This is a genomic window from Maccoyibacter intestinihominis (genome assembly GCF_040096355.1).
In the GTDB taxonomy this organism is placed as follows: Bacteria; Bacillota; Clostridia; order Lachnospirales; family Lachnospiraceae; genus Maccoyibacter; species Maccoyibacter intestinihominis.
In genome coordinates this window covers 1-57,671 of record NZ_JBBMEX010000011.1, presented here as the reverse complement: position 1 = coordinate 57,671, position 57,671 = coordinate 1, and the positions used below count along the sequence as shown (strand labels likewise).

Here is a 57,671-nt window from a genome sequence, read left to right as displayed (position 1 = left end):
TCTCCTCTCCACGAATTTCGGGAATTTAACAATCTGTGCACATCCGACTGCTGCCTGCATATCGGTTGCCTTTAAGTTATATCCAAAATGTGAATATACATATTTGTGGTCATATCCTAACGGAAGTTCGCCATACTGTTTGTCAAAACGATGTCCGCAAAGGTTGTCCTGTCCGGATGCACATACGCAGTCACGTCCCCAGTCTCTCATAGAACGGATACATTTATTTAATAACGGATCATTGGTATAAACGGCTCCACCTTCGCCCATGGTCATATGATGTGGCGGATAAAAACTGGAAGTTCCGATATCACCAATGGTTCCTGTGAATTTCTCTTCTCCATCGATCACATATTTAGAACCAAGTGCATCACAGTTGTCCTCGATCAGCCAGAGATTGTGCTTGTCACAAAATGTCTTAACTGCGGATAGATCAAACGGATTTCCTAATGTATGAGCTGCCATAACTACTTTTGTCTTATCGGATAATGCAGCTTCTAACTGTGTAACATCGATGTTGTACTGTGGGATGGTTACGTCTACGAATACCGGAACAACACCGTACTGGATCGCCGGTGTTACCGTTGTAGGGAAACCTGCTGCTACTGTGATCATTTCATCGCCCGGTTTTACCTGACGCTCGCCTAATAATGGGGATGTCAGTGCCATAAATGCATTCAAGTTTGCAGAAGAACCGGAGTTTACTAAAGAGCAGTATCTTACTCCTAAATATTCTGCAAATGCTTTTTCAAACTGTGCGGTATATCTTCCTGCTGTTAACCAGAACTCTAAAGAACTGTCTACAAGATTTACCATCTCTGCACTGTCATATACACGGGATGCATAAGGAATTCTGTCGCCTTCCTGAAATGCTTTTTTCTGATTATGGTAGGTGTTACAGTATTCCTCTACCATTTTTAAAATTTCTTCTTTTGCCTGTTGTTCTGTCTTATTTTCAAACATTCTTATTTTCCTCCAAAGAACTCATTAATCTGTTCGTCCATACATTTCGGGATGTCTCCCTTTGCAAAGTAAACCTTTGACCACTCTACAGTCTTTTCAATGGCTTCTTCCACATGCCATCTTGGGGACCAGCCAAATACGGTTTTTACTTTTGAGCAGTCCAATTTTAAAAAGTTTGCCTCATGAGGGCCTCCCATGAACTTGTTGACCCACTTCATGCCTTCGCCCCACTTTGCACAGAAGATGTCTACCAGTTCTCCTGTTGTAACGCAGTCACAGTCATCCGGTCCCACGTTATAGAAGCCTGCGTATTTTTTATCCTCATACTGCTCTTTCGCTATCGTCAGATACATTGCAAGAGGTTCTAACACATGCTGATATGGTCTTGTGGAATGTGGGTTACGCACAATGATATCCTCTTTTTTCTCGGCTGCTCTGACACAGTCCGGAATGATCCTGTCATTTGCAAAATCTCCGCCGCCGATCACATTTCCGGCTCTTGCCGTAGACACTGCCACATCCATCTCATTATAAAAAGAATTGATATAGCTGTGTGTTACCAGCTCTGAACAGGACTTGCTGTTCGAATATGGATCATAACCGTCTAACGGCTCGTTCTCACGATAGCCCCATTCCCACTCATTATTTTTATATACCTTGTCTGTCGTAACATTCAAAAAGCTCTTCACACAAGGGTTCTGTCTCACACATTCACAGATATTAACGGTTCCCATCACATTTGTCTCATATGTGTAAACCGGATCTTTATAAGAATCCCGGACAATCGGCTGTGCCGCAAGATGCAGCACAATTTCCGGCTGTACTTCTTCAAACACTTTGCTTAAATGCTCTCTGTCGCGGATGTCACCGATAATGGAATTCATTTTTTCCTCGATACCGCACATAGAGAACAGATTCGGCTCTGTCGGAGGCTCTAAGGAATATCCTGTTACTTCTGCTCCTGCATTGATTAAAATGCGGCAAAGCCATGAGCCCTTGAACCCGGTATGTCCTGTCACTAAGACTTTTTTATCTTTATAAAACTGTAAATCCATTGTTTTCTCCTACCATACCATCCAAGGTGCTTCCCCGGATGCGATCATTTCTTCTAATTTTTCTCTGTCACGCTGTGTATCCATGCACTTCCAGAATCCGTGATGCATATATGCTTTCAACTGTCCTTCTGCTGCCACAGTCTCTAACGGCTGTTTTTCAAACACTGTGGAATCACCTTCAATGTAATCAAAGATTTCCGGGTTTAACACCATAAATCCTGCATTGATCACGCCACCGTCGGAATCAGATTTTTCGCGGAACTTATTGATCGTTCCGTCCTCATCAATTTCAAGTACGCCGAACTGCTGTCCTACGTTTACGGCTGTCATTGTTGCAATCTTACCGTGACTCTTATGGAACTCTACCAGTTTATCAAGATCAACATTTGATACACCATCACCATAAGTAAGCATAAATGGCTCATTATTGACATAATCTTTAATACGTTTGATCCTTCCTCCGGTCATTGTGTTGAGTCCTGTGTCGATCAATGTGACTTTCCAAGGCTCTGCCACGTTGTTATGGACGATCATTTTGTTGTCCTGTGTAAAATCAAACGTGATATCGCTGTTATGTAAATAATAATTTGCAAACCACTCTTTGATGACATGCTGTTTGTAACCACAGCAGATGATAAATTCATTATGACCAAAATGAGAATAGTATTTCATGATGTGCCAAAGGATTGGTTTTCCTCCAATCTCTACCATTGGCTTCGGTCTTAAATGACTTTCCTCGCTGATCCTGGTTCCAAATCCTCCCGCTAACAATACAACTTTCATTTTTTACCTCTTTTCTTTCTCTAACGTTTTTCTTATATTTTATATTCTGATTGGTTCTTTACTCGCCAAGTCCGCTCTCTACTGCTGCTACAACACCCTTTAATGCTTCTTCTTCGTCTTCGCCGGTGCATACAAATTCAATCTCATCTCCGGATTTGATGCAGGCACCTAAAACGCTCAGCACACTCTTTGCATTCGCTGTGTTATCTCCATACTTAAATGTAATCAGTGATTTATACTGCATTGCCTGTTTGCACAGCTCTCCTGCCGGTCTTAAGTGCAACCCTGTCGGATTCTTAATTGCTACTTTTTGTGATACCATAAAGTATTCCCCTCTCTTTTCTATACATTATACATCATAGTCCCATATTTTACAGCATGATACTGCTGATCAGTTCCGCTAACTTCTGTGCCTCACTCTCTATCAGCTGCTGGTCTTTTCCCTCTATCATAACCCTTACTAAAGGCTCTGTTCCGGAAGGACGGATCAGCACTCTGCCTTCTCCTGCAAACTTTGCTTCCACTTCGGCAATAGCCTCGGCAATCTCAGCATACTCTTCAAAGTGTTCTTTCTTATGGTTTGGCACCTTTGCATTGACTAATGCCTGCGGAAGTACCTCCATGATCGAAGCTAACTCTGAGAGTTTTTTCTTCGTCTCTGTCATGACCTGCAACAGATGTAATGCACTGAGCAGTCCGTCGCCTGTGGTGTTTTCATCTAAGAAAATAATATGTCCTGATTGTTCTCCACCGATATTATATCCGTTTTCTAACATATTCTCAAGCACATAACGGTCACCCACCTTCGTCTTTTCGATATGGATGCCTTCCCGCTCGCCCATTAAGAACATTCCAAGGTTGCTCATCACGGTTGCTACGATCGTATTTTTCTTTAAAGTTCCCTTCTGCTTCATGTAATTGCCACAGATGGACATCAACTGGTCTCCATCCACAACCTCGCCACATTCATCGACTGCAAGCATTCGGTCTGCATCTCCGTCAAACGCCAGTCCGACATCTGCTTTTTCATAAACGACTCTTGCCCGCAGCTCTTCCATATGTGTCGAACCGCAGTTAGCATTGATATTCGTTCCATCCGGACTGGTATGGATTGCTACTACATCGGCCCCTAAGTCCCGCAGCACTTTGACCGAAGTATAATGGGAAGCACCCTCGGCACAATCCACTACGATCTTCATGTCCTTTAAATCTACCGGCACACATTTTTCAATAAAATCCACATATTCTTCTCGCATGTCAAAACGATACTCCACACGTCCGACACCGGAACCGATCGGCATGGTAACGTCCTTCATTTCGTTTTTGATCAGCTCTTCGATCTCATCTTCTAATGCATCCGATAGCTTATATCCTTCCCCGTTAAAAAATTTAATCCCGTTAAACTCCATCGGGTTGTGGGAAGCAGAGATCACTACTCCTGCGTCCACCTTATGTTTTCTGGTCAGATATGCAACTGCCGGGGTCGGCAGCACTCCTGCATAAACGGCATTTGCTCCTACCGAGCAGATACCTGCCATTAAGGCATTTGCTAACATTCCGCCGGAAATTCTGGTGTCACATCCCACAATAATTGTTGGCTGATGGCTTTTTTCTTTTGTCAGGACATAAGCTCCTGCCTGCCCTAACTTCATGGCAAGTTCGATTGTGAGTTCTGAACCCGCAACGCCTCTTACACCATCTGTTCCAAACATTCTAGCCATGATAAGACTCCTCCTGATATCCGTATTCTTCTATTCTTGACTCTGTTCTTTCTTCTTGCTGTATTCTTTATTATTATCTTTCTTACTCTCACTGTCCGTATTGGTATCCTGCTGCTTTTCGCTCTGATCTACCACATTGATGGTCACCACAGAATCCTCAACTAATGTATAGCCGCTTCCAAGGTTCAGTGTCAGCGGAAGTGTATTCGTTCCCGGCTGTACACCTGATGCATCAACGGATAACATGACATCTTCTGCCGAAAGTGATTCTAAATCTGACGTATAACCTTTTAAAGTAACCGGTATTTTGTCACCCTGATATTCTATGCTACAGTCATCCGATAAATTAAAGATTTTTATATTTTTCACAGGGACATTAAAGTTCTTTGTCTCGGTCTGCTCAATCGCGATCGTTACCTTTACTTTTGCCTGGGAACTGTCTACTAATGTGACACCATCCGGCAGATAGGTACTGATATCGATATCCTTTGTCAGTGTTTCCTTCGCACCCGAAATATCCAGTGCTTCTCCCGGGATTGTAATCATGGTAATCTTATTTAATTTCTCTGCCGTTCCCATGACCTTGATCTTTTTCGGCTCGCATTCCACACTGATCTGCTGATAACCGCTTTCTAACTCTCCACCGGTCTCACAGTTAATCGGAATCTCTTTCACACTCAGAATCTGTGCTTTTATCTGCACCGTGTCCTGACTAAAGGTTAACTTAGAGGTATCAAGCGTATTGCCCGATGCATCATATACTACCGGCACCACATTGTCTTCAACATCCGAAAACTTCTCGCTGACATCGATCACTGCCTGTACCTTACTGATCTGTGACACGACAGATGCCGGACCGGAGATTGTAAGCACATCCGGAGAAACCTTCAATTCGCCTACCGCACTTCCCTCCGCAGGGGTTCCGGTTGCCTCTGCTGTGATCTTGAACTGATTACTCTGTAAATCTTCTACTGCCAGTTCTAAGTTTTTCTTCTTTCTATCAATATCTAACTGGCTGCTATAGCGTACTGCACTGATATCGATCGGTACAATGGCAGTTCCGTCATCATGCAGTTCGATATTTTCCATATCTGCCGTTGCCTTAAAATCGGAATTCGTCAGACGCTCGATAATTGAACGTTTTGCCGTTACCCGGAAAGTTACGGTTCCACTGTCATTGATAATGGAATAGCTTTTTCCCATATCTGCGATCGCATTTTCGTTCGCGATCGTAATATTGGTAGTAAAAGTCGATGTCTTATCCGGATCATCAATATTGACCACTACCAGCCATAAGATCATCGCAAATAAAACGGATAAAAATTTCAAACCGATATTATTTGTCAGAAGGTTCTTTAGCTTTTTTAACATTCTGCAACCTCCTCTTCCAATCTATGAGCTTTCCGTTTTCCACATTTTTCAGATGTCCTTCGGAAAGTTTTTTCTTCAAAAATACCTCGTCTATGTTTCGATAGAGTTCTCCTTCTACTGCCAGGGACACTTTACCGGTCTCTTCCGATACTACGATCGTCATAGAATCACTGACTTCACTGATTCCCACTGCTGCACGATGTCTTGTTCCTAAATCTTTGCTCAGTGCAAGGTTATCGGAAAGCGGCAGATAACAGGTTGCTGCTACCACACGATTTCCCCGTACAATAATCGCACCATCGTGCAATGGTGTGTTTTTTTCAAAAATATTGATCAAAAGCTGGCTTGAAAGAATGGAATCTAACTCAATTCCGGTTCGCTCATATTCGCCAAGCTGGACATCGTTCTCGATAACGATCAGGGCTCCTGTCTTTACCTTACCCATCTCATAACATGCTTTTACCATCTCGTTTACGGTACGCTCGCTATAACGCTCCACCGTATTTTTTCCATTGTCAAAAGAAAACAATGTCGAAATAAAACGCTTTCTTCCTAACTGTTCAAGTGCTTTTCGCATTTCCGGCTGAAAAATAACTAAGATTGCGATAATTCCCACATTGATCGTCTTATCCGCAATCCAGAGTATCGTATTCATCTGGAAAATTGCTGCCAACAAAATAAAGACCAGAATCACAAGGATTCCCTTGAACAGTGTCCATGCTCTGGTTGTCTTAAACCATACCAGGATATGATACAGTAAAAATGCGATAATGAGGATCTCTACAATATCTGTAACTGTCACATCCGGACGATTGATCCAAAACATATATTTGTCCCAAAATGCAGCAAACACTGCTATCAGGTTCTGCACCCAGCTCACTTCCTTTCTAAACATTGTTTTCTATACTATGGAAAATTTATGAATGATTTGTGTCCTCTTTCTTAGACTATTCTTAATCTATCCTTAATCTAACATATCTTCCTGAATATCCAGCTCTTTGGCGAGCTGCTTTTTCGTAATCCGTTCCCCGCTGCGTTTTACATTTTTCTTACCCGAAATCTTTTTGATCTGCTTCTCTTTCGAAGAAAGATTTACTTTCGGAACCGCTTTGACATAATAGTAGTATTCATCATCTTCAAACTGTACTTTTTCCGTCCGGCTGTAATCCAGATTAAAACATAAAAATTCAATTAAAAATCCAATCCCGGTCGATAAGATCGAACCGAACACCAGCCACAGGATCCTTCCTGAAATCCCAAGCACCAGATAGCCGACACAGAGCACAATGAATTCCGTTAAAATTCCTGCTCCGATCGCTATACTCCAGGCATATTCCACGGCTCTTCGTCTGATATTGTAAACCACGATGACTGCAAGGCAGAATGCGAGAATGACCAGATACATCTCTTTATTTGCCAATACCTGATTGAGAGATACCACAAATTTATTATCTGCACTCTCACCACCCTGCACGCCTTTTAAGAGTGATGCATTATTGTGTATTCCATTTAAAAAATAATAGAGAATGGTTCCGAATATGACAGAGATCATCGAAGACGGTTCCCCAATGAGTCCATTCGCTACCGGTACCGCATATGGAATCCGACAGACAAACGTGATCGGCATCAGCACCACTTCATATCCGTTTTTCGGTGAAAACCGAAAATACAGAAAAAACATCAACAGGAATATCAAAAGTGCTGTCACTGCAACTTCCATCGAAAGTGCATAGAGATGCACAACCGTAAACACCGCTGCAAGCAACACGGTCATATTGACCGGAAGCATTGCACAGATCAGTGCCAGTGCCACTGCAATATAGACATGATGCAGTTTTTCCATATAGCCCACATAGTGATTTATCAGTAAAAACAGAAAAAGTGCCAGAATAAACTTTACGACTGCAAGGATCAGACGATTATGCTTTCCATAAATTTTCCGGATCTTTTCTCTAAGCTCAATCCATTTTGTCATAGCCATTCCTCCGGTGTCTTGGCAGTATCCTCCTGCCGGTACATCTCATTTACTCTTTTTAACGTATGGTAATACTCTCTGGACGCTTTCCGTCCTTTTTCATACCTTGCACTGTAAATGGAATAGGTTAAAACAAGATATATGCCGAGAAAAACGGCATATAAGACTACAGTCAGAATAAGAATACGAATGAAATTGACCGTGCTGATATCTCCGGCTCCATTACCCAACAGATAGACCGCCCCTAATATCACGATAATGGCATATGCCATCGTTCCGCAAAAGAAGCTTTTGATCATCTCCAATGCCAGATAATCTTTTCTGAAATACTGTGCCGGCTTCTTCTCGCCCATGCTTTTATTTTCATCATAAACCGCCAGCTTGATCATCTGACGTACTCTGTCTTCATGTATCATACTCTTCCTGCCGATATGTTGAATATCTTTGTTTGCCTGTGTGCTCATACACGCCGCAGTGCATCTCAAAAATCAGAGATTTTTTCGATGTACGGGCATTCGCCCTATCATCCAACAAAAATACAACTGACTTTGTGCAAGCACAAGTCTGTTATATTTTTGTTGGATGGCACTGCTCATTGCTTACGCCCATTATATCATACCTCTTTATGAATGAAAAGTTTTTTAGCACAAGCAAAGAACTGCCAAAAACTTCTGGCAGTTCTTCTGTTCTCTCTTGCTCTATGTTATCTGTCGAGGTAACGCATCTTATCTCTTTCGCTGGTCACTCTGCTGCTCTTTGGTTTCGGAGCTTCCTTTTTCTGGTATGCATTCTGGAATGTGTTTGCCATATCATTACGACATGAATCGCAAAATCTTCCTGTCTTGATTATCTTACCACATCGTTCACAGCCGATCCCATATGGTGAATCATCGGAAAAGTAAAGACGTTCCTCACGGACCCACTGTTCAATCTGTCTTGTTGACACTTCATTGTCTTTGGCTATTTCCGGAATTGTTGCATGTGGATTATCCTCTAAATAATCTTTTACCTGTGAGAATTTCTCTTCTAACTTTTGCATGCATGCCGGGCAAAGATGCGGCCCTTGCAGATAATTGAACAACCTTCCACAGCCCCTGCAATTTCTTACATCCATTCCAATTCCTCCTTCTGATATCCGTTTCCAATGGTAATTGAAAGAATATATATTTTTTCGACACCGGCTTCCTGTAAAACGGCTGCTGCCGCATCTACCGTACTTCCGGTTGTGTATATATCATCCACCACTAATACTCTTTTCCATTGTACACCATCTACACCTATTTTTAAAGCCTTTTTTAAGTTGTTTTTCCTTTCCCGGTCACTTAAAGTCTTTTGTGGCAGTGTATCCACAACGCGGATTAAGGTTTTACTGTCTACCGGAAGCCCGCACTGTTTTCCTAACTCTTTCGCATATATTTCCGCCTGATTGTAACCGCGTTTATAGCGTTTGTGTCTGTGGATTGGTATCGGTATGATCGCCTGGATATCCTTTCTTTTGATCCAGTCTCCATAGAGTCTTGCACTTTCTTTTGCATAAAACTCAGCATACTCTCTGCGTCCTCCGTCCTTAAAACGATAGATCGACTGTTTCATTTCCCCCTGATAGACCCATACACTTTTCCCCTGGGCATAGGAATGTCTGCCTTCCCTGCAGTCATAGCAGTACTCGCCACGTTCATCACCGATCGGCTTTCCGCATTTCTTACAGGAAGGTTCCTTTACATAATTCAGTTTTGGTCTGCATTGGGTACATACACCGGAATCCGGTGTATCCAGAACCCCGTCGCACAGAATACAGCGCCGGGGATATAGGATATCCAGAATTTTATTTAAAATTAAGATAATATCATTCTGTCATTTGCAAGTTCATCTCCGCTTACTTCTTCAAATTTTGCAAGCAAGTCGGCTACTTTGAGGTTTTTCTTTTCCTCTCCGCTGATGTCATAAATGACTTTTCCTTCATGCATCATGATCAGACGGTTGCCCAGTCGGATCGCGTCTTTCATGTTATGCGTGATCATTAAAGTGGTCAGATTGTCTTTTGCTACAATCTCCTCTGTCAGTTCTAATACTTTTTTTGCCGTCTTCGGGTCAAGGGCTGCTGTATGCTCATCTAAAAGTAACAGCTTCGGTTTTCTGAGGGATGCCATTAAAAGTGTGACTGCCTGACGCTGTCCGCCGGACAAAAGTCCTACTTTCGATGTCATACGATCTTCTAAGCCAAGTCCTAAAGAGCCAAGACGTTCTTTATATTCCTCTCTCTCTTTTGCGGTAATTCCCCAGCCAAGAAAACGTTGTTTTCCCCGGCGTGCCGCAAGTGCAAGATTTTCCTCAATATTCATATCGGCTGCCGTTCCATTCATCGGGTCCTGGAATACGCGGCCTAAATATTTTGCACGTTTGTGCTCCGGAAGTTTTGTTACATCGATATCATCGATCATGATGCTTCCGCTGTCTACCGGATAAACACCTGCGATCATGTTTAAAACAGTGGATTTTCCTGCACCGTTTCCTCCGATGACCGTCACAAAATCGCCTTCATTTAAAACCAGATTCACTCCGTTCAACGCTTTTTTCTCATTGATCGTTCCCGGATTAAAGGTTTTATGTACATCCTGTATCTTAAGCATTGCCATTTCCTCCCTTCTTGTCTGCCGGAGTAAAATATTTACTCTTCAAATAAGGAAGTGCAAGGAACAATGCTACGATCAGAGATGAGAACAGTTTTAAGTCGGTTGTCTCAAGTCCCAACTGAAGCACGATCGCAATTACTACGAAATAGATAATCGCACCGATCACTACGGCTATCATATGAAGCGCAAAGTTGTGAAAGATTTTTCCAAAAACAACTTCTCCGATGATAACGGCTGCAAGACCGATTACGATCGCTCCGCGTCCCATGTTGATATCAGCGGAACCCTGGTACTGTGCATATAATGCTCCCGCAAGACCTACTAATCCGTTTGAGATTACCAGTCCTAACACTTTTGTTGCATTTGTATTGATTCCCTGTGCTCTTGCCATGTTTGGATTACATCCGGTCGCACGCACACTTGCTCCGATCTCTGTTCCGAAGAACCAGTAAAGCAATGCAATGATCACGATACAGAATCCTGTGGTAAGCAGACAGGCATGTGGGATATAACGCAGGCTGACAAGCACATCATACTGCATAACGCTGATCGCCTGATTTGCCTTTCCCATAATCCTCATATTGATGGAGTAGAGTCCAAGCTGTGTCAGGATTCCCGCTAAGATCGGTGGGATTCCCAGTGCCGTATGAAACAGTCCCGTCACAAGTCCGGCTAACATACCTGCAAGAAACGCAAGAATCAATGCCACATAGGTATTTGCTCCATTTAACATACACATAACCGCAACGGCACCGCCTGTTGCCAGGCTGCCGTCTACGGTTAAATCTGCAAAATCTAAAACTTTATAAGTGATATATACACCAATTGCCAGAATTCCCCAGATCAATCCCTGGGCTACAGATCCCGGCAGGGCGCTCATCAATGATGCTACCATAAATTATTTATCCTCTTTTTCAATTGCTACCATATCGTCCGGAATCTCGATACCAAGCTCGGAAGCGATATCAGCATTGTATTTTAATGTTACGTCATCTGCATACTGGATCGGCATATCTGCAGGATTTTTACCGTTTACTAAAATGTCATATGCCATTAAACCTGCATTGTATCCGATGCTCTCATAAGAGATACTTAAGGTTGCAAGTCCGCCAACGGAGCACATATTTTCTTCCCCTGCGATTACCGGGACTTTTGCCGGAACGGTAACATTCTTTACAATCTCCATGTTCGATGCGATCGTGTTATCTGTCGGGATGTAAATTGCATCGTTCTCATCTGCCGCTTTTGTAACAACCTGCTGAATGTCGTTAGAATCTGCTGCAGTGTAAGTCTTTGCGGTAATGCCTGCTTTTTCTAAGTATTTCTGTGCCTGCTCTGCCTGATATACAGAGTTTGCTTCTGCGGAGCAGTAAAGGATTCCTACGTTCTTTGCGTCCGGAACCAGTTTCTGAAGCAGTTCTACCTGCTGATCGATCGGTGCAAGGTCAGATGTTCCTGTTACGTTTCCACCAGGAGCGTCATTGCTCTTTACGGTTCCTGTTGTCACATAATCTGTTACGGAAGTTCCAACGATCGGGATATCTGAAGTTGCTGTTGCAGATGAAATTACTGCCTGTGTTGCGTTTGCCATGATCAGATCCACATTGCTGTTTACAAATTTTGTGGCAATGGTTGCACAGTTGGTCTCTTCGCCCTGTGCATTCTGTACGTCAAACTCTACCTTATCACCAAGTTTTTCTTTTAACGCTTTCTGGAAACCTTCCGTTGCAGCGTCTAAAGCCTGATGCTCAACTAACTGGATAATACCGATGTGGTATACTTTGTCCCCATCCTCTTTTTTATCCGATGTCTTATCTGCTGTTTCTGTTTTCTTTTCTTCACTTGCTTTCTGTCCTGCTGTACAGCCTGTGAATGCTGCGACGGTCATGGACATTGCAAGTAACAATGCAATCACCTTTTTCATGTTCGTTTCCTCCAATGTATTTTTTTCACGTCAACGCGTCAAAGCACTAAACGAGTGTATTATACCATTTTTTCACGGATTTATCAAGACTCTCTTGCTATGCACCCTGCTCCCAGATTCTGTCAATCAGCCCGCTGTAGCGCACCTGCTCGGTTACATTGTGCTCCATCTGTTCAAAAACCGTCTCATCGCCCACTAAGGTCACGCACTTTCTCGCTCTTGTGACCGCGGTATAAAGCAGATTTCTGTTCATCAGCATTTTCGGTCCGTGCAAAAGCGGTATGACAACAGCCGGATATTCGCTTCCCTGCGATTTATGAATCGTGATGGCATAGGCAAGTTCCAGCTCATCCAGTCCCTTATATGCATATTCCACCATTTTCCCTTCTTCAAATTCCACGGTCACCGTCTGTGCAAAATCATTGATCTGACGCACGATTCCCATGTCTCCGTTAAACACACCCAGACCTTTGTCTATTGCCAGACCATACTTACTTCTTACTTCCCACTCCAACTGATAGTTATTTTTAATCTGCATGACTTTATCGCCTTCGCGGAAGATCCTGTCTCCCACCTCATGCTCTGCTTTTTTCGCATCCTTTGGATTCAGGTATTGCTGCAAAATGCGGTTTAAGCGTTCTACGCCCAGCAATCCTTTCCGCATTGGTGTCAGCACCTGGATATCGAATGGTTTTGCATCTACATATTTGGGCAGTTTTTGTTTGATCAGTTGTATCACTACGCTGATGATAACATCTGCATCATATCGTTTCAGGAAAAAGAAATCCCTGCTTTTATTATCCAGTATGACTTCTTTTCCTTCGTTGATCTTATGTGCGTTTACTACGATGTCGCTCTGGCTTGCCTGACGGAAAATTTTATTCAGACGCACGACCTGATATTTTCCGCTCTCTATGATGTCACGAAGTACGCTGCCCGGTCCGACACTCGGAAGCTGATTGGCATCTCCGACTAAGATCAGCCTTGTCCCCGGAACGATCGCCTTTAATAAAGAGTGCATCAGACTGATATCCACCATGGACATCTCATCCACGATCACTACGTCAGCCCCTAACGGGTTGGATTCGTTTCGCTCAAAGCCTGCCGTTTCTTCTACTCCGCCGTTTAATTCTAACATTCTGTGGATCGTCTTTGCTTCATATCCGCTGGTCTCACTCATCCGTTTTGCTGCCCTGCCTGTCGGTGCCGCTAAATAGATATCCATTCCTTCCAGTTCAAAGTATCGGATGATTGTATTGATCGTAGTGGTCTTTCCGGTTCCGGGTCCACCGGTCAATACAAACAGTCCATTTTGCACTGCCTCCTGCACTGCCTGTTTTTGCAGCTCATCCAGTTCCATACCGCTGCTGTCCTCGATCCGCCGAATCCGGTCCTCCATCTCCCGTACCGGAACATCATAACGAATGTCCAGTTCTGCTAACATTGCTGCTGTATTTGCTTCCATCAGATAATAGGATGATGCAAATACTTTTACGTTTCCATTCGTTTCTTTTAGGATGATTTTCCGCTCCATTGCCAAATCCATATAGTGTTTTTCTATATATTCCGGCTCTATTTCTAACAGTCTCGCTGTCCGTTTTGTCAGTTCTTCCTTTGGCAGATAGGTATGACCTTCTCCGGCTGCCTGTAGCAGTGCATACTGGATGCCGCTTCGGATTCTGAAATCCGAGTCCGTCCGAATTCCTACTCTCGCCGCAATCTCATCTGCAATTTTAAATCCCACTCCCTGAATGTCATCTGCGAGCCGATATGGATTTTCCTGTAATATAGAATATATTTCCGATCCATATTTATGGTAAATCTTTACTGCGAGGTTGATGGATATTCCGTATTTTTGCAAAAAGATCATTGCCTGTCGGAGTTCTCTTTTTTCTTCCACCTGACTTGAGATCTCCATCGCTTTTCTCTCGCTGATCCCCTTGATCTCTGCTAAACGTTCCGGTTCTTCCTCAATGATCCGAAAGGTATCCTCTTTAAATCTTCGTACGATTCTGGCTGCTAACGCCGCTCCGATTCCTTTAATCGCCCCGGAACCAAGATAACGCTCTATGGATTGTATGTCTTCGGGTGCCTGTTCCTCAAAGGATTCCACCTTCATCTGTACTCCATAGGTCGGATGATCCACATACTCTCCCCGCAATTTCAGGTACATTCCCTCACTGATTACGGAAAATGTACCCACACAGGTCATTTCATCTTCTTCGCCTGCAAAGTTCATAACCGTATATCCATTTTCTGCATTTCTGAACACGATGTGTTCTACATAACCTGTCAGTTCTTCCATGGTCTGCATTTTCCTCCGTACAGTTGTTACTATCGTATATATTGAATATCGTTTTCAAACAATAAACAAGGCTGTCCTAGGACAGCCTTACTCTTGTCTTTGCTATTCTTATAAGTTATAATTGCGCTTCATCTGTTCATACAGCGTCTGTGCAATTCCAAAATCTCCCTGATCTACGATCTTATCTGCATACTCCTGCATCATCTGGTCTTCAAAGTAGTCTTTTAATTGTCCCATTGACTGGTCTTTGTTGTCATCCTCAGGAATCATTTTTTTCATTTCCTTCATAACCTGCTCTACAAAATATGCTTCAAAATCTTTGCAGACATCCATCAGTTCTTCATCGGAAGCACTGGAAAGATCTCCGGAAATGGTATCATTCAAACGGCTTGCCGAAGCATTCTGAGCCGATGTTGCTGTCTGTTCATACAGATTGCTATAAGGATTGATGCTAATTCCACTCATACCGCTTCCTCCTTATTATCTTCTCAACTGATTTGCCTGTGAAAGCATATCATCAGATGCCTGTATTGCCTTAGAATTCAATTCATAGGCTCTCTGTGCAATGATCAGATTTACCATTTCATCTGCGACTTGAACATTGGACCCCTCTAAGTAGCCCTGACGCACATTTGATCTGTCCAGTCCGGCTGTCGTTGCCTCATTCATTGGATTACCGGAAGCATCTGTAACTCTCAATAAGGAATCCTGCAATTTTTCAAGTCCCCCTGGATTGTTAAACTGGAATAATCCAATACTCTGGTTCATATCCACCGGATTTCCCTGTGCATTTCTGTAATAGAACTGTCCCTGTGAAGTTACGGAAACTTTTTCCGCTGCCACGCCATCCGGTATACGGATCATATTTCCTCGGGAGTCTAAAACCGGATATCCGTCAGAGTTCGTCAGAATAACTCCGTCATTTCCGATGCTCCAGGTAAAATTACCGTTTCTTGTATAGTATGTATTACCATCTGCTCCACGAACTGCAAAGAAGCCTTCGCCGTCGATCGCAAATGCCGTATCACTTTCACTTGCTAACATTGCTCCCTGTGTAAACATGGAGGTATTAGATGCAACACGCGTACCTAAGCCTACCTGTGCCGGTATCGGTTTGTTCGCACCGTTTGCTGTCGTTGTTCTTGCCTGTAAATTTTGGTACAGCAGGGATTTGAATTCTGTCTTCTCTGTCTTATAGCCTGTTGTATTTACATTTGCAATATTATTGGATATTGTATCTACATTCGTCTGCTGTGCGATCATTCCAGATGCCGCACTCCATAAAGCTCTCATCATAATTCAAACACCTCTCTTATAGCTTGCCTACCTGATTTACTGCTTTGTCTAACATCGTATCTATGGTCTGGATAATTTTCTGATTTGCTTCATATGCTCTTGTGATCGTGATCATATCGACCATTTCCGAAACGACCTGCACATTGGAAGCCTCAATCACTCCCTGTTCTACCTGTGCTCCTGCTGCAACGATCTGTGCTCCGTCTACCGTCTGATAGAGATTTTCTCCAAACTTCTCTAAATAATTATAGTTCGCAAAATCTACTACTCCGACTCTTCCGACCACCGCACGGTTCTGCCAGATATTTCCCTGCTCGTCGATCGTAAACTTCTGGTTCGGATCGATACGGATATAGCCTGCTGCTCCCGGATCAGAATTCATCGCTGCATTCTGGTTCAGCACATAGTCTCCGTCCTTGGTTACCAGATAACCGTCCTTATTTACGGTAAAGGCTCCGTCTCTTGTATATTTTACAGAAGTCTCACCCTGTTTGTTCGTATAAGATATTGCAAAAAATCCATCGCCTGCCAGTGCTAAATCTGCCGGATTGTCCGTCACTTCAAAAGAACCCTGATCATAATTTGTATAGGTTTCTCCGATATGTACCCCCAGACTGATGTCACCGATCCTGCGCGGTATGTTATATGCTGAGGTGTCTTTGATTTTTATTGCATAAGTATCTGCAAATGTCTGTGCCGTACTGCCTTCTTTTTTATAGCCGTTCGTATCTGCATTTGCCAGATTGTTTGTCATGATGTCCATACGGTTCTGCTCGTTCAACATTCCCGTATAGGCTGTATAGAGTCCTTTTACCATGTATAAATTCTCCTTTCTGAATAAGGGGCAATGACACCGCTTTTTACGATGCCATTACTTATACACTTCCTGTGTTATCCAGCCATCCGTGACAGGTTTCACGCTTACATCTGTTTGTCGTCGTGATTTCCTGCTAAAAATTCTACATATTTTCCTGTTCCGATCGCCACACAGGTCATCGGCTCTTCTGCGGTCATCGTGTTAATGCCTGTACGGTCTTCAATCAGTTCTTCTAAACCTCTTAACAGAGCACCACCGCCTGTAAGGACGATTCCTCTGTCTGCTACGTCTGCTGCTAACTCCGGTGGAGTCTTTTCTAATACACTGTGAACTGCTTCTACAATCTGAAGTGTTGCTTCGCGGAGTGCTTCTTCGGTCTCCTCTGAGCTTACCTGTACTGTCTTTGGAAGACCTGTTACAAGGTTTCTTCCGCGTACATCCATTGTCTCCGGCTGTGCTAACGGGAAACAGGTTCCAATCTTGATCTTAATGTCCTCTGCGGTTCTTTCACCGATCAGAAGATTATGTTTTTTTCTCATATAACGGACGATCGCTTCGTCAAAATCATCTCCGGCGATCTTAATGGATGTGCTTACTACAGATCCGCCTAAAGAGATGACTGCAATATCAGAAGTTCCTCCTCCGATATCTACGATCATATTTCCGCAAGGTCTTGCAATGTCAATTCCTGCTCCGATGGCTGCTGCAATTGGTTCTTCTATAATAGAAACTTCTCTTGCTCCTGCCTGATAAGTTGCATCTTCTACTGCTTTCTTCTCTACCTCTGTTACACCACTTGGTACACAAACGGAGATGCGTGGTTTACGAAAACTCTTCTTACCCATGGCCTTCTGGATAAAATATTTGATCATTTTCTCCGTAACGGTATAATCGGAAATAACTCCCTGACGTAACGGACGTACTGCCACGATGTTGCCCGGTGTTCTACCAAGCATCAATCTTGCTTCTTCACCAATTGCTTTGATCTTGTTGGTATCGCGGTCAAATGCCACAACGGAAGGCTCTTTTAGCACGACACCCTTTCCTTTAATATATACTAAAATACTTGCTGTACCTAAATCAATTCCGATATCTGTTGAAACCATTCTGATGTTTCTCCTTTCTTCCTGTCCTACCTATATATTATCATTTATAAATTGGATTTATCGATTCTGTTCATCTATAGAAACGCCTATGATACACATTTTTCCATATTCATACTTATTATATACAATGACGTGATGTTTTTAAAGGTTTTTTTTTGTTTTTTCTCTGATTTAAGACTTTTTTAAAACATTTTAAAAGATTCATATTTTATTAACTTTATATTCATACTTTATTCACATATTCAAAGTACTATAATAACGTACTAGCTAAGGCTAATATAATTTTTCATAACTCATACTGCTCGGGTTCCTAGAACTCGGGCAGTACTCCCCGAAAGTTTGAGCTTCCAATCACTTGGAAGCTTTTTTATTTGTCTAATGACTTGTTGGTTTAACGGCTTGTTTGGCTGATACCTTAATAAAAGAATCGTGCAGTTTGGGATAGATCACCCTGATTGTGAGCTAGTCCGGGTCGCACGATTTCTTTCTAGGCTTTCTTATTTTAGATTTCTTATTTTTTCTTCAGGTATTTCTTTAAATATTGTCCGGTATAGGAACCTTTGACTTTTGCCACTTCTTCCGGCGTTCCTTTTGCAATGACCGTTCCACCGCCATCGCCGCCTTCCGGTCCCATATCGATGATATAATCCGCTGTCTTGATCACATCCAGATTATGTTCGATGACAACTACCGTATTGCCTCCGTCCGAAAGCCGCCGCAGGATTTCTATTAATTTATGCACATCCGCAAAATGCAGTCCGGTAGTCGGCTCATCTAAGATATAAATTGTCTTTCCCGTGCTCCGTTTACTCAACTCTGTAGCCAGTTTGATACGCTGTGCTTCACCGCCGGATAATGTGGTGGATGGCTGTCCTAATCGGATATAGGAAAGTCCTACATCATAAAGGGTCTGGATTTTTCTATGGATGGACGGTACGTTTTCAAAGAAGGTCAGTGCCTCCTCCACTGTCATATCCAGTACATCATAGATGCTCTTTCCTTTATATCTTACTTCTAAGGTCTCACGATTGTAACGCTTGCCACCACAAACCTCACATGGAACATAAACATCCGGCAAAAAGTGCATTTCGATCTTTAAGATTCCGTCTCCGGAACATGCCTCACATCTTCCGCCCTTTACATTGAAGCTGAAACGTCCTTTTTTATAACCTCTTGCCTTTGCATCCGGTGTTGCAGCAAAGAGGTCACGGATCATGTCAAAGACTCCCGTATAAGTCGCCGGATTAGAGCGTGGTGTCCTTCCGATCGGAGACTGGTCAATGTCGATCACCTTATCTAACTGCTCAAGCCCTTCGATCTTGTTATGTGCTCCCGGTATCGTTCTGGCACGGTTCAGTTTTTTGGCTAATGTCTTATACAAAATTTCATTGGTCAGTGAACTTTTTCCGGAACCCGATACTCCGGTCACACAGGTCATCACACCGAGTGGCACATCGACATCTATGTTTTTCAGGTTATTTTCTTTTGCCCCTTTGATCGTCAGATATCCGGTTGGTTTTCTGCGTTCCTCTGGCACCGGTATCTGTATTCTGCCACTCAGATAGGCTCCTGTAATGGATTTTTCATTCTGCATGATCTCTTCTGCCGTGCCGGCGGCAACCACTTCTCCACCGTGCTCACCCGCTCCCGGTCCGATATCCACAACATAATCTGCTGCAAGCATGGTGTCTTCATCGTGTTCTACTACGATAAGGGTGTTGCCTAAATCTTTGAGATTTTTTAAGGTATTTAAAAGTTTGTCATTATCTCTCTGGTGCAGTCCGATACTCGGCTCATCTAAGATATAAGCAACGCCTACCAGCCCGGAGCCGATCTGTGTTGCCAGTCGGATACGCTGTGCTTCGCCACCGGACAGACTTCCGGTTGCACGGGCAAGTGTCAGATAGTCCAGTCCAACATCCATGAGGAATCCCACTCTGGCACGGATTTCTTTTAAAATCTGTTCACCGATCAGCATCTGCTGTTTTGTCAACTCCATATGCTCCAGGAATCCCGACAAGTTCTTAATGGACATCGTTGTAATCTCATAGATATTTTTATCACAGACGGTCACTGCTAAAGATTCTTTTTTCAGTCTTTGACCTTTACATACCTTACACGGTGTAATTCGCATAAAGGACTCGTATTCCTGTTTGCTGGTTTCCGAACCTGTCTCACGGTAACGCCGCTCCACATTTTTGATCAATCCTTCAAAGGCAACGTCATAGACTCCTTCTCCTCTTTGACCCTTGTAATACACTTTGACGGATTTTCCATTTGTTCCATTTAAGAGCATATCACGGATGTCCTCCGGCAGATCCTGATATGGCGTATCTAAGTCAAACTGATATTCTTTGGACAATGCCTGTAAAATTGCATAGGTATAGCTGGACGGATCTGTGCAGGACTGCCAGCCCATGACCTGTATCGCTCCTTCGGAAATCGCCAGACTCTTATCCGGTATCATCAAATCCTCATCAAACTCCATTTTGTATCCAAGTCCGAAACATTCCGGGCAGGCTCCAAACGGATTGTTGAAGGAAAAACTTCTCGGTTCGATCTCATCAATGCTCACACCGCAGTCGGGACAGGAAAAACTCTGGGAAAAACGCATCGGTTCTCCTCCGATAATATCTACGATCATCAGTCCCTCTGCTAAGTCCATGACATTTTCTATGGAATCCGTCAGACGTTTTTCTATGCCTTCTTTGACGACCAGACGGTCTACGATGATCTCTATATTATGCTTGATGTTTTTATCCAATGGAATCTCTTCACTTAGTTCATAGACATTCCCATCCACCTGTACACGGACATATCCGCTTCGCTTTGCTTTTTCAAATAATTTCTGGTGCATTCCCTTACGACCGCGGACTACCGGTGCTAAAAGCTGTATTTTTGTCCGTTCCGGCAGCGACATGATCTGGTCTACCATTTGGTCTACAGTCTGTTTTTTGATTTCTTTTCCGCAGACCGGGCAATGCGGGATTCCAATCCTTGCATAGAGCAGACGCATATAATCGTAGATTTCCGTAACCGTTCCGACCGTAGAACGCGGATTCCGGTTTGTGGATTTCTGATCTATGGAAATTGCCGGAGAAAGTCCCTCTATTTTTTCTACATTTGGTTTTTCCATCTGTCCTAAAAACTGTCTGGCATAGGAGGACAGGGATTCCATATAACGCCGTTGTCCTTCTGCATAGATCGTATCAAATGCCAGTGAGGATTTTCCCGAACCGCTGAGTCCGGTCAGCACTACAAATTCATTTCTCGGTATGTCGATATCCAAATGTTTCAGATTATGCTCATTTGCTCCTCTGATCTTTATATATTTCCGTTCTTTCATGTTCCTTACCCTTTCTTGCCGGAATCCTGCTTGATCTCTTCTACCATACGTCGTAAATCCAGCATTTTGTCTCTCAGTTCTGCCGCTGCCTCGAAATTCAGATCCGCGGCTGCGCGGTCCATCTGTTTTTTCACATCTTTGATGAGTTTTTCTAACTCTTCGCGGCTCATGGACTCCGGATCTTTCTTAAATTCTATCTCTTCTTTTGCAACTTTCTTAGAAATACTGATTAAGTCGCGGACGGATTTTTCTATCGTCTTTGGCGTGATTCCATGTTCTTTGTTGTATGCTTCCTGTATCTGGCGGCGGCGTTTTGTCTCATCGATCGCCATGCGCATAGAATCGGTAATGGTATCTGCATACATGATGACATGACCATCCTGATTTCTTGCCGCTCTTCCGATCGTCTGTATAAGTGATGTATGGGAACGCAGGAATCCCTCTTTATCCGCATCCAAAATTGCTACCAATGTAATTTCCGGAATATCCAGTCCCTCTCGCAAAAGGTTAATTCCCACTAACACATCAAAGACGTCAAGACGCAGGTCACGGATGATCTCCGCCCGCTCTAACGTATCGATATCCGAATGCAGATATTTTACCCGGATGCCTACTTCCCGCATATAATCGGTCAGATCTTCTGCCATCCGTTTTGTCAATGTCGTAACCAGTACCTTATGATGCCCGGAAATTTCTTTTTTTACTTCTGCTAATAGATCGTCTATCTGTCCCTCTACCGGACGGACATCTACCTCCGGATCTAACAGTCCTGTCGGACGGATGATCTGCTCTGTCCGCAGCAGCTCATGCTCATCTTCATATACGTTTGGCGTTGCAGATACAAACAGCATCTGATCGATCTTACTCTCAAATTCCTCAAAGTTCAGCGGACGGTTATCTTTTGCCGACGGCAGGCGGAATCCGTAATCGACCAGTGTTGATTTTCTTGCCTGGTCTCCTGCATACATACCACGCACCTGTGGTATGGTGATATGCGACTCATCCACTATGATCAGATAATCATCCGTAAAATAGTCCATTAAAGTATGTGGTGTTGCTCCTGCCGGACTGCCCGCTAAATGTCTGGAATAGTTCTCGATTCCACTGCAAAATCCGGTCTCTTTTAACATCTCTATATCGAAATTTGTTCTCTCCGCGATCCGCTGTGCCTCTAACAGCTTGTCCTCGCCTTTAAAATATTTTACGCGCTCTTCTAATTCTTTTTCTATATCCACACAGGCACGATTGATCTTTTCCTGCGGCACAACATAGTGGGATGCCGGGAAGATGGAGATATGCTCCAGCCGGCTCTTGATCTCTCCGGTCAGCACATCGATCTCAGTAATTCTGTCTATCTCGTCTCCAAAAAATTCCACACGCACTGCCGTATCACTGTTATTTGCCGGAAAAATCTCCAACGTATCTCCATGCACCCGGAAGGTTCCTCTTCCAAAGTCCATCTCATTTCTTGTATACTGTATATCTATCAACGCCCGGATGACATCATCCCTGTCTTTTTCCATTCCCGGACGCAGAGATACCATCATTCCCATATAGTCTTCCGGACTTCCCAAACCGTAAATACAGGAAACGCTAGCTATCACGATGACATCTTTCCGCTCCACCAACGCGGCGGTCGCCGACAGACGCAGTTTATCGATTTCCTCGTTGATCGAGGAATCTTTTGCGATATAAGTATCCGTGGACGGCACATATGCCTCCGGTTGATAATAATCATAATAGGAAACAAAATATTCCACAGCGTTTTCCGGAAAGAATTCTTTGAACTCCCCATACAACTGTGCCGCCAATGTCTTATTATGCGAGATAATCAGTGTCGGCTTATTCAGTGCAGCTATGACATTTGCCATCGTAAATGTTTTTCCCGAACCCGTAACTCCCAGCAGGGTCTGGAACTGGTTGCCCTCCTGAAAGCCCTTCACCAGTGCCTCAATCGCCTGTGGCTGGTCACCGGTTGGCTGATATTTTGATACTAATTTGAAATGCTCCATAAAAAATTTCTCCTGATCATATCCTGTTATCTATCTGTAATGCTTGCAATTTTTTGCAATATGAATGTTTTCGATCTGTTCTTATTATTGTTACCTGTTTAGTATATCATTCAATATAAAAAAAGTACAGAACAAAATCGAATGTTTGTTCTGTGCTTTTTTATTTTCCGTCATCTTTTCGAATTTCATCAATGATCCGACCGATATTACAGGTAAGCTGCCCTTTGCACTGATGAATGTCTGATGTCCATCTTTTTGATTCTTGATAATTTGTTCTGCATTTGGTTCAATATCATCTTATCCTGTTCCTTATCAAACGATATTTCCGGATTTTCTTTCTGATCCTCTGCAAACTCGATCAAACGTCTTGGAAATGAAATATCTCTGTCACTCTCCGTTTTTTCAAGCAGACGTATATCAATTGATGGACCATAATTTAATTATCTATAAATGATATTTATATAGTACATCCTCTCTTTTATACTGACTAATATCTTCAATTATTTCGTATGCAATGTTTTCTTTCCCAACATTATAAACACGATATATTCTATATAAAGATTTTTCCCACTTTCTGTAAACGACAACATATCAAAACCATTTCTATGATCTAATGCAACCGAAGAATCAACAAGTTCTGCCAGTTTCTCTTTTCCTGCATTGAGCAGCTTTTGTACCTCTATTGAATAAACAAATTTTTCTTATGCTTCAATCATTTTCCTTGTTAACTACACTTCTACTTTATACCCAGTAAATTGAACCCTCTTTTCCACAGCTTTAACCTTTAAGATATTTTTCCTTTTCCGTCTAATACCTTACGCCTGTTATTCATCAAAAACTGATTTGTCTGCTCAACCCAATCCTGCATACTCATTAAAATTTCATCTTCAGCCATTAATTCTGCGTAATCAATAAACATTGTTACTAGTCTGTTCAGACGAGATAATTCTTTCTCGTTTAAATAATTTTTCGCAATTCCAATATCACGTTTTAAAACCTTACCATTAGGGGCTTCTTTCCATGTGGTTAACCCCATCGCCGGTTTCTCAGAATCAGCACGTTCATATATAAGTTCTGCCGCTGTCTTTCCTGTAACCGCAAAATGCAATTTATTCTGAACAAAGGCATAAAAATTCTTTGTGATTTCACTGTTTTTATCGTAATCATAACTACACTGTTCAAAAACATCTGTAATTTTCTGATAGGCTCTCCGTTCACTTGCTCTAATTTCACGGATACGCTCTAATAATTCCTCAAAATAATCTTTCCCAAAAGGCTTTCCATTTTTTAGCATATCATCATTCAATACAAACCCTTTAGTAATATATTCTTTTAATGTTATTGTAGCCCACTGTCGGAAACGCGTAGCCTTCTTAGAATTAACTCGATATCCAACAGCTATAATTGCATCTAAATTATAACATTTTACTTTTCTTGTAACATTACGTTGTCCTTCATTTTGAACTATCGAGAATAACTCGGTAGTTGCTTCTTCTTCTAATTCCTCCTCCTTATAAATATTTTTTAAATGTAAAGAGATATTATCAGTTGTGCAATCAAATAAATTTGCCATTGCCTTTTGTGTCATCCAAAAAGTCTCTTCCTTAAACATTACATTCACGCAAATATTTGTACCTTCAATCTGATATAAAACAACCTCATGTTCCTGATTCATTTCTATTTGTTTCCTCATTTTTAATATTTATAAAATACTTTACTTTATCACAAAAATTTTAGATATAACCAATACTTTTTATTTTTACATTCATTATAGTTCTTTCATTGCACCAATATCAGTCATAAACCATCCATTGATACTTTGATAGCAATTTGAAATGCTCCATAAATTTCTCCTGTTCATATCCTGTTATCTATCTGTGATGCTTGCAATTTTTTTTGCAATATGAATGTTTTGGATCTGTTCTTATTATTGTTACCTGTTTAGTATATCATTCAATATAAAAAAAGTACAGAACAAACTCAAACATTTGTTCTGTACCATATTCCTTATACTCTCACTCTACCTCTTCTCTTCCCCTCTACTCAAATCCCCGGATTCGTTCCACAACCGAATGCCGCCCTGCCAGCAATCGGTAAGCCAGTACCGGAACCGCCACACAGACCGCCAGAACCAGAAGGACTGCTGCCGACACTGGAAGTATCGGAACTGAAAATGCAATGCCACGGTAATTCATCGACTGGTAACACAGATAGGTGATCAGAAGTCCTACGGTCCCTGTCAGGAGTATGGAGCCGCCCGCATAAAAAAGTCCCTCATAGACTAACATCCGATAAACCTGCCGGTCGGTCATGCCCACACTCTCCATGACCGACAGTTCGACCTGTCGGTTCTGAATACTGCCGGAAACCGTATTGATATAATTCATCAGACCGATAAATGCCAAGATCAAAGTAATTCCGATTCCGACACCCTTCATATTTCCCTGTGCCTTTTTCACATTTTCCATTTCTTCTATTTTAGATTCATAAGAAACATCTCTGCTGTCGGAAAGTGACTGAATAGCTTTTATTACTGCCTGTTCCGTCTGAGTGTCATACTCTTCATCATAGAGAACCGTCATATCCTGAACAAACGGATTTTTTACCACTTGCTCTAGCCACTTTTCACTGACGATCAGATCCGGTCCCAGTCCGATCCCTGCATAACGGTTATCATCTGTAACGCCTGCTATCTGAAATGTACATTTTCCCTGCGAAACCGAATTTTCCGGCAGGAGGCAGGTAAGCTCTTTTCCTAAAATCTCCTTTTCCTTTAACTGCACACCGTTTCGATAGAGAATACACACCCTGCCTTCCATAAAATCCTTTTTGTTCACCTTTTTCTGAAACATACTGTTCAGATTTTCAAATTCCGCTTCATCGATTCCTTTCAAATAAGAATAATATTTTTCCGGATGTGCCTTGTAGTCCTCTACCGACTGCTCATACGGTTCAGACATCCACATTTCATATACCGCCCGCATCCATGTGTTGGCAAAATCAGCCTCCCATGGAACCAAGATTTTGGTACTGGTCATCTGGTGCACTTCTTTCACGCCGGAAATGTTTTCGATCTTTTTCGTAAAATCGCTATCTAAAATCGGCTTCCAGTCCTTTGTATCCTCTTTCATCAGTGTATCATTGACAATCTCCATATCTGCATCCATGTAATTCGATACAATGGTCCTTGCTCCCTGACTTTCGATCAATGTGATCAGCACTAAAAATACCGAAAGACCGGTTGCTAACGATAAAAATACAACGGCTGTTTTCTTCTTATCCTTTTTCAACTGTCTGCAAGCCATATTTTTTAACACATGACCTCTTTTCGTCCGGTGCGATTTCCGGTTTGATGTGACGGTACAGTATCCAAGTGCCTCCATCGGTGTGACGGCACAGGCAATTTTGACCGGCTTTCTGCTTCCAAGCAGCAGGGTAATGACCGCAATCAGGATCGTCAAAAGGATAATTCCCGGATGAAATGCCACTACGACTTTTTCACGGATGCCAAGGGAACGCACCACCTCCGGGATAATGAAAAACGAAGTCAGCACTCCCGCAAAAAATCCACCGCCAATTCCAAATATCCCGATCCAGCACATCTGACGTTTCATCAGATTTTTTACCTGCGTTCCGGTCATTCCGACTGTCTGGAGTAAGCCGTAATAGCGGATATTTCCGGAAACCGATAAATAGAGAATATTGTAGATCAAAAGGTATGCACTCAAGCAAGTGATGAATGCCAGTCCCACCATTCCCCTTAAGATCCGTACGGAATTGGAGGTTTCGGCTGTAAAAAACAGTGCCTGCTGCACTCCTAGATCCATCTGCTCCCGAAACTCTTCCTGTTTTTTTGTCGTCAGGATTTTACTTTTGAACTGCAGATACATTCTTCCGGAACGAACATCCGACAACTGATAACCGGACTGCTGATAAAATTTTTTAGAAACAAAAAATACTTTTTTCGTACCGTATCCGTCCCAGATCCCACAGATTTTAAAGGTTTTCTCCTTCGGTTCTGTTCCGTTATCATCACCGTAGGTCAGTGTAAACGTGTCACCGATCCCCAGTCCCGAAAGCCCGCAGTCCTCCAATGCGGTCTGCGTGACCATCACTTCATTTTCCTGTTTCGGATAATGCCCCTTTGTTTCTTTTCTTGCCGGAGCCATGATCTCGTCCCAGTAAGTTTTATCGCTGTAGATCAGCCACGTATGCAGGGTATCATCCCATTGGGTGCTGATCGCATAACCCGCCACGCCGACTTTTCCTATCTTCGATACCTCACTGCTGTTTTCACACTTTTTTACCTGTTCTTTCGTCATTCCATACATGATAGCATCCATGTCCGCACCACTCAAGCGGATGTTCTGACGTTTTTCCATTTTTACATAGGTAAGTCCTACCGTAAAAATCGAAAAGAGCATAAAAACTGCCAGAAAGACAGCACACACCAGTACCAGATTTTTGCCCTTATTCCGAAAAAAGGAAGTCTTTGCCATCCTTTTGATGACCTGCTGATTATTATTTTTCAGCATCTTCATCACTTCCCTTCCGTATTTTTCCGTCCTCAATACAGACGATCCGGTCTGCGAGCTGCGCAATATCCATATCGTGAGTGATCAGTATCAGTGTCTGCGAAAAACGTTTTGCCGCAACGCGCAAAAGTCCCAACACCTCATGACCTGTTCCGGAGTCCAGGTTTCCGGTCGGCTCATCTGCAAGAATGATCGCCGGTTTCGATGCAAGTGCCCTCGCGATCGCCACGCGTTGCTGCTGGCCGCCGGACAACGTCCCCGGAAGTGCCTCTGCCTTTTCCTGCAAATGCAGCATATCCAAAAGTTCCCCGATAAATTTTTCATCCACATAACCGCCGTCTAACTCGATCGGCAGTACAATATTTTCATAGACATTCAGATCCGGTACCAGATTATAATTCTGGAATACAAATCCCACTTTTCTTCTGCGAAAAATGGCAAGCTGTTCTTTTTTCAATTCCGACAGCTTCTTTCCGTCTACAAAGACCTCTCCCGAAGTCGGGGTGTCGAGTCCGCCAAGCATATGGAGCAGGGTGCTCTTTCCGCTTCCCGATTTTCCGATCATTGCGACAAATTCTCCACGCTCTACCGTAAGATCCACGCCGTCCAATGCTTTTACCGTATTTTCTCCAAGCCGGTAATATTTTTTCAATGCCTGTGTTTCTACCATCCATGTCTTCATCTTTCTTTCCTCCTTATAACACAAGCATAATGGTAAAAAATCTCAAACCTGTCACAATCTTTAACTATCACAAAATTGTGATAATCTGTTCCTGTAAAGCGACGCTCTTTCACAAGGAATTTATTCGCATGTATCTGTTATTTTTCAACCAGTCTTTATCCATTTGGCAGGAAAATCCGAAATTCTGCTCCCGCTCCTGCTTCTGATACCACTTCGATATAACCTTCCTGCATCAAAATGATCTCTCTTGCTAAATAGAGACCCACGCCGATCCCTTCTTCGTCATGCACCTCCGGTTCCCGATAAAACCTTTGAAAAATCTCTGCCTGCCGTTCTTTTGCAATCCCCTTTCCCGTATCTTTGACACTGATCCTTGTAAAAAATTCCTCTTTCTTTGCCGAGATCCATATCTTTCCACCGGCATCCGTATACTTAACTGCATTTTCTAACAGATTAAAAACTGCCTCCTCCGTCCATTTGCTGTCGTGAGAAACCGTTAAATCCTCTTCACAGTCCACATAGATTTCCATCTGTTTCTTTCCTGCCCTTGGAACGATCGCCGAAACCGCACGATACAAAGTATCGTATACCGATACATCCTTTTTCCGTATTTCAATAATACCGGTTTCTAAACGCGACATTTTAACCATGCTCTGTATCAGAAAATCCAGTTTTTTAGTCTGCTGCTCCATCCGGTTTAAAAATTCTGCCGTCTCTTTTTCGTCCAAATCCCCTGCCTGCAACAGTTCTAAATAAACTTTCAGATTTGCGATCGGTGTTTTTGTCTGATGTGAAATATCGGAGATCAGCTCCTTCATCTGCTGTTTATTCTTTTTGCTTTCTTCCTCTTTTTCACTCCAGATTTCCTGCAATCTCTTGAAGCGGACCGATATTTTTCCCCACAGGCTGTCATCCATTTCTTCTTCCACGGAAATCTCTGCTCCTGTCGCCAGTGCATCCAATGCCTGCTCCAATTTTTCCGAAAATTGATCTATTTCTTTCTTTTTCCGTCCTAATCTCATGCTTCTGCCCACTGATAACCCATTCCATAAACGTTCAAAATATAGCGATGCTCTTCATCTTCAATCTTTTTACGCAGCCGGTTGACATTGACCGCTAAAGTATGCTTGTCCACATAAGCGCCCGTGGAATCCCACAGTTTTTCTAACAATACGGAATATGTCAAAAGAACTCCTGCATTTTCCGTAAAATAACGAAGCATCCGAAATTCTGTCGGTGTCAGAACACATTCTTTTCCACCGACCCACGCTCTTGCCGCATCAAAATCCACGCGCAAAAATCCATCCTCAAAACATCTGTGTTCCTGTCTCGAACCGTTTCTGCACAAAACATCGATCTTTTTCAAAAGGATTTTCATGGAAAAAGGCTTGGTCACATAGTCCTCTGCCCCCGCTTCATAGCCGCACAGCGCATCCTCTTCTAAATCTCTTGCCGTCAGAAAAAGCACCGGAACCGGTGTGCGTTCCTTCACCCATTTGCAAAAATCAAACCCTTCGCCATCCGGCAGATTGACATCTAAAAGGATCACATCCGCACCTTCTTTTAAAAACAGTGTTTTTGCATTCTGGACAGAATCCGCACTTTCTGTCAGATAGCCTGCTTTTTGCAGTGTATAACAGATTCCTTCTTTTAATTCTCTATCATCCTCAACGATCAGTATTTTTTTCATGATTTTTCTTTATCTTTTCCTCCCACTCATGCAGACGTTTTGCTGCCTCCGGATTCTGTTTTTCCAATCTGTGCTCTAAGCGGACACGGCTTGCCTCTAAACGTTCTAAGACCTCCGGATGTTCCTTTTGTACCTGTTCCATGATCCTGCGTCGTCTCTTTTCGATCAGTTCGAGGATCACGGCACGGTTATCCTGTGCACTCAGATTCTTAGAAAGCTCATCCATGTGCAACTCCATACGTCTTAGGAACTCGTCCTCGTCAATCACACCAAGGCTGTGCCAGGTTTCCATATATTTTTCTAAGCCCTGCTCTACTAAATTCTCTAAATCCGGCATCTTTTGAATATTTTCTAAGACAAGGTGTACCCGCTTTTCAATCTCTTCTACCGTATCTTCGCCAAACGCCCAGGTGAACTCTTCCAACGTATTTTCCGCTTCTGCCGGAATACTCATTAAGAATTTCTGTTTTCTCTCATCCAGCCCGCTCAGTACATACGGCTCCTGCAGTCCTGCATCGTAAAGTGCCGCCGTAATGGTACGCCGCACGTGTCCTTCCTCGATCAGATGACCAATGCCTAACTTTCGCATCTGTACATTGACGGTATCCATGTGCTCTGTCAGATAAAAACGGATGCCGCGTTTTTGCAGATTTTCCGCTAACAGCTCTAAGCGGTCTGCTGCTGTAATGTCGATTCCCGTGACCGCTCCCGCATCCACGATCACTACTTTGGTATCGTCCTTGATATGACTTTCAATATCCTCCTGAAAAATCTTTATGTTTGCAAAAAAGAGACTTTCGCTGAACTGATAGATCAGCACATGTTCGATCTCATAGGCATAGCGGTTTTTCTTTCTGTCATAAAAACCCTCCCTGCCCGGAATGACTCCCAAAAACGCTCTTGGAGGATTCGTTGCCCGAAGGATCACAGCCACAAAAGAGAGTAACATTCCGATAATGACTCCGTAAATGGTTCCAAGTAACAGCACGCCTAAAAAAGCCGCCACAAAAATATAAAATTCATTTTTGCTGACCTCATAGAGGCGCTTTGCTAAATCAAACTCCACCACCTTCATCAGTGCAGAAATGACGATCGCCGTCAGCACCGGAACCGGAAGATAGCCGATAAAACCGGTTCCAAACAGCAGTAACAGTATCATGGACAATCCTGCCGTAATGGATACCACCTGTGTTTTTCCACCATACTGCTCATTCATAGAAGTTCTTGATATGCTTCCGTTGACCGGACAGCAGCCCACAAATGCCGCTGCTAAGTTGCTGACACCACAGGCAAGGATTTCCCGGTTGTCATCAATTTTATAGCCATTCTTAAATGCAAAATTATTTTCCGACAAAAGTGTTTCCGCCATGATGACTACCGCCACCATCAATCCGCGTCCCGCTGCCTGTGTCAGATTGACCTTTCCCAGTTCCGGGAAGAAAAAGGAAGGCATTCCCGGCTCTACTTCCGCTAACAGCCGTACCCCATACTCATCAATATGACAGACACAGGTCAAAAAGACTCCGGCAGCCATGACGACCACCGCCATCGGAAACTTCGGAGCAAATTTTCTCACTACCACGATTGCCACTAAGGAAGATACCCCAAGAATAACCGAAACTATGTTAATATTTTCACATGCTTTGATGATATGGCGTATCAGTTCTACCAACTCTCCCGAACCGGAACTGTTTCCTAAGATTTTCGGGATCTGCATGAGGATGATCGTCACGGCGATTCCGCTGATGAAGCCTCCCATGACAGGCGTAGAAATAAAATCCACTATTTTCCCCGCATGGAATAAATAAAAGACCAGCAGCCACACACCCGCAAACAGCGCCACCATCGGCACAAACTGCATTGCCTCTTCCGATGCCGGTGCAATGCCAAGCGTCGCTAATGCCGCACCTACGATCGCCGCCGGTGCTGCATCGACTCCCATGATAAACTGTGGCGACGTAGAAAAGATCGCAAATAACAAAATCGGAAATACCGAACCGTAAAGTCCGTAAACTGCCGGAAGTCCTGCCACTTCCGCGTATCCCATCGCAATCGGTATGGACACTGCCGCCATGATGATGCCCGAAAGGATATCTTTTGGCAGATACTGTACTTTATAATTTTTGCATGTGTGAAATAGTCCTGTCTTCATTCCAATCTCTCCCTGAATTTCTTTCATCATTTTATTGATAAATTTCTTATTAATAAATTTCCAATGAATCCTTTCCTCTTATATGGTATACAGCGCTCTCCGACAATGTCGGACTTTAAGAGCCTGTCCATAGAATCGAAACAGGGAATGCCTCGTCTTCCGATGCACTCCCTGTTATTTTTACCTGATTTTCTTTAGCGTCTTCCGCAACACTGTTTGTATTTCTTTCCACTGCCACATGGACATGGATCATTCGGATATACCTTTGCTGTCTCACGGCGCTTTGGAGTCGCTGCCACAGAATCATCTTTATTCGTTCCGGTTACTTTTGCAACCTGTTCTCTCTCTACCTTCTGCTCAATGCGGACATGGAAGAGAAGTCTTACGGTATCTTCCTGAATGTTCGCGATCATATCATCGAACATATCAAATCCGCTCATCTTGTATTCTACTAACGGATCTTTCTGTCCATATGCCTGCAACCCGATACCCTGACGGAGCTGGTCCATATCATCAATATGATCCATCCATTTTCTGTCGATAACCTTTAATAAGATCACACGCTCTAATTCACGCAGTGCTTCCGGTTCCGGGAACTCTGCTTCTTTTGCTTCGTACAGCTTCACTGCCTGTTCTTTCAGCTTATGCTTTAACTCTTTGACATCTTTTACTTCATCTGTCAGTGCTGCCGTGATCGGTTTTAACGGAATGATCGGAAGTAACAGCTCATTCAGTTCTGTTAAATTCCAGTCCTCTTTTGGAATATCGGAGGAAATACAGATATCGATCGTATTTTCCACACGATCCGTGATCATCTTATAGATCACATCCCGCATACTTTCGCCGTTTAATACGCGGCGGCGCTCTTCGTAGATGATCTCTCTCTGATCGTTCATAACCTGATCATATTCTAACAGATTTTTACGGATACCAAAGTTGTTACCCTCGATCTTCATCTGTGCTTTTTCAATCGCATTGGTCAGCATCTTATGCTGAATCTGTTCATTTTCCGGAACACCAAGCGTATTGAATACTTCCATCAGCTTCTCAGAACCGAACAGACGCATCAGATCGTCCTCTAAGGAAATGAAGAACTGGGATTCACCCGGATCTCCCTGACGGCCTGAACGTCCACGCAACTGGTTATCAATACGTCTGGATTCGTGACGCTCTGTACCGATGATCTTCAGACCGCCCGCAGCGCGTGCTTCATCGTCTAACTTAATATCGGTACCACGGCCTGCCATGTTGGTTGCGATCGTAACTGCTCCGTGCAATCCGGCATCTGCTACGATTTCTGCTTCCATTTCATGGAACTTCGCATTTAAGACCTTATGCTGAATTCCTGCTTTTTTCAAAAGCCGGCTGATTTCCTCGGAAATATCAATGGTAATGGTTCCGACCAATACCGGCTGACCTTTTTCATGTGCCTTAATCACTTCCTCAACTACTGCATGATATTTTTCTTTTTTCGTCTTATAAACGGCATCCTGTAAGTCCTCACGGATAACCGGTTTATTCGTAGGAATGACGATAACGTCCATTCCGTAAATATCACGAAACTCTTTTTCCTCTGTTAAAGCGGTACCTGTCATACCTGCTTTTTTATCATATTTATTAAAGAAGTTCTGGAAAGTAATGGTTGCTAATGTCTTACTTTCTCTCTTAACCTTTACATGCTCTTTTGCCTCAATTGCCTGATGCAGTCCGTCAGAATAACGGCGGCCCGGCATGATACGTCCGGTAAACTCATCTACGATCAATACCTGATCATCCTGAACGACATAGTCCTGATCGCGGAACATCAGATTGTGTGCACGGAGTGCTAAAATAATGTTGTGCTGGATTTCTAAGTTGTCCGGATCTGCAAGGTTGTCAATCTTAAAGAACTGCTCTACCTTCTTCACACCATCCTGTGTCAGGTTTACGACTTTATCTTTTTCATTTACGATAAAATCTCCGCTCTCTTCCACTTCAATTCCCATGATGGCATCCATCTTGGAAAACTCCTGGCTCTCTTCGCCTCGTACCAATTGTCTTGCTAAAATATCGCAGGCTTCATAAAGACTGGTAGATTTTCCACTCTGACCGGAAATAATAAGCGGTGTTCTCGCTTCGTCGATCAATACGGAGTCAACCTCGTCGATAATTGCATAATGAAGGCCTCTTTGTACCAGCTGCTCCTTGTAAATGACCATGTTATCTCTCAGGTAGTCAAATCCAAGTTCATTATTCGTAATATAAGTAATATCACAGTTATATGCCTCGCGGCGCTCATCGTTGTCCATACTATTTAAAACCACACCTACGGTCAGTCCTAAAAATTCATGAACTTTTCCCATCCACTCAGCATCACGTTTTGCCAGATAATCATTGACGGTAACGATGTGTACACCTTTTCCTTCCAATGCATTCAGATATGCCGGAAGTGTGGATACCAAGGTCTTACCTTCACCGGTTTTCATCTCCGCAATACGTCCCTGGTGCAGTACCACACCACCCATAAGCTGTACACGGTAGTGCTCCATGCCAAGAACACGTCTTGCTGCCTCTCTTACTGTTGCAAATGCCTCCGGAAGCAGATCGTCTAATGTCTCGCCTTCTTCTAAACGTTTCTTATACTCTTTTGTTTTATCTCTCAGTTCTTCATCAGACAATGCCATCATGGAGTCCCGCATTGCCTCAATCTTGTCTACGATTGGATTTACAATTTTAAGTTCCCTGTCACTATGCGTGCCAAACAATTTTTCTGCTATCTTCATATTCGATCTCCTATCGTCTCTGCCATCTTTCCCATAGCAGTCTTTCCTAAAATAAAAAATACTTGCATATAGAGAATATTTTATCACGATTTCCCCAGTGAAACAATACATAATCCCCCATAAAGCTATGAACGAATTATTAAATTTTTGTAAAAATGACTTCCTATTATAAACTTCATGCTATAATATCAAAGGATTCGGGTTTCAACATGGTATTTTTGATGTTATATACCAGATTACACAAATGAGACATTTCATGTTTCCTTGTGCAGACCATTCCAATGAACCTCATAAAACAGAAATCATGTTCGCTAAGGAGCTCCATGATTTCTAGAGTTTCATTTCCATTGCACAAAAAGAAACCTTCCATATCTCATTTGTGCAATTAATAAAAGTATCGTTAAAATATCATGTTGAAGCCCGAATCCGGCAATCAAAATCGTTTTTTACAAATTTTATAAAACGCAAAGGAGGAACATTTATGTATACTTATCAGACGAAAGGAACCTGTTCAAAACAGATCGATATTGAATTAGATGGCAACATCATCAAACATGTAAAATTCTACGGTGGCTGTGACGGAAACCTGCAGGCGATCCCAAAACTGGTAGAGGGCATGACGATTGACGAAGTAGAGAAAAGGCTGAGCGGCATCTCCTGTAACGGCCGTCCGACTTCCTGTGGTGATCAGTTAGCAAGAGCCTGTCGCGAGGCATACGAAGCATCCAAATAATTCGTTTTTGTTGTACTAATTGTTTGTTTTATTCTCAACTTTCAGATAATTTATTATTTATTTAAAAATTTTAAAATTTCTTGTTGACAAACCTCATTCTATCTGTTAATATAAAATCAACAAAAGAACAGAAGACAAATAAAAAACAAGGAGGTACAGTCCAATGGGAACATAAGACTACAACGAAAAAGCATTTAAGAATGGCAGTTTTCATAATCTGAAATTCAAAGAAGGATAAAAGGATAAAGTCGAATACCAATCGAACAAAGAACTTAACAGGAAGAGTTCATAAGCCGGAAAGAATAAAGATTTTGGAATCCGATTTCAAAAATGAAAAAAGAACTTCAGCACCTCGTGAAAAAGCTGAATTCAAAAAATCTCCAACACAATCGCGATTGGATGATTTATAAAAAATAAAAACAAGGAGGTACGGTCCACCAAAAACGTAAGCTAAACCCAAAAAGAAACACAAGAAGAAAGTGAGGACAGTCCATTGGATTATGAAGTTTAAAGGCATCATCTTTGAAGAACTTATTCAGAGGTGGTGCTTTTTTTGTGTGATTTTTTATGTCTGCTTTTAGCGGCAACTGCTACCCTGCATATCTGACGGATACATTCTGACTCCATGCATACGATCCACGCATAAGCTGAGAGGTATCAGCCAGGGATGCACACCTTGACATTCTCCCTGCGGATTGCTATAGTAGCAACGTTAACGTATAACTACATAAGATTATAGGACACAGGAGGTTTTATTATGTCCAATTTTTTTGCTTTTGCAACAAAAAACAGCTGGGATGAAGATGTCTTTCAGCTTACTACCGGTGGTATTCTCACCATTGTTGCACTAATCGTCATCTTAATCGCAGCTGCTCTTTTTATTCATAGTCGTAAGGGCTCCCACAAGCTTTCCACAAAGCAGTTAGTATTTTCTGCTGTTGCTATGGCCCTTGGAACCGTAACATCTATGATTAAGCTGTTTCACCTTCCAATGGGCGGCTCCATTACGCTGTTCAGTATGCTGTTCATTGTATTGATCGGTTACTGGTACGGTCCGGAAGTCGGTATTATGACTTCTGTTGCTTACGGACTTTTACAGTTCGTCATCGATCCGGTCTTCTATTCCATTCCACAGTTGCTGGTAGATTATCCTCTGGCTTTTGGTGCATTGGGATTATCCGGTTTCTTCCATGACTCCAAACACGGACTGATCAAAGGCTACATCGTCGGTGTGCTCGGGCGATATGTCTTTGCATTTTTATCAGGACTCTTATTCTTTGCTGCATACGCAGAGGGAAGCGGAATGAGCGCTCCGGTTTATTCCTTAGTTTATAACGGATTCTATTTAATACCGGAAGCCATCATCACTTTAGTGATCATTGCAATCCCTGCTGTCAGCAAAGCATTGCAGCACATCCAGCAGCTCGCCCGTGAATAATCTACAGATCATCCTTTAACTGCTGGTATACTTCGGATGTCTTCTCGTCTTTATCGGCTGAGAAGATATAACATCCGTCTTCCGTCTGAATCAGGATAAATGCCTGATTCTGCGGATTGACATTCATTCGGCATTCGCCAAATCCTTCCACATTATAGATTCCTCTTTGTAAATTATCCATACCGGTTCCAAATACTTTACTGTTGCTTGGAAGTTTATCTAAGAACATAATAAACTGCATTGTATCGACATCTATCGTGTAATTCGTTCTTGTCTGTCCCGATTCCAGGACTCCGTCTTTATAAGTAAGTGTCAACGGAAGTGATTGTGCACGGACTAAATATACTCCAAATACCAATAACAGAGCGATCAGTACCCAGGCTAACACGCTCAGGAATTTTCCCATTGGTTTTGCATGGTTGATACAGGTTCCGACTCCGATCTTTTTTTCGCCATTCAGACGCGTATCACCCGGATTATAATAAAAAATTCCATGTCTCCACTGCTCATCGATCTGTGGAAGGGAACATCCATCCATATAATGATGTTCTGCTTTCAATGTTTTTACTCTGGCATTCGCAACCCAATATGGCAGATAGCTGCATACGACCAACAGTAAAAATAGGATCATCCAGAGCAATACCTGTACGGTTCCATTGTCTGTTCCAAACATCACTGCCGGCGCAGCCACAAAGATCACTGTGAAAATTCCCAGCATCGTCATATATTTTTTCTGAACCCCTTTGATCTCCTCGTTTTCTAATTTTTCATTTGGAACCGTAATTGAAAAAATCTCATTTTCTCCCGGATTCTTTGCTTTCCACATAATTCCAAACTGAGCGATTAATACGATATAATAACAAACTGCAATGATAATGCTGACGTTCATGCCAACTGCTCCTTTCTACTACCTACTCTGCTTTTTATGATCAGCGTCCCTTCATGGCCGCCTTACATTCATACATCTTCTGATCTGCCCGCTTGATCGTATCGTGAATATCATGATCGGACTTCTTATCATACGCTGCATAACCGGATGCTACAGACATTTTATTTTCAAAAAATCTTCCATTCAATGCCTCGATCCTGTCGTTCATTCCTCTTCGCAACTCCATGAATTCTTCTTCGGTAACACCTTCTGTTACTGCACAGAATTCATCTCCACCGATCCGATAGACTTTTCCATACATACCGAAAATATCCTGAATGATCTCACTGCATACAATAATGTAATAATCTCCGGTCGCATGACCATGTGTATCGTTAAAATATTTCAGATTGTTCAGATCGAACATAACTGCTGCCGACTTCTGTGTTGCTTCATATGACATCAAATCATGTTCAAATGCCGTACGGTTAGAAAGTTTTGTCAGTGCATCGATTCTTGCTTCCTTCGAGATATTTTCAAACTGCTCACCTAAACGCATCAGGTGAATGGAATTCTGAAATACAATGCAAAGCATGATCACGATATAGGCCAGTAGGGCATATCGGCTCAATCTTGCAGAATCCACCGTCTCACACTGCAGATAACGTACCATATCATATCCCACAAAAAACAGAAGTTCACCCAGACACAGCCCCTGTATGATCATTCTTCTTCGTTCTTTTTTCTTACCCTGTACAATCCGTTTTCCAACGATCCAGAGCATCCAGAGGAATCCGATACCGTAGACAACGTATGCCATCCATATGGTTTCCCTATAATCTCTGATCCCCAAAAACTGCAGAACCGTTGTCACTACAAGTATCACCACATTGGCAACACAGATTCCATCATATATCTTACTTTCTTCTACTTCACAGAAATTTTTCACAAATGAAACCAGTGGAATTAAAAGCATCTGGAATACGATAAATGCCACCTGATTTCCCCTCACATTCTGGGCATAGATCAGAGAGATGATCTGTGTCTGAATACCGGACCAGAATGCCACAACAATAGAAAACACTCCCAGCCAGTATAAATAATCCGGCACATGGAGTTCCCGCTGGAAATACATCAATCCGATAATAATTGCCAGTCCAATGGCAAACATCAATATTGATGCAAATAGAGCCAAAGAACGGTCTGTAATAATATCAACGACAATCTTTGCACTGTCGCCATATATAATATCCGGAAGAGTCTCTGCTTTATCTTCGTAGACCGGTTCTAACTCAATGGTTAGTGTCTTTCCTGCATACTCCGACGAAAGATTGATAAAAGTCCAGGTTGTTCCCGGTGTCTTACTGGTTTTTTCATAGTCCTTTGGAATATTAAAAGAATAGACCATTTCATTATCCACATAAGCATGTATCACATTATGTCCCATATAAAATGCTACCGTGTCACCATGTGCAATCTCCTGCGGAAGCTGTTTTTTTAATATGAATTTTGTCTCATTATTTTTTCTTGGAAGTGTATCGGGGAGCTCCTTATAAAACTTTTCCTGTTTTCCTATCTGAACTGTCCAGTTGTCATCGTAACTTCTCTGCTTCGCATTCGTAAGGGTATTTCCTTCATCTTTTGCGCTTACAATCAAAACAACGGCCAGTAGCAATCCGACAATGGCCGTTATAATATATTCTTTAAAAAACTTCATATGCTCACCTGCTCCTGTGTCGCATATAGCTTCCTATATGTAACTGTAAATTTATATATATTGTACCATAGACCCCCTGTAGATTCAATGAAATAATGCCCTTTCCGGCAGTTTCCCCGCATTTACAATCCGTCGGTTTTCCTATATTTACGTTCATTATTGCGCGACTTTTTATTGTTTTTTTATTTAATATTTATCTTTTTATTGTTTTCACATAAATTTCACAATTTTATTAGCACTCATCTATTGACAGTGCTAATAATCAGTGCTATAGTTCTACTTGAACAAAGGAAATAGAGAAATAAGAAAATCGAAACCGAGTTCAAACATAACTTCAACACTTCGGATTCTCCGACAGTGCTTAAATATCAACAACGTCATAGAAAGGAGACATGACTTATGATGATGCCTAGTATTTTTGGAGAAAACTTATTTGATAACTGGATGGACTTCCCATTTGAAGATGAATTCTTTGGTAAGAAGAATCCTCTGTATGGAAAACATGAAAAGAACCTTATGAAGACAGATGTCCGCGAAACCAAAGACGGCTATGAAGTAGACATTGACCTGCCGGGATTTAAGAAAGACAATATCTCAGCACAGCTTCAGGATGGTTACCTTACCATTTCTGCCAGCAAAGGTCTCGATAAGGATGAACAGGAAAAAGACGGAACCTACATCCGCAAAGAGCGCTACAGCGGCAGCATGAGCCGTAGCTTCTATGTAGGCGAAGGCGTTACCCAGGACGATGTTCATGCAAAATTTGAGGACGGAATCCTCAGACTGAGCCTTCCTAAGAAAGATGTAAAATCTCTTCCAAAGGACAACTACATTGCAATTGAAGGATAATTCTCCTTTAATAAGTTCCTTTCAGAAACATAATCTCTAGTGAAAAATCCGGATGCCGACTGGCACCCGGATTTTTTTATCAATCTTTCTTATAACGCCACATAATGATTGCCGTTACCAGCATTAAAATGCTGATCTGTATTCTCCGCAGACCGGCTTCTGCAAAATAACAGGTAATGTATGATTTTTCCGTTAGCACTCCCCCCGGGAATACGGCGATACCGGATGCGACTTCTATCAGCACATTCAATCTGCCAATGCACCGGACGGCACATATCCTAATCCGTTCATACCGCACTCTCCTTTCATTTCATTCTGATCTTTATCGTTTTTAGATTAACACCTTTCGAAAAATCCCGTCAACATTTTTCACGCATCTGATAACGGAAGGTCAGATAGAAGATGATTCCTTTCGCTACGGAGGTCAGCGTCAATGCCCACCAGATTCCATCCAGACCTAATGAGGTACGACTTAAAACCATTGCTAACGGAATACGCATAGAGGTCGCCGTAATACTGATCACACTGCACAGTTTTGTCTTGCCAAGGCCGGACAACGCTCCGATCGTCATCAGTTCCACGCACATAAATGCTTCGCTGAATCCGATGATGATCAGATAACTGATGGCTATTTCCATGGCTTTTTCTTCATGGAAAAATACTCCGGCTATCGGCCCCGGAAAAATAATAAATGCCAGCATGATCAAAGCTCCCCAGATAGCTACCGTCCAAAAGGAGATCCGATAACCCTCCTGCACACGGTCCATTTTTTTCGCACCATAGTTCTGACCGACGAAGGCATTTAATGCCGCCGCAAATCCGTCTGCCGTATTCCAGGAAACAGATTCTATCTGTCCGCCCACCCGCTGGGTTGCGATCGCTTCTGCACCAAACGCTGCCACCATTCTGGTCAGCACCATGGAGATCATACAGTATACCATTCCCTGTATTGCCGTAGGACCTCCGATCTTACAGATGTTTCCAAGTTCTTCTTTGGAAAACGGTTCAAAAAGGCGGATTCCTTTGAGTACATTTTCTTCTTTTTTCGAGCGGAATACTCCGACCATCATCACAAGCATAACGACGAGCTGTGCGCTGACCGTCGCAACTGCTGCTCCCGCCACTTCAATCCTCGGAAACGGCCCTACTCCTAAGATTAAAAGAGGATCTAATAACAGGTTGATGAGCAGTCCGATAAAGTTCGCCACAAACGGTGTCTTAGAATCTCCCTGCGCCGTATACAATCCGGTCAGTGTCAGGTTTAAAAAGGAAAACAGGATCAGACCGCAGGTGATGCGCATATATATTTTTGCATCTAGGATTGTTTTTACACCCTCTAATTTAAAAAATCCGACCAGCGGATCTGTAAACAACAGACTGACTGCCGCAAAGGCAAGTCCTAAAAGGATTGAAAGCTGCACGGCTGTCTTAGCATACCGGTGTGCCTGCTCTTTATCTCCTCGTCCAAGACACTGTGCCACATGCACCTGTCCACCCATACGGGCAAGTGAAGCAAGTCCCTGTGACAGCCAAACATACATGCCGCCGACTCCCACCGCTGCCACTGCCTTAGAGCCTAACAGTCCGATCCACGCCATATCCGTGATATTATAAAGTGTTCCTAAAAAGGAAGAGATCATGATCGGCACCGCCAGTCCGGTCAGTGATTTTAAGATCGGCCCCTCTGTAAGCGGAACCTGTTTTTGTATCTTCATTTGTATTGCTCCTTCTATATGATCAAAATTTCTCGTTTTTTCATTTCAGCCACGGAATAGCTTAAATCATTTTGTCCGATCTTTCAATATCATTTTACTTCCTTTTCTTATAAAAAGGGTATGACTAACTGTTCTTTGGCTCTTGATGTTGCCACATTGATCAGTTCTTTATTATTTTTTAACCAGTCATAGGTGCCCTGCCCGGTCTGCTCTGTCAATGCAAGTGAAAAAAGTACAACATCCTTTTCGTCCCCCTGAAAGGCATGGACTGTGCCACATGGTACATCTTTCATACCGTTTTCCTGCAACATGGCATGGATCAGCTCTTTTTGATTGGTAAACGGTGTGATCACACCGATACTTTTATCGGGATTATCTTTGATAAACTCTATGATCTCTTCCGCTTCCCTTGGTGCGGTATTTTTGTAATTCGTGGTATTCCCTGCAATATTTTTAAATATCAGCGGTGTATCTGCCTGACTCTGACTGTTGATCACCAGTTTGTTGTTATAATATTTCTGATTGTTAAATGCAATGATCTTTTCATTGCAGCGATAATGGTGGCTGAGTAAAATTTCCTCACTGACCGCATCACAGGCTAAATACGTTTTATAGATGGAATTTTTGATATAGTCGTATTCTTCCGTTACGCTATATATTTTTTTCAATCTTTCATTATCTGCCGGATGCAGCAAAATGACCGGACTCAACTGCTGCGGATCGCCGACTAACATCAGACTCCGCCCTCTTATGATCGGCACTAAAGACATCGCAATGTTTCCCTGGCTTGCCTCATCCATTATGACCATGTCAAAGTAGGTTCCCGGCTCTCCGAGTTTATGTGCCGATATGGATGTTGTCGCAATGATCGGAAAGATCTTTTGGAATTTTTTTAAGTTTTCCGCTTTTCGTATATAAGCATTGAACTGCTGCACTTTTTTCTTTTCGTCTGCACAGTTTATGATTTCCATCAATTCCTGATTCTTTGGTTCTTTGAGCCGCTGGATGTATTTTGCCGAAGTATAATACAGATATTTTTTAAACATTTCTTCATCTTCCACAACCAGCTTTAATGCCTCTTCATCGGTAATGTCTCCGATCTGCGCCAGCTTTTCACGGACTTCGGCTAACTGCACGCCCTGTAAGTCCGTCTGAAACATCAGATGTTGATTGGAATCTGCCATTTTTAAGATGGCTTCTTCTCTTTCTTTCAGTTCGATTTTTTCTTCATGTCTTTGCAGAAGTTTTGTCAGCTTTTCGGTTCGCTTTGTCTTATCATCTTTATTTCTTTCTAAGGTACTGTCGAAAATAGCGAGGTCTTTCGTCCTTTCGTACAAATCCCTCATGTCATTGAGTGCCTGCAACACGCAGTTGTCATTTCCCAGACGGATGATCGGAAATGGGATTGCACCTTTGTTTCGATATGGTATGGATTTTAATTTTTCACACACGCCATCGATCGGATGATTGTTATAGGACGCAAACAAGACTGTCTTCTCGTTAAAGAAAGCAGTCACCATTGTATTTACGATCGTATTTGTTTTGCCCGTTCCGGGAGGCCCTTGGATGTATGCCAATGGATACTTCATCGCATTGTGAATCGCAAGGAGCTGATCCAGATTGATTTTTTTATCTAAAAGTGTGATCGGATAGTTCTTACGCCGATCCACCTGTTTTAAGAGTTCTCCAAAAAATGCCTTGATCGGTATCGTCACGTTGTCCGCTTCATACATTTTATGAATGGCTTCATACTCCTGATGCAGATCGACCATGACATCCCTGCCAACGGCAATGAGATATGGCATATCATCCACACCGTTGATCTGAGGATTCGATCTTGTTATTTTGTCTTTGATCAACTCCTGATTTTCTTCAAAGTGATTTAACAGTTCATAATCATCTGCATCTAAAAATTTTCGGATGCTGAATTTCGCTTCCGGTCTGTTTTTTTCTAAGGCAAACTCCATGCATACCGTAATCTCATCATCCTGCCTTAAGGTACGCTTTACCACATCCAACCGTAATTTTCTATATGCCAGCACATAGATCCCTTTTTGTGTATGAATGCTCATGACGTTAATGGCAAGCTGTTTGATGGTCTTCTTCGACGCTGCATTTTTTACGCCATATTGAAATTTTCTTACGATCTGTTGAAACTGTTCCCTGCTCAGATGATAATTGCCATGCCACTCGCTGTCTAAATGTTCTATCAACACATATTCTGTTTTATATGGAACGGAATCCATCTTGTTACAGTCCACTAAATAGTTTAAAATCTTCAAATTTGCAACGTGATCAAACACTCTCCGATACTTCACCGGATTACCGTTAATATCGTCTAAAAGTTTCTGATCCGTTTCAAAATAAGACCCTTCAATGACTTCTGATGACAAGATGGATTCTATATAAATGTATAACTCTGTAGTTGTGTAATGTTTCAGATGAAGTCCCATGACCTTCATCGTTTTTTTTACCGGATTGATATCTATGATACCAATCCAGTATTTTGTGATTTCTTCTTTTCCGTTCTTATATTCTATGCTCAGCCATTTTCTTTCATGGATGGCCCGGAAGATATTTCTATTCGCCATGATAATTCTGATTTACATAGTCATAAATAGCTTTGTTATCCTCTAACATACGACAGCCGACAATGTAAGTTCCCTCATTATCTGTGATGCGGATGACATGTCCTCTTAACGGCATATCCTCTAAGAAAGTAAAGCCTTTGGTATGAACTGTGATCAGCGTATCCTTTGTATCTAAGATTGCTTTATCCTGTGTCTGGATCGCATATCCGTTTGCACTGATGTTTAACATCTGTCCTTCACAAACATGATCTGAACCACTCAGTCTGATCTCACATGCTGCCTTCAATGGCATACGAGGATATTTTCTACGATTGACTACTTTCGGATTGCCATTGACTGCAATGCTGTATTTGCTATCTCTGTATACAACCTCGGTATCATCCCAGCCATAGACATTGTTATCTACAATGATCTGTACCATATACTTCTGTTTCCGGTCATAGCTTAACTCTTCACCTTCGCACTTCAGGCTGTCCACCTGCAGAGCTCCTTTTTCATCCACATTGGAAATAATACCCTTGTACTCTTTCTTAGGCATTGCACCTTCTTCATATACACTCAGGTACATACCCACTTTCAGGTCTTCCTTGCCCATGAATCCACCGGAACCAAGGTCTTCGATCAATGTTCCAACAGTTCCTTCGATCAGGATGATGTTTGAAGATGTTTCATCATATTTACTACGCATTACCTTTACAGTTTCGTCTGCTACGGAAATGTTCTGCGTCATCAGTTCTACTACTTCATTTACCTGATTCATGTTGTCAACCATGTTCTGGTTTGAATCCTCTACCTCGCCCATCGCATCATTGACAATTCGGATGTTTTCACCTAACTGTATGGAGTCCGTTGTGATGGAGTTGACACTCTTATCTACGATCATTACATTTTCTAAGTTGGTTGCAACAAGCTGTAATGTCTCTGTAATGGACTTCGTCATTCTGTCACTGGTCTGCTCTAATTTCTGCAGCGCACTACGGATACTGCCGGAGGATACCTGTGTCTCCTCACTCAGCTTACGGATCTCTTCTGCCACAACCGCAAAACCTTTTCCTGCTTCGCCTGCTCTGGCTGCTTCAATAGATGCATTTAACGCCAGTAAGTTGGTCTGGCTGTTGATCTCCTCTATCGTACCTGTTTCCTCTTTTACCATTGTAAACTCAGTACTGAATTCTTTCAGATTTTCTTCAACTTCTTTTGACAGGTTTGCCATTGCATTGGTACACTGAACTACTTCTGACAACTGTCCGGAACTGGTTTTTGCATTTTCTACGGACTGCTCCATAAGCTGCACCATTTCTTTGATGAGGGCAGCTACATTTTCTACCTGTTCACTGATCTTATCCGTTGCTAAAATGGATGACTGCGTCCGCTCATTCAGCACTTCATTATTAGATATCAGTGATTCCATATTTCTTACAACATCGGTAGCACCTTCCTGATTCTCATCAGAAAGTTCACGCACTACATTCATTCCGTCTACAATGGAATTACTTGCTACTTTTACTTTTTCAATACTATGTACTACACGCTCTAAATTGCCCTTTACTGCATCGAGCATTGCGCCGTCTGACTCTGCTAAATGTTTGATTGCCCAGGTGTAACTTAAATATACCAGTATGACGCAACCGAACATGATCTCATAGGATACGATATCATCATGTGTAAATCCGGTTGTGAACCAATCCTTTATAAAAGTCACTATGACATCTATCAAGTTCATAACTCCACATCGAATCATCAAACTTCGATCTTTATAAAGCACCAGCATACTGACTACCGGAAACGCGTATGCAAATGCAATATGGTAATATGACGTAAACAATAGGAAGAAATAGAATATAAAATACCCTACTGCAACCATATGCTTACAGTTGTCATAATCCCAACCTTTAATCTTTATAAAAATATAGGTAAATACAAATGGCACCCAGCAGACAAAACAGAACAGAACTGTATATGGTACTGTTCTTGCACCTTTGACACATTCGGCTATATATGCTCCCGTCAGTGCCAGCCCTATGATTACCCACATTCGCAGTGCCTTTTTGTTGGCACTGATCTTAAAATACTTCTCATCGTAATCCATAAATCTCCTCCTAAGTTCTTTTTCTTTGCATATACTTTTTCTCGCTACGTCCGTTTCCTTTGTCATGCATCGGAATGCCGACATGCCTTTCCTTTATTTTACTATAATTATGCGGAATATGCTATCTTTTTTTGGAAGGGATTGTCATTCACTTTCTGCTTCTTAATTTAATTTTTCTGCCCACTCTGCTTCTTTGAATCCAATAAGCACCGTATCACCATTTACAACCAGTGGTCTCTTTACTAACATTCCATTCGTTGCCAGTAATTTTAGCTGTTCTTCTTCGCTCATCGTTGGCAGCTTGTCCTTAAGCTGCATTTCTTTATAAAGAATACCGCTGGTATTAAAAAACCTCTTAAGTGGAAGTCCACTCTTATTATACCATTCCTTTAATTCTTCATAAGATGGATTGGTATCCACAATGTGTCGTTCTGTGTATTCTATGTTCTGCTCATTTAACCACTTTTTAGCTTTTTGGCAGGTTGAGCATTTAGGGTAACATATAAAAATCATTGACTGTTCCTCCTTTTTCTTTATTAACTATATGAATATTATTTATTAAGCAGCTATTTCCATTTTCATTACAAATTCTGATAAAGCAAATGGTATTCTATTGTCCCATCCGTTGCTCAAGCATTTCGATAATCTTTTCTTTTTCCCCACTACCATTGGTCATAAATCTCAATAACGGGATTTCATACAACTCCATGATTCGATTTTTCAGCAAATCTCTTGAAGCCTGCACGGTATGTTTTTTGTGGTATTCATATCCATCCACTTCAATCGCTAACACCGGTTTTTTACTAATTCTGTTATATATCAGAAAATCTAAATGTGTTGCCGGATTCATTGCATACCGACATTCTTCTTCACTTAAAAATTCCGGGTTTTTGATCAACATATTCAAAGGAAAATGGCAAACAACATCCAGACTTGAATACTTGCTATCAGAGAGAATATCCTCGATCAACGAATACATCAGATTTTCTGAATCATACGCTGATATCTTTTTGTGTTTCTGCAAATATGCTTTTCTTGCCTCTGTATACTGCTTATAAAGATAATCAAAAATAGAATATATTTTACTTTCTACCACCTCAAAATTGTTATATTCAATATAATCTATCAAATCTGTTATATTGCGTTCTTTTGATTGCTTATTTCCAGTTACCACCAACATTAATTTCTTTTTTGCTCTTGATACCGCAACATTGATCAAATATGGATCATCTGTGAAATCAGATATCTCATCATCTACTGTAGATATGATAATGCATTCCATCTCTTTACCCTGAAACTTATGTACGGTAGCAGCATCAATATCTGTTATCTCCCGCTCCAATGCCTTTACCTGATTTCTATATGGTGTAATAATCCCCGTCTCCTTTGAATTCAAATCGTATTTAGGTATAATCTCATTTTTAATAACATCAATCTGACGTTGACTATAATGGTCACGTTCATGATTTCCTTCTACTGTTTTTACTACTGACAAAACATCTTCTTCACCATGATCTGTTGTCATTATGATCAATTCGCCATGATAGAATTTCTGGTTACAAAAATTAATGATTTTAGGGTGGCATCTATAATGTTCCCGTAACAATGTTTGTGTTACATTTGGCATAACATCTAACATTGATTGTAAAAAGCTCTTTGTATACTGATATCCTTCACTTATATTAAAACGATCAAATATCTCTTCTGCTTTGAGTTTTATCTTCCTCCCAACCATATTCGGAAGTTGCTTTGTATCCCCTACGATCACAACATTTCTCGCACAGGAAAGTGCCAATGCACCGGTTGCAACATCTACCTGTGATGCTTCATCCATGATAAGATAATCATATATGACATCCGTATTCAGGCTATTCCTTGAGGAAAATGTTGTGCTTAATATAACTGGATACTCCTTCAAAACATCGTATGGTTCTTTCCACAAATCATCTTCATTAAATATTTTTCGGTTATTGTTTTTTTCATATTTTCTTGCCAGCTTGTCTTTTAACACAATCATTGACTGATTGCATAAATCATCCAGCAAATTCTTATTCACATCGTTTAGATACTTCTCAACACCTGTAATCTCTGCGGATAACTCCGAACGCTTTGCACGATAGTACATAGCCTGAAAAGTTGTAATTATCTTTGAAATATCCTGTCTATAGAAACTCCAATCTGCTACTCCATATTTAAAAAAGTTCTTGATCTTAAACCAAAATCTTATTAACTTTTTCTCTTCCGAAATCAACTGGTACTCCTGCCACAATACCATCCAATCTTTAGAAGATAATTTTTTCTTAAACTCTATACGATCTATATTAACATCTGACTCTTCAACATATTGATCAAAATATTCCTGCTCTGTAACTAACTGTGAAAGTTCCTGCTTTAAACATGCCAGTTTCTCCTGCTTATCAAAAACAATTTTTAACTGTTCAGATTGCTCTGCTATCCTCTTTTGCAGATCATTCGAATTTTCATCTGTTTTCCAAGTGGAAAAATCCGGATAATTTGTATCCTGCTGCTCAATAAATATCTTTTTGTTCTCAGAACTGCCTAATATCGCTGCAACAAAACCTAGATCATATTGGGGTAAAGATAATTTTTCATATACATTTTCCGTTGCTGAATTATTATTAGATACTATCTGTACCGTTTTCCCTTGCATCAATATATTGGCAATAATATTTAATATCGTCTGTGTCTTTCCTGTTCCAGGCGGTCCCTGTATAACACTGATCTGATTTTCTAAGGCATTTTTCACAGCCCTATACTGACTGTTATTGCATCCAAATGGAAAAATTGGTGTACATTCACGCCTTCTTTTTTCACCTTGCACTAAAGATGGATTTAAATACTTTGCTAATGCTACATCATTACCCACAAAAGAAATCTTATCAAATCTCTTAGACAATAATTTTTCATTAGCATTTTCATCATCAAAAGTAATTAAATCCGCAATTTGTTTTATATATTCAAATACATTTGCAGACTGACTTTGCATAAGACAGGATTCCGTAATATCCAAATCACTCTTCGGATAATCTCCTTCTCTTCCATTGCCAAAGCAAATATGCCAATACAATCCCTGGCTACTTTTAAATACATATATCTCTTTAATATCAAAGAATTTCCGTCCTTCTCTGCTAATACGATACATATTAGGATTTAAACTTTCCGGTTCAGTTAGCTTTTCTACATTCTCATTCGCATACGAGTATGTTTTCCCATTATTAAATGTTACATCCCATTTCTGAGTCTCTTTATTATACTCACATGACATTATTTCAGATGTCTTTACTTCGCCCTTGATAAGGATCAGATTATGTTTTGTGTTCATTTGTTCCCCGTTATTTCTTGTTAACTCACTGTTTTTCCTAGAAGCATTTTCTCCATGGCAATGTCCTGATATCTATCCACATCGGGAACTGCCTCCTCTAATAATCTGGCAAATTGTTTCATAAAAAATTATTTTTCTATTTCTGAATTTTAATATATCATTTGTTGTTTCTACTAACAAAAACACTGCAAACATACATATTGCGATATCTACGATATATATGCGAAAAAAGAAACTATACCTGCAATTGTACCAAACAAAGTCCCCATTACCAGCGAAATCACTCCAAATACCAAAGAAGCACTTAAGGAAAAATTAATTATCATGCTTTTATCCTTTTCTTCTATTGATTGATCTTTTAAATTTTCTGCATCAATTAAAAACTGTGCTCTATTATCCTTTACAACAGACCATATTTCCTTCTCTAAATTTATGTAATCATCTACATTCTTTATTTCCCTATATTGAATGTTATGAAAAGTAACCTCAGCAATATGTTTTGAATAGTATCCCCTCTTGTTTACTCTATTCATTACTTTTGTAAATAAATAATTCATTTTACCTCACTCCCATCTATAAATGTAAAACCATTAAATTTTTTCATCCTACTAAAGGATATATTTCAAAACTACTGATTTCTAATCGTTTCATATCTAATTTGAAAAAGCTCACTCTGATATCCATATTGGCTGACAAACATCTTTATTAAGATGCTCACTAAATTCCCATTGATACTTTGCTTCTTTCTCTAGCTTTTTATTAAAATACCGCCCTATCTACTCTTCGGAATATCCCATTTCCTGCATCACGCCATGAATCACACTGCGGATATACATTGTATAGTAACTCCAGTTGATATTTCACATATTTTAGGAAATTTAATAACTGTTATATTTGATTATCAAATTCTTCGCAAACCCTTGAAAATACTAAGTTTGTAGCAAGTGAACTTTCCCTTACTCTTTCCCTTGTGTTACATTTTCCCATTGCTTTTCATGAACCTTAATATGGGAAAAATTAAGGGAAAGAAAATTTCATAACACAATATAACATATAACAATAACGACATGGTGAACTGATTGAAATGTTTTCGATATTTAACTCTGTAACTGATTATCAAAAGAAAATGGAGATAAGATACGATGAGAACAATTTATGCAGAATATAATATAAACCACGATAGTATTGATGTTTACACAAGTGCTGGATATATGCTTCGCATTGATTGCTGGGAAGCTGAAAAAAATTTAAAAACCACATATGGATCAGAATGTGCGCTTACTTCATTGGCTGTGGATGAGCCTTTGGAATATGCAAGATTATATCTTGATGGCAATTTACAGATGTGGGTGGATACAGAAGATTCATTAGAACTTTATTAAGCAAGAAGTGAGATAGTGTTGTAGGGAGTTTCCTGTAGTTAAAGATACCACACCCGATATGATGAACCCACGCTTCTACACTACCAGCTATGATAAAAGAAAGGACAGCAATTTGACACTGCTGTCCTTTCTTTTATAAAATTGCAGTACACAGAAAAAAGCTGTAAAATGAAAAATATATTTGTCCTTGTAACAATTCTCGGACATTTGCCTGTTATACTATCTGCAAAAAGAAAAGGAAGTGATAATATGAAGCATATTTTAATTGTCGAAGATGATAATCTTTTGAATAAAACGCTTACTTATAATTTGGAATTGGACGGTTACACAATAACTTCTGTTCTGAATGCAAGGACAGCCGCTGAATCATTAAAAACAAACATTTTTGATTTGGTATTGCTGGATATAAATTTACCAGACGGAAATGGTTATGACCTATGCCGTCTTATCAAGCCAGAGCATCCTGATACAGTAGTTATATTTCTAACTGCCAACGATCAGGAAAGCAATCAGATACGGGGATATGAAGCTGGTGCAGTGGATTATATCACGAAACCTTTTTCGATTAGTGCTTTGCAGCGAAAAATCAAAGCCATGTTCGCTATGTTGGAGCATCACAAACCAGCTAAGGATATTTACGAGGATGGTAGCTTGTTTCTGGATTTTTCGGAACAATTTGCAAGTTTGAACGGGAAACCATTAGCACTTTCTGCGATGGAATATAAAATGTTGAACCTATTTCTTAAAAATCCGAAGCAGGTACTTACTCGCCAACAATTTTTAGAAAAACTGTGGGATGTTGATGAAAAATATGTAGATGAACATACCCTTACTACTTCTATCAGCCGTATTCGCAGTAAGATTGAAGCGGATGGCGACACATATATCAAAACGGTTTATGGTATGGGGTATCAATGGACAGGAGGCGAAAAGAAATGAATCTGAATAACCTTTCTGCTAAGAAAATTTGTAGACTGGTTAGTGCTGGCATGGTTTTCTCTATGCTGGTAATTACCGGTATTTTCGGCGGTATAATGCAGGATATACGAATTTTTATAGTGGGTGGAACATTGACACTCTGTGCGTTTTTCTGGATTTGGCTATTGGTGCTGATTTTTGGAAAACGCCTTTCTCATTTTACTTCTAATTTGTGCCGGACGCTGGACAACATGATTGATGGAAACGAGGAATTACAAAAGTCAAATGATAGTGAAACTCTTTTTGCCCGTATCAACCACCGCTTAATTCGGTTGTATGAGATTATGCAGAAAAACCGGCACAAGGTAGACATGGAACGACAGGAGCTTCAAATGCTGATTTCTGATATTTCACATCAAGTTAAAACGCCTGTCAGCAATTTGCAAATGGTAACGGACACACTTTTAACAAAGCCTGTTTCAGAAGAAGAACGGATGGACTTTTTACAAGGCATACGTAGTCAGACTGATAAACTGGATTTTCTGTTCCAAGCACTGGTTAAAACGTCCCGGTTGGAAACCGGAGCAATACGATTAGAAAAGAAAGACAGCAGCTTATTCCATACGCTTGCACAAGCCATGAGCAGTATTGTATATGCCGCAGAGAAAAAAGAAATTGCTGTATCCGTGGATTGCCCGGAAAATTTGATAATCTCCCATGACAGCAAGTGGACAAGCGAAGCCCTTTTCAATCTGCTGGACAATGCAGTAAAATACACTCCGTCAGGTGGAAAGATTTCTGTATCAGTGGTTCAGTGGGAAATGTACGTAGAGGTCAAAGTGACCGACACCGGCAAGGGCATTTCAGAAAGCAATCAGGCTGCCATCTTCCGGCGCTTCTATCGTGAGGAAGAAGTACACGATCAACAGGGTGTGGGAATAGGTTTGTATTTGGCTCGTGAGATTGTAACAAGGCAAGGGGGCTATATCAAGGTTGTTTCAGAGCTGAGGCAAGGCTCAGAATTTTCTATTATGCTTCCTGTAAGGTAAGATATAACCACTTTTTTTGAAATGTCCGAGCGTTGTAACATTTCACTCTGATTTTCGATAAAAATTTTTTCTATCTCGGACATTTGTGTAACATTTGTGGTTTACAATGGCTTTATCAACAGATAGAAAGCCTTGAAAGGAGCATTTGAATATGAGCATTTTACAAACAATCGACTTAAAGAAGTATTACGGCACAGAACCAAATATTACTCGTGCCCTTAATGGTGTAAATTTTACTGTGGAACAGGGAGAATTTGTTGCCGTAGTTGGAACTTCCGGCAGCGGTAAGTCTACATTGCTTCACATGATGGGAGGACTTGATACCCCCACTTCCGGCAGCGTGATTGTACGGGGAGAAGAACTCGCAAAAAAGAATGATGATGAATTGACAATTTTCCGCCGTCGTAACATCGGATTTATCTTCCAAAATTATAATCTGGTTCCGATTTTGAATGTATATGAAAATATCGTCCTGCCTGTGGAACTGGATGGCGATACAGTAGACCAGAAATTTATGGACGAAGTTGTGTATATGTTGGCTTTAGAAGATAAACTGGAAAATATGCCGAACAATCTTTCAGGCGGTCAACAGCAACGTGTAGCGATTGCACGAGCTTTAATTACGAAGCCTGCGATTATCCTTGCTGATGAACCGACCGGAAATCTTGATAGCAAGACCAGTGCAGATGTGTTAGGGCTTTTGAAGCATACCAGCGGAGAATTTAATCAGACCATTGTAATGATTACTCACAACAACGAGATCGCTCAACTCGCAGACCGCATTGTACGGATTGAAGATGGTAAAATTGTTGGCTAAAGGAGGTGGGAATTATGAATTATCCTTTTGAAAATGATACCAGTGCAGTAATTAAAAAATTAGCACGAAAAAGTGTGCGTTTTGATAAGAAGAAAAACTTATTTTGCCTTTCGGCAATTATTGTAGCCGTTGCTATGATAATGATGTCGTTGCTCACAGTGCAAAATATCATTTATCAAAATCAGAAAGAAATCGAAGGATTACATCAAGGGATTTTCTTTGACATTACGCAGGACAGTAAAGAAAAGTTGTTAGCAAACGAAGAAGTAAAAAGTGTAGGACTTTCCTGTAATATCAAAACAGTGAAAGAAAATTCTAAAGAACTGTCTCTGATTTATTATGATGATGACATGCTTAGTTTGATTCCTGCCTTTGACGGAAAATATCCAGAGAAAGCAAGTGAAATTGCTGTTACAGATGCCTTTTTTGCCAGTGAAAATAAGTCTCCGGAAATCAACGCCATAGTTCAGTTGAATCTGGATGGTACTTTGAAGAATTATACTATTGTTGGTATTTATCATGATAAAACTTCTACCGCTTATCCTGTTTTTGTTTCACTTGAAAAATGCCGGGAATTACGTGGAAATAACCTGCTTAATGGATATGTTTGGCTTGAAAATGCAGATACCCTTACAAAAGACGAAGCAACAGAAATATTATCTCAAATTTCAGAGGAGACTGGACTGAATAATTGGACAGTCAGCAGTTACTATGATTATGTAAATACAACTTTGTCCTTCAGTAATTATGCGGTATATGGTGTAGTTGCTGCCATTTTGTTTTTAGCTGCCGCACTTGTAATTTACAGCATTTTCTATATTTCGGTTGGACAAAAAGTTGCTGAGTTCGGACAGCTTCGGACAATAGGGGCAAGTAAAAAGCAAATTTATAAAATAGTTCTTAAACAGGGTTATATGCTTGCAGTTCCGGGGATTTTAATTGGTAGTATCATGGGAACGATCATCAGCTATTGTCTGCAATCAAAAGGCTGGTCAGTATTTGCATTTATTGTTTCTCTATGTGGCGCATGCCTTTTTGGAATACTGCTTGTTTATATTAGTGTTCGTAAACCAGCAAAAATTGCAGCGAATACTTCTCCAATTTCCGCCCTGAAAAATCCAGTGGGAATTGTAAATTACCGCACTCACAAAAGACATCGTATTACGCCTGTATATTTAGCGAAAATCAGCTTTTCCAGAAACAGAAAAAAATCTCTATTGACCATTTTATCATTGGGACTGTGCGGAGTTATATTTTTCCTTGCAGCAAGTTATCAGAGTTCTTTTAATGCCGAGAGTATGGCTCGTTATTGGGATATGAAGTACGGAGATTTCAAAATCAGCATTGATTTAGAAAACGAAAGTGAAAATTTGGATGCTCTCTTGCAGAAAGAATATTTTTCTGATTATGTAAAGCGTGTTGGAGATATAGAGGGAGTTAGCAATATATTTACTTATGCTACCGTACCAGTTGATTTCTCAACAGACAATGATATTTCAGATAGCACCTTGATGCTCGGCTATAATGAAAAGGATTTGGCGTCGCTAAATGCAGCGGTTTTGTCTGGAAATATTACTGATGATACAGAATTAGTTGTAAGTGATCCCGAACGTATTTATGATGTTTACCATTGGAAACCTCAAATTGGGGATACTGTGACCTTTAATTTCAAAAATCATAGTGGTAAAACAATAACAAAAGCATTCAAAATTGGTGCAATCACTTCCAGCAATGATGGAATGGGTGGCTATATTTTCAGAATGCCGGAAAATATGCTCAAAGAACTTGCAGGTTATGACTGTACATACGCAATCGAAATACAAGCAGAAGCTGAATATCAGGAGATAATCGAGCAAGAACTCAAATTACTCGTTTCTGACAATAGGGATGTTCGCTTACAAACCCTTCAAGATTTTATTGTAGAACACCAATCAGACAATCGTGCAGGTTTTACATTAGCTTATGCGATTGCAGCCATCTTGTGGATATTTGCGGTCATCAATCAAATCAATCTTACTGTGACAAATCTTTTATCACAGAAACAGGAAATGGGCACACTAAAATCTATTGGTATGACAAATAAGCAGTTGAAGCAAGCATTTATGATGGAAGGTCTTTTTACTACTTTGATTGCATTGCTTATAACTGCTGTTGTTGGAATCCCCGGCGGATATGCAATCGGTATATTTTTGAAAAATGCAGGCATGTCTACGGGATTTGTATTTCCGGTTGTTGCTTTTACTCTTTTTGCTGTTGCTATGTTTATGCTTGAAAGTTTGATGACAATATTGCTTATTCATTCATGGAAGAAGCAATCTGTTATTGCAATAATGCGAAATTGATGATAGAAAGCTTTTCATATCTCGGTCAGCTCCACAATTACATTACTCTGCTGATACAGCCAGTCCGTAAATTCTTTCGGGCTGGCTGTTCCTGTTTTTACAGCCTTTTTTCTCTGTAATACTTCTTTTCATACAGTAAATTTTCACTAGGCTGGTATGGAGTAATTTTACTGTCTATACAGTAAGTTGAAAATACTAATATGGTCTTTTTTCTAACCAAACTTTAAGATAACATCTAATTCCAACATATGCGCCCTGCGAAAGTACGAAAAGCAATAGAAGATTTACTGACAGTACTTTTTTGATTGATTCTCCAAAATAAATGACAATAGCAACACTTGTCAGTATCATTAGTAGAGTAATAACATCCCAACAGTTTTTCTTATATAATTCTATAACCTTTATTTCTATCAGTATCGCCAGCATCCCTGTTCCTGCCATACATATTCCTACAATCAATATTAGCAATAACCAATATACCATTCCGGCTATAAAAGCATTTGGAATTTTTGTACTAATCTGTGCCGCAGAATGCCCGGCATCAATCGTCCATCCGACAAAGGTTTGTATGAATGATGCTAAATCATTGAAGAATGATTTACAATCGGAAAGGAACACATCTGACTGTACTGCCTGAAAAAGAGTGGTTGTCAGCGAATACCATGCAAGAAGGAACAAGGTTGTTTGGAACA

The 57,671-nt window shown here is 41.2% G+C and carries 46 protein-coding genes and 1 pseudogene (1 of these 47 running past the window's edge); 8 read left to right on the top strand and 39 right to left on the bottom strand.

Annotation, left to right across the window (positions count from 1 at the left end; genetic code table 11):
* The 29 genes and pseudogenes from rfbH to secA form a co-directional block, all read right to left on the bottom strand.
* Window positions 1-963: the 5' portion of a lipopolysaccharide biosynthesis protein RfbH gene (rfbH, locus tag WMO43_RS10865; RefSeq protein WP_353531180.1), read on the bottom strand. The gene continues 378 nt to the left of window position 1, outside the view; the window shows 963 of its 1,341 coding nt (coding positions 1-963); the start codon lies at window positions 961-963; its stop codon lies beyond the left edge, outside the window.
* Between the two features lie 2 nt (window positions 964-965).
* On the bottom strand, window positions 966-2,018 hold the full coding sequence (gene rfbG / locus WMO43_RS10860; protein ID WP_353531179.1) for a CDP-glucose 4,6-dehydratase: 1,053 nt from the start codon (window positions 2,016-2,018) through the stop codon (window positions 966-968).
* Window positions 2,019-2,027: 9 nt separating this feature from the next.
* Complete coding sequence (gene rfbF, locus WMO43_RS10855; RefSeq protein WP_177963160.1) at window positions 2,028-2,801, bottom strand: glucose-1-phosphate cytidylyltransferase; 774 nt, start codon at window positions 2,799-2,801, stop codon at window positions 2,028-2,030.
* 58 nt (window positions 2,802-2,859) lie between these two features.
* Entirely contained in the window at window positions 2,860-3,123 is a 264-nt protein-coding gene (locus WMO43_RS10850) for an HPr family phosphocarrier protein (RefSeq protein WP_353531177.1), read from the bottom strand.
* Window positions 3,124-3,172: 49 nt separating this feature from the next.
* The gene (gene glmM, locus WMO43_RS10845; RefSeq protein ID WP_177963162.1) at window positions 3,173-4,522 is read right to left on the bottom strand and encodes a phosphoglucosamine mutase; all 1,350 of its coding nucleotides are present in this window, start codon (window positions 4,520-4,522) and stop codon (window positions 3,173-3,175) included.
* A gap of 30 nt (window positions 4,523-4,552) precedes the next feature.
* Window positions 4,553-5,893, bottom strand: coding sequence for a CdaR family protein (locus WMO43_RS10840; RefSeq protein WP_353531176.1), 1,341 nt, complete (start codon window positions 5,891-5,893; stop codon window positions 4,553-4,555).
* The gene (cdaA, locus tag WMO43_RS10835) at window positions 5,859-6,764 is read right to left on the bottom strand and encodes a diadenylate cyclase CdaA (protein WP_434784184.1); all 906 of its coding nucleotides are present in this window, start codon (window positions 6,762-6,764) and stop codon (window positions 5,859-5,861) included. Before cdaA ends, WMO43_RS10840 begins: the two co-directional genes overlap by 35 nt.
* A 93-nt stretch (window positions 6,765-6,857) precedes the next feature.
* Entirely contained in the window at window positions 6,858-7,868 is a 1,011-nt protein-coding gene (locus WMO43_RS10830) for a hypothetical protein (RefSeq protein WP_353531175.1), read from the bottom strand.
* Window positions 7,865-8,284 (bottom strand): hypothetical protein, encoded by a 420-nt coding sequence (locus WMO43_RS10825; RefSeq protein ID WP_177963166.1) that lies wholly within the window; start codon window positions 8,282-8,284, stop codon window positions 7,865-7,867. The genes WMO43_RS10830 and WMO43_RS10825 overlap by 4 nt, the downstream gene beginning before the upstream one ends.
* Before the next feature lie 287 nt (window positions 8,285-8,571).
* Entirely contained in the window at window positions 8,572-8,982 is a 411-nt protein-coding gene (locus WMO43_RS10820; RefSeq protein WP_353531174.1) for a flagellar protein, read from the bottom strand.
* The gene (locus WMO43_RS10815; protein WP_353531173.1) at window positions 8,973-9,461 is read right to left on the bottom strand and encodes a ComF family protein; all 489 of its coding nucleotides are present in this window, start codon (window positions 9,459-9,461) and stop codon (window positions 8,973-8,975) included. The genes WMO43_RS10820 and WMO43_RS10815 overlap by 10 nt, the downstream gene beginning before the upstream one ends.
* 66 nt (window positions 9,462-9,527) lie before the next feature.
* Window positions 9,528-9,683, bottom strand: a pseudogene (locus WMO43_RS10810) (double zinc ribbon domain-containing protein); the annotation flags it as partial.
* A 20-nt stretch (window positions 9,684-9,703) separates the two neighbouring features.
* Complete coding sequence (locus tag WMO43_RS10805) at window positions 9,704-10,498, bottom strand: ABC transporter ATP-binding protein (protein WP_177963168.1); 795 nt, start codon at window positions 10,496-10,498, stop codon at window positions 9,704-9,706.
* A complete protein-coding gene (locus WMO43_RS10800) occupies window positions 10,491-11,396 on the bottom strand; it encodes an ABC transporter permease (RefSeq protein ID WP_353531172.1) in 906 nt (301 codons plus the stop codon). The genes WMO43_RS10805 and WMO43_RS10800 overlap by 8 nt, the downstream gene beginning before the upstream one ends.
* Window positions 11,397-11,399: 3 nt before the next feature.
* Complete coding sequence (locus tag WMO43_RS10795; RefSeq protein WP_353531171.1) at window positions 11,400-12,425, bottom strand: ABC transporter substrate-binding protein; 1,026 nt, start codon at window positions 12,423-12,425, stop codon at window positions 11,400-11,402.
* A 97-nt stretch (window positions 12,426-12,522) separates the two neighbouring features.
* Window positions 12,523-14,730, bottom strand: a complete 2,208-nt coding sequence (recD2, locus tag WMO43_RS10790; protein ID WP_353531170.1) for an SF1B family DNA helicase RecD2 — start codon at window positions 14,728-14,730, stop codon at window positions 12,523-12,525.
* A 108-nt stretch (window positions 14,731-14,838) separates the two neighbouring features.
* On the bottom strand, window positions 14,839-15,195 hold the full coding sequence (locus WMO43_RS10785; protein WP_177963172.1) for a rod-binding protein: 357 nt from the start codon (window positions 15,193-15,195) through the stop codon (window positions 14,839-14,841).
* Between the two features lie 15 nt (window positions 15,196-15,210).
* Window positions 15,211-16,026 (bottom strand): flagellar hook-basal body protein, encoded by an 816-nt coding sequence (locus WMO43_RS10780; RefSeq protein WP_353531168.1) that lies wholly within the window; start codon window positions 16,024-16,026, stop codon window positions 15,211-15,213.
* A 16-nt stretch (window positions 16,027-16,042) separates the two neighbouring features.
* Window positions 16,043-16,843: a flagellar hook-basal body protein gene (locus WMO43_RS10775; RefSeq protein ID WP_177963174.1), complete on the bottom strand. Its 801-nt coding sequence runs from the start codon at window positions 16,841-16,843 to the stop codon at window positions 16,043-16,045.
* A gap of 104 nt (window positions 16,844-16,947) precedes the next feature.
* Window positions 16,948-17,949 (bottom strand): rod shape-determining protein, encoded by a 1,002-nt coding sequence (locus WMO43_RS10770; protein ID WP_177963175.1) that lies wholly within the window; start codon window positions 17,947-17,949, stop codon window positions 16,948-16,950.
* Window positions 17,950-18,460: 511 nt separating this feature from the next.
* Window positions 18,461-21,295 (bottom strand): excinuclease ABC subunit UvrA, encoded by a 2,835-nt coding sequence (gene uvrA / locus WMO43_RS10765; RefSeq protein ID WP_353531167.1) that lies wholly within the window; start codon window positions 21,293-21,295, stop codon window positions 18,461-18,463.
* Between the two features lie 5 nt (window positions 21,296-21,300).
* Window positions 21,301-23,307, bottom strand: a complete 2,007-nt coding sequence (gene uvrB, locus WMO43_RS10760) for an excinuclease ABC subunit UvrB (RefSeq protein ID WP_353531166.1) — start codon at window positions 23,305-23,307, stop codon at window positions 21,301-21,303.
* A gap of 784 nt (window positions 23,308-24,091) precedes the next feature.
* On the bottom strand, window positions 24,092-24,982 hold the full coding sequence (locus WMO43_RS10755) for a virulence RhuM family protein (RefSeq protein WP_353531165.1): 891 nt from the start codon (window positions 24,980-24,982) through the stop codon (window positions 24,092-24,094).
* Between the two features lie 364 nt (window positions 24,983-25,346).
* Entirely contained in the window at window positions 25,347-27,848 is a 2,502-nt protein-coding gene (locus WMO43_RS10750) for an ABC transporter permease (protein ID WP_353531164.1), read from the bottom strand.
* On the bottom strand, window positions 27,829-28,524 hold the full coding sequence (locus WMO43_RS10745) for an ABC transporter ATP-binding protein (protein WP_177963178.1): 696 nt from the start codon (window positions 28,522-28,524) through the stop codon (window positions 27,829-27,831). The genes WMO43_RS10750 and WMO43_RS10745 overlap by 20 nt, the downstream gene beginning before the upstream one ends.
* A 155-nt stretch (window positions 28,525-28,679) precedes the next feature.
* On the bottom strand, window positions 28,680-29,546 hold the full coding sequence (locus WMO43_RS10740; RefSeq protein WP_353531163.1) for a sensor histidine kinase: 867 nt from the start codon (window positions 29,544-29,546) through the stop codon (window positions 28,680-28,682).
* On the bottom strand, window positions 29,543-30,214 hold the full coding sequence (locus WMO43_RS10735; RefSeq protein ID WP_177963180.1) for a response regulator transcription factor: 672 nt from the start codon (window positions 30,212-30,214) through the stop codon (window positions 29,543-29,545). The genes WMO43_RS10740 and WMO43_RS10735 overlap by 4 nt, the downstream gene beginning before the upstream one ends.
* Window positions 30,192-32,366, bottom strand: a complete 2,175-nt coding sequence (locus WMO43_RS10730; RefSeq protein ID WP_177963181.1) for a SulP family inorganic anion transporter — start codon at window positions 32,364-32,366, stop codon at window positions 30,192-30,194. The genes WMO43_RS10735 and WMO43_RS10730 overlap by 23 nt, the downstream gene beginning before the upstream one ends.
* Window positions 32,367-32,560: 194 nt before the next feature.
* Window positions 32,561-35,128 carry a preprotein translocase subunit SecA gene (gene secA / locus WMO43_RS10725; protein ID WP_353531161.1) on the bottom strand — a complete coding sequence of 856 codons (2,568 nt, stop codon included), beginning with the start codon at window positions 35,126-35,128 and terminating at the stop codon, window positions 32,561-32,563.
* A gap of 481 nt (window positions 35,129-35,609) precedes the next feature.
* On the opposite strand from secA, the gene WMO43_RS10720 reads away from it, so the two are divergent.
* Together WMO43_RS10720 and WMO43_RS10715 are read left to right on the top strand one after the other, a co-directional pair.
* Window positions 35,610-35,861, top strand: a complete 252-nt coding sequence (locus WMO43_RS10720; protein WP_353531160.1) for a TIGR03905 family TSCPD domain-containing protein — start codon at window positions 35,610-35,612, stop codon at window positions 35,859-35,861.
* Window positions 35,862-36,618: 757 nt separating this feature from the next.
* On the top strand, window positions 36,619-37,299 hold the full coding sequence (locus tag WMO43_RS10715) for an energy-coupled thiamine transporter ThiT (RefSeq protein WP_353531159.1): 681 nt from the start codon (window positions 36,619-36,621) through the stop codon (window positions 37,297-37,299).
* Between the two features lies 1 nt (window position 37,300).
* On the opposite strand, the gene WMO43_RS10710 is transcribed toward WMO43_RS10715, so the two are convergent.
* Both WMO43_RS10710 and WMO43_RS10705 read right to left on the bottom strand, forming a co-directional pair.
* Window positions 37,301-38,188: a PH domain-containing protein gene (locus WMO43_RS10710; protein WP_353531158.1), complete on the bottom strand. Its 888-nt coding sequence runs from the start codon at window positions 38,186-38,188 to the stop codon at window positions 37,301-37,303.
* A 40-nt stretch (window positions 38,189-38,228) separates the two neighbouring features.
* On the bottom strand, window positions 38,229-39,884 hold the full coding sequence (locus WMO43_RS10705; protein WP_353531157.1) for a GGDEF domain-containing protein: 1,656 nt from the start codon (window positions 39,882-39,884) through the stop codon (window positions 38,229-38,231).
* A gap of 399 nt (window positions 39,885-40,283) precedes the next feature.
* Between WMO43_RS10705 and WMO43_RS10700 the strand changes: the two genes are divergently transcribed.
* Window positions 40,284-40,733 (top strand): Hsp20/alpha crystallin family protein, encoded by a 450-nt coding sequence (locus WMO43_RS10700; protein ID WP_353531156.1) that lies wholly within the window; start codon window positions 40,284-40,286, stop codon window positions 40,731-40,733.
* Window positions 40,734-40,812: 79 nt separating this feature from the next.
* On the opposite strand, the gene WMO43_RS10695 is transcribed toward WMO43_RS10700, so the two are convergent.
* The 7 genes from WMO43_RS10695 to WMO43_RS10665 form a co-directional block, all read right to left on the bottom strand.
* Complete coding sequence (locus tag WMO43_RS10695; RefSeq protein ID WP_353531155.1) at window positions 40,813-40,977, bottom strand: hypothetical protein; 165 nt, start codon at window positions 40,975-40,977, stop codon at window positions 40,813-40,815.
* 115 nt (window positions 40,978-41,092) lie between these two features.
* A complete protein-coding gene (locus tag WMO43_RS10690; protein WP_353531154.1) occupies window positions 41,093-42,448 on the bottom strand; it encodes an MATE family efflux transporter in 1,356 nt (451 codons plus the stop codon).
* Window positions 42,449-42,555: 107 nt separating this feature from the next.
* On the bottom strand, window positions 42,556-45,039 hold the full coding sequence (locus tag WMO43_RS10685; protein ID WP_353531153.1) for a DEAD/DEAH box helicase: 2,484 nt from the start codon (window positions 45,037-45,039) through the stop codon (window positions 42,556-42,558).
* Window positions 45,029-47,128 carry a methyl-accepting chemotaxis protein gene (locus WMO43_RS10680; RefSeq protein ID WP_353531152.1) on the bottom strand — a complete coding sequence of 700 codons (2,100 nt, stop codon included), beginning with the start codon at window positions 47,126-47,128 and terminating at the stop codon, window positions 45,029-45,031. Before WMO43_RS10680 ends, WMO43_RS10685 begins: the two co-directional genes overlap by 11 nt.
* A 162-nt stretch (window positions 47,129-47,290) precedes the next feature.
* The gene (locus WMO43_RS10675) at window positions 47,291-47,641 is read right to left on the bottom strand and encodes an arsenate reductase family protein (protein ID WP_353531151.1); all 351 of its coding nucleotides are present in this window, start codon (window positions 47,639-47,641) and stop codon (window positions 47,291-47,293) included.
* A 97-nt stretch (window positions 47,642-47,738) separates the two neighbouring features.
* Window positions 47,739-50,471, bottom strand: coding sequence for an AAA domain-containing protein (locus WMO43_RS10670; RefSeq protein ID WP_353531150.1), 2,733 nt, complete (start codon window positions 50,469-50,471; stop codon window positions 47,739-47,741).
* 209 nt (window positions 50,472-50,680) lie between these two features.
* The gene (locus WMO43_RS10665) at window positions 50,681-51,028 is read right to left on the bottom strand and encodes a hypothetical protein (protein WP_353531149.1); all 348 of its coding nucleotides are present in this window, start codon (window positions 51,026-51,028) and stop codon (window positions 50,681-50,683) included.
* Between the two features lie 585 nt (window positions 51,029-51,613).
* On the opposite strand from WMO43_RS10665, the gene WMO43_RS10660 reads away from it, so the two are divergent.
* The 5 genes from WMO43_RS10660 to WMO43_RS10640 all read left to right on the top strand — a co-directional run bounded on the left by WMO43_RS10660 (window position 51,614) and on the right by WMO43_RS10640 (window position 56,979).
* Window positions 51,614-51,853, top strand: a complete 240-nt coding sequence (locus tag WMO43_RS10660; RefSeq protein ID WP_006859036.1) for a DUF6061 family protein — start codon at window positions 51,614-51,616, stop codon at window positions 51,851-51,853.
* 249 nt (window positions 51,854-52,102) lie between these two features.
* Complete coding sequence (locus tag WMO43_RS10655) at window positions 52,103-52,792, top strand: response regulator transcription factor (RefSeq protein ID WP_009265522.1); 690 nt, start codon at window positions 52,103-52,105, stop codon at window positions 52,790-52,792.
* On the top strand, window positions 52,789-53,820 hold the full coding sequence (locus WMO43_RS10650) for a sensor histidine kinase (RefSeq protein WP_006859034.1): 1,032 nt from the start codon (window positions 52,789-52,791) through the stop codon (window positions 53,818-53,820). Before WMO43_RS10655 ends, WMO43_RS10650 begins: the two co-directional genes overlap by 4 nt.
* 151 nt (window positions 53,821-53,971) lie before the next feature.
* On the top strand, window positions 53,972-54,637 hold the full coding sequence (locus WMO43_RS10645; protein WP_006859033.1) for an ABC transporter ATP-binding protein: 666 nt from the start codon (window positions 53,972-53,974) through the stop codon (window positions 54,635-54,637).
* A 14-nt stretch (window positions 54,638-54,651) separates the two neighbouring features.
* Window positions 54,652-56,979: an ABC transporter permease gene (locus WMO43_RS10640; RefSeq protein WP_006859032.1), complete on the top strand. Its 2,328-nt coding sequence runs from the start codon at window positions 54,652-54,654 to the stop codon at window positions 56,977-56,979.
* Between the two features lie 195 nt (window positions 56,980-57,174).
* Here WMO43_RS10640 and WMO43_RS10635 read toward each other — a convergent pair.
* Window positions 57,175-57,671 (bottom strand): DUF6040 family protein (locus WMO43_RS10635; RefSeq protein WP_353531148.1); only part of this gene is annotated, 497 nt, incomplete at its 5' end.

Bases quoted from the DNA above. Each gene is read 5' to 3' on its own strand.
- rfbG (WP_353531179.1), bottom strand. From the start codon at position 2,018: ATGGATTTACAGTTTTATAAAGATAAAAAAGTCTTAGTGACAGGACAT.
- WMO43_RS10780 (WP_353531168.1), bottom strand. From the start codon at position 16,026: ATGATGAGAGCTTTATGGAGTGCGGCATCTGGAATGATCGCACAGCAG.
- WMO43_RS10645 (WP_006859033.1), top strand. From the start codon at position 53,972: ATGAGCATTTTACAAACAATCGACTTAAAGAAGTATTACGGCACAGAA.
- WMO43_RS10750 (WP_353531164.1), bottom strand. From the start codon at position 27,848: ATGAAGATGCTGAAAAATAATAATCAGCAGGTCATCAAAAGGATGGCA.
- WMO43_RS10735 (WP_177963180.1), bottom strand. From the start codon at position 30,214: ATGAAAAAAATACTGATCGTTGAGGATGATAGAGAATTAAAAGAAGGA.
- WMO43_RS10830 (WP_353531175.1), bottom strand. From the start codon at position 7,868: ATGACAAAATGGATTGAGCTTAGAGAAAAGATCCGGAAAATTTATGGA.
- WMO43_RS10710 (WP_353531158.1), bottom strand. From the start codon at position 38,188: ATGAACGTCAGCATTATCATTGCAGTTTGTTATTATATCGTATTAATC.
- WMO43_RS10660 (WP_006859036.1), top strand. From the start codon at position 51,614: ATGAGAACAATTTATGCAGAATATAATATAAACCACGATAGTATTGAT.
- WMO43_RS10715 (WP_353531159.1), top strand. From the start codon at position 36,619: ATGTCCAATTTTTTTGCTTTTGCAACAAAAAACAGCTGGGATGAAGAT.
- WMO43_RS10685 (WP_353531153.1), bottom strand. From the start codon at position 45,039: ATGGCGAATAGAAATATCTTCCGGGCCATCCATGAAAGAAAATGGCTG.
- WMO43_RS10650 (WP_006859034.1), top strand. From the start codon at position 52,789: ATGAATCTGAATAACCTTTCTGCTAAGAAAATTTGTAGACTGGTTAGT.
- WMO43_RS10795 (WP_353531171.1), bottom strand. From the start codon at position 12,425: ATGAAAAAGGTGATTGCATTGTTACTTGCAATGTCCATGACCGTCGCA.
- uvrA (WP_353531167.1), bottom strand. From the start codon at position 21,295: ATGAAAGAACGGAAATATATAAAGATCAGAGGAGCAAATGAGCATAAT.
- secA (WP_353531161.1), bottom strand. From the start codon at position 35,128: ATGAAGATAGCAGAAAAATTGTTTGGCACGCATAGTGACAGGGAACTT.
- WMO43_RS10640 (WP_006859032.1), top strand. From the start codon at position 54,652: ATGAATTATCCTTTTGAAAATGATACCAGTGCAGTAATTAAAAAATTA.
- WMO43_RS10720 (WP_353531160.1), top strand. From the start codon at position 35,610: ATGTATACTTATCAGACGAAAGGAACCTGTTCAAAACAGATCGATATT.
- WMO43_RS10670 (WP_353531150.1), bottom strand. From the start codon at position 50,471: ATGAACACAAAACATAATCTGATCCTTATCAAGGGCGAAGTAAAGACA.
- WMO43_RS10820 (WP_353531174.1), bottom strand. From the start codon at position 8,982: ATGGATGTAAGAAATTGCAGGGGCTGTGGAAGGTTGTTCAATTATCTG.
- WMO43_RS10815 (WP_353531173.1), bottom strand. From the start codon at position 9,461: ATGAAACAGTCGATCTATCGTTTTAAGGACGGAGGACGCAGAGAGTAT.
- uvrB (WP_353531166.1), bottom strand. From the start codon at position 23,307: ATGGAGCATTTCAAATTAGTATCAAAATATCAGCCAACCGGTGACCAG.
- WMO43_RS10690 (WP_353531154.1), bottom strand. From the start codon at position 42,448: ATGAAGATACAAAAACAGGTTCCGCTTACAGAGGGGCCGATCTTAAAA.
- WMO43_RS10665 (WP_353531149.1), bottom strand. From the start codon at position 51,028: ATGAATTATTTATTTACAAAAGTAATGAATAGAGTAAACAAGAGGGGA.
- recD2 (WP_353531170.1), bottom strand. From the start codon at position 14,730: ATGGAAGAACTGACAGGTTATGTAGAACACATCGTGTTCAGAAATGCA.
- glmM (WP_177963162.1), bottom strand. From the start codon at position 4,522: ATGGCTAGAATGTTTGGAACAGATGGTGTAAGAGGCGTTGCGGGTTCA.
- WMO43_RS10730 (WP_177963181.1), bottom strand. From the start codon at position 32,366: ATGAAGACAGGACTATTTCACACATGCAAAAATTATAAAGTACAGTAT.
- WMO43_RS10755 (WP_353531165.1), bottom strand. From the start codon at position 24,982: ATGAATCAGGAACATGAGGTTGTTTTATATCAGATTGAAGGTACAAAT.
- WMO43_RS10675 (WP_353531151.1), bottom strand. From the start codon at position 47,641: ATGATTTTTATATGTTACCCTAAATGCTCAACCTGCCAAAAAGCTAAA.
- WMO43_RS10680 (WP_353531152.1), bottom strand. From the start codon at position 47,128: ATGGATTACGATGAGAAGTATTTTAAGATCAGTGCCAACAAAAAGGCA.
- WMO43_RS10825 (WP_177963166.1), bottom strand. From the start codon at position 8,284: ATGATACATGAAGACAGAGTACGTCAGATGATCAAGCTGGCGGTTTAT.
- rfbF (WP_177963160.1), bottom strand. From the start codon at position 2,801: ATGAAAGTTGTATTGTTAGCGGGAGGATTTGGAACCAGGATCAGCGAG.
- WMO43_RS10805 (WP_177963168.1), bottom strand. From the start codon at position 10,498: ATGCTTAAGATACAGGATGTACATAAAACCTTTAATCCGGGAACGATC.
- WMO43_RS10655 (WP_009265522.1), top strand. From the start codon at position 52,103: ATGAAGCATATTTTAATTGTCGAAGATGATAATCTTTTGAATAAAACG.
- WMO43_RS10700 (WP_353531156.1), top strand. From the start codon at position 40,284: ATGATGATGCCTAGTATTTTTGGAGAAAACTTATTTGATAACTGGATG.
- WMO43_RS10840 (WP_353531176.1), bottom strand. From the start codon at position 5,893: ATGTTAAAAAAGCTAAAGAACCTTCTGACAAATAATATCGGTTTGAAA.
- WMO43_RS10785 (WP_177963172.1), bottom strand. From the start codon at position 15,195: ATGAGTGGAATTAGCATCAATCCTTATAGCAATCTGTATGAACAGACA.
- WMO43_RS10775 (WP_177963174.1), bottom strand. From the start codon at position 16,843: ATGGTAAAAGGACTCTATACAGCCTATACGGGAATGTTGAACGAGCAG.
- WMO43_RS10745 (WP_177963178.1), bottom strand. From the start codon at position 28,524: ATGAAGACATGGATGGTAGAAACACAGGCATTGAAAAAATATTACCGG.
- WMO43_RS10800 (WP_353531172.1), bottom strand. From the start codon at position 11,396: ATGGTAGCATCATTGATGAGCGCCCTGCCGGGATCTGTAGCCCAGGGA.
- WMO43_RS10770 (WP_177963175.1), bottom strand. From the start codon at position 17,949: ATGGTTTCAACAGATATCGGAATTGATTTAGGTACAGCAAGTATTTTA.
- WMO43_RS10740 (WP_353531163.1), bottom strand. From the start codon at position 29,546: ATGAGATTAGGACGGAAAAAGAAAGAAATAGATCAATTTTCGGAAAAA.
- WMO43_RS10850 (WP_353531177.1), bottom strand. From the start codon at position 3,123: ATGGTATCACAAAAAGTAGCAATTAAGAATCCGACAGGGTTGCACTTA.
- WMO43_RS10705 (WP_353531157.1), bottom strand. From the start codon at position 39,884: ATGAAGTTTTTTAAAGAATATATTATAACGGCCATTGTCGGATTGCTA.